This window comes from Hyphobacterium indicum (assembly GCF_003129605.1).
GTDB classification, from domain to species: Bacteria; Pseudomonadota; Alphaproteobacteria; order Caulobacterales; family Maricaulaceae; genus Hyphobacterium; species Hyphobacterium indicum.
This window is the reverse complement of the sequence record NZ_QBDX01000003.1, coordinates 111,148-153,720: the sequence shown is the minus strand read 5'-3', so window position 1 is coordinate 153,720 and position 42,573 is coordinate 111,148. Positions and strand designations below refer to the sequence as shown.

The 42,573-nt window shown below is 60.1% G+C and carries 38 protein-coding genes, 1 tRNA gene and 1 pseudogene (1 of these 40 only partly in view); 28 read left to right on the top strand and 12 right to left on the bottom strand.

Annotated features, from left to right (window positions below):
• Positions 1–113, bottom strand: a pseudogene (locus tag DBR16_RS07890) (superoxide dismutase [Fe]); the annotation flags it as partial.
• A gap of 114 nt (positions 114–227) precedes the next feature.
• On the opposite strand from DBR16_RS07890, the gene DBR16_RS07885 reads away from it, so the two are divergent.
• On the top strand, positions 228–1,052 hold the full coding sequence (locus tag DBR16_RS07885; protein ID WP_109260726.1) for a squalene/phytoene synthase family protein: 825 nt from the start codon (positions 228–230) through the stop codon (positions 1,050–1,052).
• Here DBR16_RS07885 and DBR16_RS07880 read toward each other — a convergent pair.
• Positions 1,049–3,019 carry a S9 family peptidase gene (locus tag DBR16_RS07880; RefSeq protein WP_161539443.1) on the bottom strand — a complete coding sequence of 657 codons (1,971 nt, stop codon included), beginning with the start codon at positions 3,017–3,019 and terminating at the stop codon, positions 1,049–1,051. The genes DBR16_RS07885 and DBR16_RS07880 overlap by 4 nt on opposite strands.
• 58 nt (positions 3,020–3,077) lie before the next feature.
• Positions 3,078–4,469 (bottom strand): methylenetetrahydrofolate--tRNA-(uracil(54)-C(5))-methyltransferase (FADH(2)-oxidizing) TrmFO, encoded by a 1,392-nt coding sequence (trmFO, locus tag DBR16_RS07875; protein ID WP_109260724.1) that lies wholly within the window; start codon positions 4,467–4,469, stop codon positions 3,078–3,080.
• Positions 4,470–4,571: 102 nt separating this feature from the next.
• On the opposite strand from trmFO, the gene DBR16_RS07870 reads away from it, so the two are divergent.
• The 5 genes from DBR16_RS07870 (at position 4,572) to DBR16_RS07850 (ending at position 9,538) form a co-directional block, all read left to right on the top strand.
• A complete protein-coding gene (locus tag DBR16_RS07870) occupies positions 4,572–5,732 on the top strand; it encodes an energy transducer TonB (protein WP_109260723.1) in 1,161 nt (386 codons plus the stop codon).
• Between the two features lie 170 nt (positions 5,733–5,902).
• A complete protein-coding gene (locus tag DBR16_RS07865; protein WP_125184535.1) occupies positions 5,903–6,553 on the top strand; it encodes a hypothetical protein in 651 nt (216 codons plus the stop codon).
• Between the two features lie 61 nt (positions 6,554–6,614).
• Complete coding sequence (locus DBR16_RS07860) at positions 6,615–7,517, top strand: hypothetical protein (RefSeq protein ID WP_109260721.1); 903 nt, start codon at positions 6,615–6,617, stop codon at positions 7,515–7,517.
• A 64-nt stretch (positions 7,518–7,581) separates the two neighbouring features.
• On the top strand, positions 7,582–8,562 hold the full coding sequence (locus DBR16_RS07855) for a hypothetical protein (RefSeq protein ID WP_109260720.1): 981 nt from the start codon (positions 7,582–7,584) through the stop codon (positions 8,560–8,562).
• Between the two features lie 70 nt (positions 8,563–8,632).
• Positions 8,633–9,538 (top strand): hypothetical protein, encoded by a 906-nt coding sequence (locus DBR16_RS07850; protein ID WP_109260719.1) that lies wholly within the window; start codon positions 8,633–8,635, stop codon positions 9,536–9,538.
• Here DBR16_RS07850 and uvrA read toward each other — a convergent pair whose 3' ends face one another.
• Entirely contained in the window at positions 9,539–12,424 is a 2,886-nt protein-coding gene (gene uvrA, locus DBR16_RS07845) for an excinuclease ABC subunit UvrA (RefSeq protein ID WP_109260718.1), read from the bottom strand.
• Between the two features lie 126 nt (positions 12,425–12,550).
• Here uvrA and ssb point away from each other — a divergent pair, with 126 nt between their 5' ends.
• From ssb to tgt, 10 genes are all read left to right on the top strand, one after another.
• The gene (ssb, locus tag DBR16_RS07840; protein WP_109260732.1) at positions 12,551–13,024 is read left to right on the top strand and encodes a single-stranded DNA-binding protein; all 474 of its coding nucleotides are present in this window, start codon (positions 12,551–12,553) and stop codon (positions 13,022–13,024) included.
• Positions 13,021–13,767 carry a hypothetical protein gene (locus DBR16_RS07835; protein ID WP_109260717.1) on the top strand — a complete coding sequence of 249 codons (747 nt, stop codon included), beginning with the start codon at positions 13,021–13,023 and terminating at the stop codon, positions 13,765–13,767. Before ssb ends, DBR16_RS07835 begins: the two co-directional genes overlap by 4 nt.
• 67 nt (positions 13,768–13,834) lie before the next feature.
• Positions 13,835–14,641 carry a class D beta-lactamase gene (locus DBR16_RS07830; protein WP_161539442.1) on the top strand — a complete coding sequence of 269 codons (807 nt, stop codon included), beginning with the start codon at positions 13,835–13,837 and terminating at the stop codon, positions 14,639–14,641.
• A 172-nt stretch (positions 14,642–14,813) separates the two neighbouring features.
• Positions 14,814–17,594 (top strand): DNA gyrase subunit A, encoded by a 2,781-nt coding sequence (gyrA, locus tag DBR16_RS07825; RefSeq protein WP_109260715.1) that lies wholly within the window; start codon positions 14,814–14,816, stop codon positions 17,592–17,594.
• On the top strand, positions 17,591–18,205 hold the full coding sequence (locus DBR16_RS07820) for a LysE family translocator (protein WP_109260714.1): 615 nt from the start codon (positions 17,591–17,593) through the stop codon (positions 18,203–18,205). The genes gyrA and DBR16_RS07820 overlap by 4 nt, the downstream gene beginning before the upstream one ends.
• 4 nt (positions 18,206–18,209) lie before the next feature.
• Positions 18,210–18,701 carry a pantetheine-phosphate adenylyltransferase gene (coaD, locus tag DBR16_RS07815; RefSeq protein ID WP_109260713.1) on the top strand — a complete coding sequence of 164 codons (492 nt, stop codon included), beginning with the start codon at positions 18,210–18,212 and terminating at the stop codon, positions 18,699–18,701.
• Complete coding sequence (locus DBR16_RS07810; protein WP_109260712.1) at positions 18,701–19,720, top strand: peptidylprolyl isomerase; 1,020 nt, start codon at positions 18,701–18,703, stop codon at positions 19,718–19,720. Before coaD ends, DBR16_RS07810 begins: the two co-directional genes overlap by 1 nt.
• A 6-nt stretch (positions 19,721–19,726) precedes the next feature.
• Positions 19,727–20,179, top strand: coding sequence for a peptidylprolyl isomerase (locus tag DBR16_RS07805; RefSeq protein ID WP_109260711.1), 453 nt, complete (start codon positions 19,727–19,729; stop codon positions 20,177–20,179).
• Between the two features lie 100 nt (positions 20,180–20,279).
• Positions 20,280–21,338, top strand: coding sequence for a tRNA preQ1(34) S-adenosylmethionine ribosyltransferase-isomerase QueA (gene queA / locus DBR16_RS07800; RefSeq protein WP_109260710.1), 1,059 nt, complete (start codon positions 20,280–20,282; stop codon positions 21,336–21,338).
• Positions 21,335–22,465: a tRNA guanosine(34) transglycosylase Tgt gene (gene tgt, locus DBR16_RS07795; protein ID WP_109260709.1), complete on the top strand. Its 1,131-nt coding sequence runs from the start codon at positions 21,335–21,337 to the stop codon at positions 22,463–22,465. Before queA ends, tgt begins: the two co-directional genes overlap by 4 nt.
• Here tgt and DBR16_RS07790 read toward each other — a convergent pair.
• Positions 22,462–23,079: a hypothetical protein gene (locus DBR16_RS07790; protein ID WP_109260708.1), complete on the bottom strand. Its 618-nt coding sequence runs from the start codon at positions 23,077–23,079 to the stop codon at positions 22,462–22,464. The genes tgt and DBR16_RS07790 overlap by 4 nt on opposite strands.
• Positions 23,080–23,186: 107 nt before the next feature.
• On the opposite strand from DBR16_RS07790, the gene DBR16_RS07785 reads away from it, so the two are divergent.
• The 7 genes from DBR16_RS07785 (at position 23,187) to astB (ending at position 31,353) form a co-directional block, all read left to right on the top strand.
• Positions 23,187–23,262 (top strand) — tRNA-Lys (locus DBR16_RS07785).
• A gap of 376 nt (positions 23,263–23,638) precedes the next feature.
• On the top strand, positions 23,639–24,841 hold the full coding sequence (locus tag DBR16_RS07775) for an OmpA family protein (protein WP_109260706.1): 1,203 nt from the start codon (positions 23,639–23,641) through the stop codon (positions 24,839–24,841).
• Positions 24,842–24,973: 132 nt separating this feature from the next.
• Positions 24,974–26,254, top strand: coding sequence for a cystathionine gamma-synthase family protein (locus tag DBR16_RS07770; RefSeq protein WP_109260705.1), 1,281 nt, complete (start codon positions 24,974–24,976; stop codon positions 26,252–26,254).
• A 34-nt stretch (positions 26,255–26,288) separates the two neighbouring features.
• Positions 26,289–27,554, top strand: a complete 1,266-nt coding sequence (locus DBR16_RS07765) for a hydrolase (RefSeq protein ID WP_109260704.1) — start codon at positions 26,289–26,291, stop codon at positions 27,552–27,554.
• A complete protein-coding gene (locus DBR16_RS07760; RefSeq protein WP_109260703.1) occupies positions 27,555–28,565 on the top strand; it encodes an arginine N-succinyltransferase in 1,011 nt (336 codons plus the stop codon). It begins immediately after the preceding gene.
• Positions 28,562–30,019, top strand: coding sequence for a succinylglutamate-semialdehyde dehydrogenase (gene astD / locus DBR16_RS07755; protein WP_109260731.1), 1,458 nt, complete (start codon positions 28,562–28,564; stop codon positions 30,017–30,019). Before DBR16_RS07760 ends, astD begins: the two co-directional genes overlap by 4 nt.
• Positions 30,016–31,353, top strand: coding sequence for an N-succinylarginine dihydrolase (gene astB / locus DBR16_RS07750; RefSeq protein WP_109260702.1), 1,338 nt, complete (start codon positions 30,016–30,018; stop codon positions 31,351–31,353). The genes astD and astB overlap by 4 nt, the downstream gene beginning before the upstream one ends.
• On the opposite strand, the gene DBR16_RS07745 is transcribed toward astB, so the two are convergent.
• The gene (locus DBR16_RS07745) at positions 31,350–32,609 is read right to left on the bottom strand and encodes a beta/gamma crystallin-related protein (protein WP_109260701.1); all 1,260 of its coding nucleotides are present in this window, start codon (positions 32,607–32,609) and stop codon (positions 31,350–31,352) included. The two genes, astB and DBR16_RS07745, sit on opposite strands and share 4 nt — an antisense overlap.
• Before the next feature lie 98 nt (positions 32,610–32,707).
• Positions 32,708–34,813, bottom strand: a complete 2,106-nt coding sequence (locus tag DBR16_RS07740) for an AsmA family protein (RefSeq protein WP_161539441.1) — start codon at positions 34,811–34,813, stop codon at positions 32,708–32,710.
• Between the two features lie 92 nt (positions 34,814–34,905).
• Here DBR16_RS07740 and DBR16_RS07735 point away from each other — a divergent pair, with 92 nt between their 5' ends.
• Positions 34,906–35,688, top strand: a complete 783-nt coding sequence (locus tag DBR16_RS07735) for a M48 family metallopeptidase (RefSeq protein ID WP_233347670.1) — start codon at positions 34,906–34,908, stop codon at positions 35,686–35,688.
• Here DBR16_RS07735 and DBR16_RS07730 read toward each other — a convergent pair.
• A complete protein-coding gene (locus DBR16_RS07730) occupies positions 35,679–36,092 on the bottom strand; it encodes a DUF6491 family protein (protein WP_125184533.1) in 414 nt (137 codons plus the stop codon). The genes DBR16_RS07735 and DBR16_RS07730 overlap by 10 nt on opposite strands.
• A 55-nt stretch (positions 36,093–36,147) precedes the next feature.
• Here DBR16_RS07730 and DBR16_RS07725 point away from each other — a divergent pair, with 55 nt between their 5' ends.
• The 3 genes from DBR16_RS07725 to DBR16_RS07715 all read left to right on the top strand — a co-directional run bounded on the left by DBR16_RS07725 (position 36,148) and on the right by DBR16_RS07715 (position 39,365).
• Entirely contained in the window at positions 36,148–37,245 is a 1,098-nt protein-coding gene (locus DBR16_RS07725; protein ID WP_109260697.1) for an NAD(P)/FAD-dependent oxidoreductase, read from the top strand.
• Between the two features lie 51 nt (positions 37,246–37,296).
• A complete protein-coding gene (locus DBR16_RS07720) occupies positions 37,297–38,118 on the top strand; it encodes a lytic transglycosylase domain-containing protein (RefSeq protein WP_109260696.1) in 822 nt (273 codons plus the stop codon).
• Positions 38,119–38,219: 101 nt separating this feature from the next.
• The gene (locus tag DBR16_RS07715; RefSeq protein ID WP_109260695.1) at positions 38,220–39,365 is read left to right on the top strand and encodes a DUF2336 domain-containing protein; all 1,146 of its coding nucleotides are present in this window, start codon (positions 38,220–38,222) and stop codon (positions 39,363–39,365) included.
• On the opposite strand, the gene DBR16_RS07710 is transcribed toward DBR16_RS07715, so the two are convergent.
• From DBR16_RS07710 to DBR16_RS07695, 4 genes are all read right to left on the bottom strand, one after another.
• Positions 39,341–39,859, bottom strand: coding sequence for an Hpt domain-containing protein (locus DBR16_RS07710; protein WP_109260694.1), 519 nt, complete (start codon positions 39,857–39,859; stop codon positions 39,341–39,343). The two genes, DBR16_RS07715 and DBR16_RS07710, sit on opposite strands and share 25 nt — an antisense overlap.
• Before the next feature lie 25 nt (positions 39,860–39,884).
• On the bottom strand, positions 39,885–40,256 hold the full coding sequence (locus DBR16_RS07705; RefSeq protein WP_125184532.1) for a hypothetical protein: 372 nt from the start codon (positions 40,254–40,256) through the stop codon (positions 39,885–39,887).
• Between the two features lie 80 nt (positions 40,257–40,336).
• Entirely contained in the window at positions 40,337–41,134 is a 798-nt protein-coding gene (locus DBR16_RS07700; RefSeq protein WP_109260730.1) for an NAD kinase, read from the bottom strand.
• Positions 41,135–41,150: 16 nt separating this feature from the next.
• The gene (locus tag DBR16_RS07695; protein WP_109260692.1) at positions 41,151–42,206 is read right to left on the bottom strand and encodes a DUF2336 domain-containing protein; all 1,056 of its coding nucleotides are present in this window, start codon (positions 42,204–42,206) and stop codon (positions 41,151–41,153) included.
• A gap of 150 nt (positions 42,207–42,356) precedes the next feature.
• On the opposite strand from DBR16_RS07695, the gene DBR16_RS07690 reads away from it, so the two are divergent.
• Positions 42,357–42,573: the start of a class II aldolase/adducin family protein gene (locus tag DBR16_RS07690; RefSeq protein WP_109260691.1), read on the top strand. It continues 551 nt past the right edge of the window; 217 of the gene's 768 nt are visible here — the first part of the coding sequence; it begins with the start codon at positions 42,357–42,359; its stop codon lies beyond the right edge, outside the window.

Below are 42,573 nucleotides of genomic sequence, written 5' to 3'. Positions count from 1 at the left end.
TTGCTGACATAGGCGGCATGGTGCTTGCCATGGTGAAAGCCAAGCGTCTCGGCGGAAATGTGCGGTGCGAGGGCGTCCTTGGCATAAGGCAATTCGGGAAGGGTATGCGCCATGATCTGTCTCCATATCTGCGAATGGCCCGGGACTTCACCGGGCGGGGCTCTACTTCTTGAACCCGGATATGGTCATTCGGTTTCAATTTTCCAGCCGCAAGCTATGAACAAGCCATGATAAATGCAGCGAAAATTTCTACCGGGCCGTCCGATCGCGCACTGGCGGCGCTGTTTGCGCCCGCTTCCGTCCGGAGCTTGCTGGCAGACCTCCATTTGTGGGCGGAAGAGATTGAATCCATTCCGTTCAAGGCGCGCGAGCCGGCCATTCAGGCGATGCGCTTTGCCTGGCACAGGGAGGCTGTCGCGGATCTGTTTGCAGTGCCGCGCAAGGTCCGGAGGCATGCTGCCTATGAGGGGCTGGCGCGCTTGACCGAAACGGATAACGGCCTGACCGCAGAAATCCTGCAGGGCGTCATCGACGCGGTGGAAGACGGCACACTGCCGGAGCGCATTCCGGATGAAGCGGCCCTGTTATCGGTCATGGACCGGCATTGGGGCGTGCTTGCCGGCTTGGCCCTGCGGCTGTGCGGCGGGGAGGCGGACGCCGGTCAGATCAGGGCAGCGGCGCGGGCGGCCGGACTGGCGCAATGGTGCCGGGCGTTCAGTTTCCGGGCCGGAACGAAGATGGCGCTGGTGCCGCTGGATGTGCTGGAAGCGCGCAGCTTCAACATTCATCGCCTGGCCAGTGGTCTGGAATCCGGGTCGGCCACCGCAATTTTCGAGCCGGTCATCGCGCTTCTAGACGCCGAATTGACGGCTTTATCCGGGCTGGGCAAATGCCCGCCCGAGGCGTTTCCGGCGCTGGCCCCGGCACGGCTGGCGCGCGCCACATTGAAGACAGCGCGCAGGGCCAGCGATCTCTACCGGACGGATTTTCACCGCCCGCAAATCGCCCGCCAGTTCGCGCTTCTCAAGGCCTCGATGAGCGGACGCCTCTAATCGCCAATGTGTTCAGCAAAGAAATCTTCCAGCCGTGTGAGGACTTCCAGACGCGTAGCGTAATCTGTCATCCAGTGATCGGCACCGTGCATCTCGACATATTCAACATCTTGTCCGGCATCATCGAGTGCATTTTGCATGCGGCGGCTTTGAGAGATCGGTATGACGGAGTCCTCGCGGCCATGCATCAGCAGAACCGGGGCCTGAAAGTTGCGTGTGTTGTGAATCGGTGAAATCTCGTCGAGATGTTGGCGGTCCTCAACCGTAACCACTCCGCCGAGGATCTCCGCCCAAGCATCTGCAACCCAGTTACCGCCGCCACCACGAATTTCAACCTCTCCGAGGAACAAGCCAATGTCGGTCACCGGTGCATAGGCGGCAACGCAGCTGTAGAGGTCTGGCGTGAATGCCCCGCCGGCCAATGCCGCATAGCCGCCATAGCTGCCACCAAAGATACAGACCCGGCCGTCATCGACCCAGCCCTGCTGGATGGCGTGGCTGAGCGCGTCGGTCACATCATGTTGCATGACTCCGATGCCCCATTGCCCGCGGCCGGCATCGCGGAAAGCCTGGCCGAAGCCGTCCGATCCCCGGAAATTCGGCTGGATGACCGCATAGCCCCTTGAAGCCAGAAAATGTGCGATCCAGTCGAAACCGCCGATATCGTAGGATTCCGGTCCGCCATGAGGCAACACGATCGCTGGCAGATCACTGCCACCATCCGCGGGCAAGGTCAGATAGGCCTGTATGACCGCTCCATCGCGAGCGGTGTAATCGAATTGCTGGCGTGTGCCGAGCTCGGTGGCTTCCAATTCGGGATATTCGCTGGCAAGAATCGAGAGGCTGCGCGCCTCATCGTCATACACATAAAAAGTCGGAACATCCGCCGAGCCATTCGTACGAACGATGAAACGGGACCGGTCCTGCGACCATGACGTGATCGTGGCACTGTCATCGCCCAGCGCGCCGACGAGGGCATTTTGCAGGTTTTGCAACTCATCATCGATCCAGCGCGTTTGCATGGTTTCATCCGGATAGGCCACGCCGATCAGCCATCCTGTGTAAGGATCATCAATGCTGTAGGACAGGTCCCGTCCATCCAATCCGATGGTGTTGGCTGTTTCGTTGCCGGTTTCCAGATCGAATGTTCGAAGCACCGAAAAACCGTCTCTATAAAAACCGAGGGCTGCTTCATCTTCCGGGGTGACCCCCCAGATGATCGACTGGAATGTCGGATTCTCTGCTTCGAATATGGATGCCCAGCTGCCATCGCGATAGGCGTCGATTCGATAGGCATTGCGCTCATCATCGAAATACTCGCGTGCCAACGGCATTCCGTCTGGCGTTACAAACCAGGATCGCTGGTCCGGCAAACCCTGCACGCTTCGTGTTACCGCCCCGCCATCTGCGGCAACGCGAAATAGCGAATATCGGGGCTGCTGTATCGCATCGCTCCCCCGCGACGAGCTGACACCGCTCTGACGGGGCGCTTCATGGGCCGGAATATAAACATTTCCGCCATCATGATCGACCGCGATCACATTGCCACGATTGATCGAGTATTGGTGAATCAAACGGTTATCCGCCAGCAATTGCGTGACGTTTGACGGATCTCTGGCATCGACGGAAAACGCCGCCGAGACATCTATCGGGTTGCGACGCGCGGCGGCGGTGAATCGCTGGGTCTCGCTCGCAATCATCAGGACACGCTCATTGCCTGCCCATATGATGTTTATAGGACGAATTGACGATGCGCCGACGCCTCGGCGTTCGCCTGTATCAATTTCAAGAATATAGAGTGCGCGCGCATCCCCGTCATTTGCGATGTAGGCAATATGAGTGCCGTCAGGAGAGAGTGTCGGCAGATCAATCGCTGGCATGCGGGCAAAGGCTTCAACGGGTGGTGTCTGGGCCTCAGCCGCCGCAACAGAAACCGCCACCAAGCCAATACTGAACATCCAACGCATAGCAAACACTCCCCTGCTTATCGCAACAATGCTGACCCAACGTAAGCGGGAAATCAATCTAAGGCTTCTGCTGCCCCGAGAGCCAGGCATCAATATCCGACAGGGCGCGGGCGCTCATGGCGCGCTTGCGGGCGACGGATTTTTCCTTGCCGCGGATACGTTTGCCGTCCTCAGTCTTCAGCGGCACCTCGATATCGGGGAAGAGACCGAAATTGACATTCATGGGCTGGAAGCTGGCTTTCGGGCCGGACAGGTGCCCGCCGGTGACATGGCGGATCAACGCGCCGAAAGCGGTTGTTTCCGGCGGTGGTGACAGTGTCCGGCCGAGGCGTTCGGCAGCGGCAAAGCGGCCGGCCATCAATCCCATGGCGGCGCTTTCGACATAGCCTTCCACGCCGATCACCTGTCCGGCAAAGCGCAGGGCCGGCCGGGATGTCAGCCGCAATTGGTGATCGAGCAATTTCGGCGAGTTCAGGAAAGTGTTGCGGTGAATGCCGCCAAGGCGGGCAAATTTCGCTCCCTCCAGCCCCGGTATCGTGCGGAAGATTTCACTCTGCGCGCCATATTTCAGCTTGGTCTGGAAGCCGACCATGTTGAAGAGCGTGCCGAGCTGGTTGTCCTGCCGCAACTGGACAACCGCATAGGGTTTCACATCCGGATTGTGCCTGTTGGTCAGCCCACGCGGCTTCATTGGTCCGTGACGCAGGGTTTCCGGGCCGCGTTCCGCCATCACCTCGATCGGCAGGCAGGCCTCGAAGTAGGGCGTGTCCTTTTCCCAGTCCTTGAATTCGGTTTTCGGACCATCCAGCAGAGCCCGGACGAAGCCCTCATATTGTGCCTGGTCCATCGGGCAATTGATGTAGGCGGCCTTGTCGGCCTCGGTCTCGCCCTTGTCATAGCGGGACTGCATCCAGGCAATGTCCATATTGATGCTGTCGCGTTCGATGATCGGTGCAATGGCATCAAAAAAGGCGAGCGAATCCTCTCCCGTCAGGTCCAGCACGGCTTTCGCCAGCGAGGGCGAGGTGAGGGGGCCGGTGGCAATGATCACGCTGTCCCAGTCTTCCGGCGGCAGGCCGGTGATCTCGCCGCGTTCGATGGTCACCAGAGGGTGTTCGGTCAGCGTCTTTGTAACGGCTTGGGAAAAGGCGTCGCGGTCGACGGCCATGGCTCCGCCGGCGGGCACCTGCACCTTGTCACCAATGGCCATGACCAGGCTGTTGGCGCGCCGCATCTCCTCGTGCAGCAGGCCGACGGCATTGTTCTGCGCATCGTCGGAACGGAAAGAGTTGGAGCAGACCAGTTCGGCGAGGCCATCGGTCTGATGCGCCTCGGTTTTCCGCACTGGCCGCATTTCGTGGAGGATGACCGGCACGCCGGCGCTGGCCAGCTGCCAGGCGGCTTCCGATCCGGCCATTCCGCCACCGATAATGTGAACTGGATGTGTCATGAGGCGGCGTATAACGGCTCAGCGCGTCCAACCCAAGCGGTCTTCGCAATTTCGCGTGTAGCGTGTAGTGTGCCTGCTGTGTCTTCAGGGCAGGGAAGTTGAATGCATATTTTGACCGGGATTTTGACGAGCTTGATTCTGACGTTTGCAGCGGTCGCTCAGGGGCTGCCGCAAGACGTCGCTGATGCCTATCGCGCCTATGAAGCCGCCGTGGATGCCGAGAACTGGGCCGAAGCAACGGCGCAGGCCGAAACGGCATGGCGAGCCGCAGAGGCTGGCGATGTCGATGCCGCCACCACCACGATTCTGGCCGCGAATTACGGTGAGGTTTCTCTGATTAGCGGGGATAATGCGGGTGCGGCAGAGGCCTATGAGCGGGCGGCGGAGATTATGGGGCGGCGTCATGAGGATGTTGAGACACGCGCCAACTACCTACGGATGGCCGCGCAGGCATATTATGTGGCTCAGGATTTCGCGAGAGCGCGTCGCCTTTCGGAGAACGCAACCAACGGATATGAACGATTGCCTCAGAGCGAAACGCGCGCGGCGGGGCTTTACCAAAGCAATTTGCTGTCAGCCTTTTCTGTTATGAATGAGGGCGATTCAATTCGGGCCGGACGATATGCCCGCGAGGCGATGGAGGCATTGTCCGAGATCGGACCTGTGGCCAATAATGATACTGCCAGCTTGACGTTTCTCGCCGGACTTGCGGAAACCTTCCGGAATAATGCCGAGGAAGCCGGCTACTATTTTTCGTTGTCCGGCTACATCAATGAAGCCATTGGCAGTGAGGGGCGAACGGCTGAAATTGCCAATGCTTGGGCAAGCTACGCGCGCGGCAATATTCCGGCGCGAAACCGGCCTGAGCTGATCCGGCGTTTGCGCGATAGCGGCTATGAACCCGCCGGATGTGGCACGGCGTTACTCAGTTGCTCCGCGGAAGCTGATGAGCAGGAGCTGGTCAGCCGGTTTGGGCCAGATGCGGTTATTGTGCCGTCCGCGCCATTGCATCGTGAACCGCCACGTTATCCAGAGGAGGCCGCAATGGTCGGTCTCGAAGGAATAGCTTTGGTGATGTTCGATGTTGAAGCGGATGGCAGCGTCTCAAACGGTGAAGTATTATACACTGTCCCTCATCCGATTTTTGGCGAAGCGGCCTTGGAAGCCCTTGAAAGGTGGGAATATTCACCCATGACCGTTGATGGGGTCGCGGTAAGGCGCGAGGGCGTTGTCACGCAATTCGGTTTCGAGATGAGTAATTGATCGAATTTGTCATATTCGCCGTTGCGGCCAGCTTGCAGGCTGCTTCGCCCGCTGGTGAGTGCGAAGCTATCGTCGATCAGTTGGAGGTCCGCCGGGCAATCCGCAGCGGCCAACGTGACGCCGTCGTGCGGGCCGCTGAACTGGTCAGCGATTGTGCCGGAAATGAAGAGTTGCTGATTTTCGCCGCCGAAGCCGCGTGGGATGAAGGCGATCTGGAAACGGTTTCTTTGCTAACGGCCAGCACGTTGCGTCTGGTGTCGGATCGCGGTTGTGCATGGACGCCGCTCGCGGCGCAGCTTGCGTTTACCAGCGGGTTCTCGCGTCTGGTGCGAGGTGATCGCGCTTACAGTTTTTATATGCATGCTGCTCTGCAGGCTCATGATGAAGCCGGCGGACTGACGCGCAACCAGCGTTTCGTTGCCGTCGAATATTCCGCTGATTTCGGGACATATCCACCAGACGATATTTTTTCGTTTGATAGCCCGTATATCGAACGGGCCTACCGGACAGATCCGGTGCGCTGCGGAGATCTGCCTCCGCTTCGCGTTAGATATGATGCGCCGCTAACGGATTATGTGGTGGGCGTTTTTGATGTGCGCACTGGCCGCCGCGGAGATGTGCGCGATATTCGGCCAATGCTGACCTATCCGGGCCGTCCGAGTGACGCATTTTTACGCCGTTTTCGCCGGGTTCGCAGCCATTACATAAATCTGGATGACTATATGGTTTTGACCTTTGAGCCCTGTCTGTCGGGAATGTTCATTGCCGCTGACCAACCTGACATTTGTTTGAATGATCCGGGCTATGCCGAAACCGACTGAATATCCGCTATACCGCAAATGACGCATTGCCGATCCGGGCGGGCAGGCTAGGTTTGCGCGCATGACACGGATTTCGTCTTTCACCGCCTTGCCGGGCGCGCTGGTCCGGACACTGGCCTTCTTCCGGCATCATCCCGGCCATGCCGCGCTGGCCGGAATTCTGCCCGGTTTTGCCGCCATTGCCCTGACCTGGCAGACCGGTGCTGTGACGAATGACAGCGTGGCCAATAACTGGGCGCTTTACCTCCTCGCTTTCGCGGGCTGGTATGCCGCGATGACGCTGTCCCATGCGGCCATCTTCCGCATTGCGCTTCGCGGGCGGCCGTCCGGTATTCTTGGCTATTCGCTGGGGGCGGATGAAGTGCGTCTGGCCGTGTCCTGGGCACTGGTTTTCTTTCTCATTATCGTGGCGGCTGGCATTGCGCTTGTGATCTATGGGGCGCTGATGGCGGCGGTGTCGATTGTTTCCCGCGACACAGCCGGGCTGACTCCGGAAGATCCGGCCGCCACCGGCAATATCCCGGACCTGACGGAATTCTACGGGGTTACGGAATGGAGTGTGGCGATCATTCTGGGTGCGGTTTTCCTGATACTGCTCGCCGGGTTTGCCGGCCGCCTGCTGCTGGCCCCGGCCGCAAGCATAGCGCGCCGCAAGGTGCAGGCGCTTTCGGTGATGGTTTTCACCCGCAAGCGCGGACTGGCCGTGGTGCTGGGCGCGATCCTCTGTTTTGTGCCCGCCGGTTTGCTGGTGCACGGGCTGGGACTGTTTGCGGAGCAGGCTTTCAATACGCCGGTCCACCAGCCGGCCCGTCTGTTTGACGCAGGAGAGTTTGCTGTTGACTGGCGGATCTATGTGCCGCTGGCCTTTCTGCATGGCTGGCTGGCCGCTTTTCTGACGGTGCCGCTTTTTGCCGGCTTTACCACCGCGCTCTACCGGGCCTGGGGCGGGGACGATCCCGCCTAATATTCCCCCTGCCATTTGGTGGTTAATCTGCGATGATGCGTTCAGGACAACAGGGGAGGTGTTCATGGACACCCGGACGTATAATCTCGGCAATGCCGGTTTCCATTTCTTCCACATTGCCGGCAAACAGCCCATGGCCGTGTTGTGGATTGCCCTGTGGCAGGCGCTGCTGACGGGCGGACTGACCTATCTGGCCTGGCTGACTCTCGGCGATTTCTACATCTGGATGTTCCAGCTGGCCGCGTCCGGTGCAGAACCCAGCGAGACGGAAATGCTTGCCCGCATGGGCGGCGTGATGGCCATGGTGCCGCTGATTTCCCTGGGCGGAATCGTGATCGCATTGATGGCGCAGGGGGCCTGGCTCCGCTTGCTGACCCGGCAGGAAATCGCGGCAGTCTTTCCGTTCCGCCTTGGCGGTGATGAACTTCGTCTGCTGGTGACCAATCTCGGCCTGATCGCAGTCGGGATCGGGGCCTATTTTGCTTTCGCTTTCCTGATCGCCATTGTCACCCTGGGCGCAGTGGCGGCCTTTTCCGGCGGGGGCAATGCCGAAGCCGGTCTCGCGGCCGGTCTGCTCGTGGGTATCGGCCTGCTGGCCTTTCTGGTGATTGCGGTTTTCCTGAGCGTGCGTCTCTCTGCGGCGCCTGCCCTGACGGTTCTGGAGAAACGCATTGCCTTCCCGGCCTGGGGCGCAACGAAAGGTGTCTTCTGGCCGGTGCTTGGCGGCTATATTCTGACAGCCATCATCATTTTCATCCTGTCATTCGTTGTCGGGGGTGTTGTGAATTTCGCCCTGCTGGGAGCGATATGGCCGGTGCTGGGCGAATTCATGGAACTCGCCCAGGCCGGGTACGAGCCGGAGCCGGAAGAAGTGCTGGCCATATTCGCCGAGACCCTGTCCTCTGCCGGGACGATTACCGCGCTTGTCGCGGCAGGTTTGCTGTCGGTGCTCATGCGATCCTTTCTGGATGCGATCTGGCATGGTGTCGGGGCGTATACGGCGCTGTCACTGCAGCCCCGGCCTGCAGAGGATGCCCGCGGCTGATGGCGCGCTTGAAGTCCGGTCCGGTCTGGTTTGAAACTGTCAGCAGGAATCTGTCAGACCGGAGCCGGACATGACGCCGAAATTCGAAACTGGAAAAGCGCTGGGCTTTGCGCTGGAAGTGTTCCGGGCGCGGCAGTCCGCTTTCCTCATTCTTGCCCTGTGGACCGCCGTATACGGGGCCGTTATGGGCGTGCTGGTGCTTCAGCAGGCCGGTGATGAGCTCGCTGAATATGTCCGCGTCAGTCAGGCCTTCAACACCTCTGTGGGGCGTCCGGATGCCAACCCGCAAGCGGTGATGGAGGCGATGGGGCAGTATCTTGCCGCTCTCCTGCCGTTTCTTGCGGTCGGCACTGTGGCCGGCGTGATTCTGGAAAGCGCCTGGCTGCGGCTTTTCGTGCGCGGCGAGGGCGGCGGGCCGTTCCCGTTCCGGCTGGGCCGCGATGAGGGTGTTTTCACCCTGACGGCCCTGATCCTGACCATTATCGCTATTGCCGCCTTCTTGCTGGCTTCGATTGTCATCGTGCTGATCATGACCGTGTTCGCGCTCGGCGGGCCCGCAGGGGCTGCCCTCGGCGGGGCCATCGGGATTCTGGCGCTGTTCACGCTGATGGCGGTTGTGGCCACGCATCTGTCGCCGGTGCTCGGGCTGAGCCTGTTGCAAGGCAAGCCGGCTATCGTGGAGGGCATACGCGGTGCGCGGCAGATGTTCTGGCCGCTGCTCGGTGCGCTGGCCGTTGCGATGCTTGTGTCTTTCCTTGCGAGCCTGATCACCGTCGGCCTGTTCGGGGCCATGCCGTTTGATCAGTATGGCCGGACAGATGCTGGCGAACCGGCCGGTACGCCGATCCTGTTCGGTTTCTATTTTTTTGCCCAACTGGTCGCGATCATACCCGCGGCGTTGCTGCGAGGTGCGGCGAGCTATGCCGCCCTGCAGATTGACGCAGCCAACCGGCCAGCATCGGACGCCTTTTCCTGATCAGGCGCTTTTCTTGCGCTTGCGGCGGGCGGCGTCGCGGTCGAGCATGGGCTTGAGATAGCGGCCGGTCCAGCTGGCCTCGACGCTGGCGACCTGTTCCGGTGTGCCCTCAGCAACGATTTCGCCACCGCCATCGCCTCCTTCAGGGCCGAGATCAATCAGCCAGTCGGCGGTCTTGATGACGTCCAGATTGTGTTCGATCACAATGACGGAATTGCCGGTCTCGACCAGCTCGTGCAGCACTTCCAGCAGCTTGTTGACGTCTTCGAAATGCAGGCCGGTCGTGGGCTCATCCAGGATGTAGAGGGTCTTGCCGGTCGCCCGTTTTGACAGCTCCTTGGATAGCTTCACGCGCTGGGCTTCACCACCGGACAGCTGTGTCGCCGGCTGGCCGATCTTCACATAGCCGAGGCCGACACGTTTGAGCGTTTCCATCTTGTCGCGAACGGCCGGCACCGCCTTGAAAAAGTCGGCGCCTTCTTCCACCGTCATGTCAAGGACATCGGCGATCGACTTGCCCTTGAACGTCACTTCCAGCGTTTCGCGATTGAAACGCGCGCCGTGGCACACGTCACAGGGCACGAAGACATCCGGCAGGAAATGCATCTCGATCTTCACCACGCCATCGCCCTGACACGCCTCACAGCGCCCGCCTTTCACATTGAAGGAGAAGCGTCCGGGCTTGTAGCCGCGGGCCTTGGATTCCGGCAGGCCGGCAAACCATTCGCGGATCGGTGTGAAGGCCCCGGTATAGGTGGCCGGGTTGGAGCGCGGTGTGCGGCCGATGGGCGACTGGTCGATGTCGATGATCTTGTCGAGAAATTCGAGGCCTCTGATCCGTTCATAGGGGGCCGGCACGTTCTGGGCCTTGTTCAGCTTGCGCGCCGCCGCCTTGTAGAGCGTCTCGATGGTGAGTGTGGACTTGCCGCCGCCGGAGACGCCTGTGACGCACAGGAAGAGGCCGAGCGGGAATTCAGCCGTCACATGCTTGAGGTTATTGCCGGCGGCACCTTCAACAATGATTTTCCGGCCCTTTTTCGGCTTGCGGCGGGTGTCCGGGATGGCAATTTCCTTTGCGCCTGACAGATATTGCCCGGTCAGGCTTGCGGGGTTGGCCTTGATCTCCTCCGGCTTGCCAGAGGCGATGATCTCGCCGCCATGAATGCCGGCGAAGGGGCCCAGATCGACCACATGATCGGCGGTGAGGATGGCCTCCTCATCATGTTCGACGACAATCACCGTATTGCCGAGATCGCGGAGGCCGCGCAGGGATTCCAGCAGGCGGGTATTATCGCGCTGATGCAGACCGATGGACGGCTCATCCAGCACGTAAAGCACGCCGGTCAGGCCTGACCCGATCTGGGAGGCCAGACGGATGCGCTGGCTTTCGCCACCGGACAGCGTCCCGGAGGCACGATCTAGGGTCAGATAATCCAGCCCGACATCGACCAGAAATCTCAGACGTTCGCGTATCTCCTTAAGGATACGTTCGGCTATGGCCTTTTCCCGCGGCGTGAAGTTATTGGCGACGGTTTCGAACCATTCCGCGGCGTGGCGGATGGATTTGTCGCTGGCCTCCGAGATGTCATGCTCGCCGACCTTCACCGCCAGGGCTTCCGGTTTCAGGCGCTTGCCGCCGCACGTCTCGCAGGGCTGGGCAGACTGGAAGCGGGCCAGATCATCGCGTACCCAGCTGGAATCGGTTTCGCGCCAGCGGCGTTCCAGATTGGGGATCACGCCTTCAAATGACTTGGTGGTCTCGAACGTGCGCAGACCGTCTTCATAGGTGAATTTGATCTTCTCATCCGTGCCGTAGAGGACAACTCTCTTGAAGTCATCAAGCAGGTCACGCCAGGGTTCGACCATGGACGCGCCGAAATGGCCGGCCAGCGCGGTCAGGGTCTGCTGATAGAGTTTGGATGTTGTCCGGCTCCAGGGCGCAACGGCTCCGTCCATCAGGCTCTTGCCGCGATCCGGGACGACCAGATGTTCGTCGAATTTCAGCGACTGGCCGAGGCCGTCACAGGCGGGACAGGCCCCGAAGGGATTGTTGAAGGAAAACAGGCGCGGTTCGATTTCCTCGATGGTGAACCCCGAAACGGGGCAGGCGAATTTCTCGGAAAACACGATGCGCCGCGGCTCGGTCTCGCCCTTGGCCATGTCGGCGAATTCGGCAATGGCGATGCCATCGGCAAGCTTGAGCGCGGTTTCCAGCGATTCCGCGAAGCGTTGCTCCATGCCTTCGCGGACGATGACGCGATCGACCACGACATCAATATCGTGCTTGAATTTCTTGTCGAGCACGGGCGGCTCTTCGAGCGAATGGAATTCGCCATTCACCTTCACCCGTTGAAAACCGGATTTCAGCCAGGCGGCAAACTCCTTGCGGTATTCACCCTTGCGGCCGCGCACGGCGGGGGCGAGGAGGTAAAGCCGGGTGCCGTCTCCCAGCTCCATGAGCTTGTCCACCATCTGGCTGACGGTCTGGCTTTCAATCGGCAAGCCGGTTGCCGGAGAGTAAGGCACCCCGACCCGCGCCCACAGAAGGCGCATGTAATCGTAGATCTCCGTCACCGTGGCGACGGTCGAGCGCGGATTTTTGGAGGTCGTCTTCTGTTCGATGGAGATGGCGGGGGAGAGGCCCTCGATCGAATCGACATCCGGCTTTGACATCAATTCGAGGAATTGCCGCGCATAGGCTGACAGGCTTTCCACATATCTGCGCTGACCCTCGGCATAGATGGTATCGAAGGCGAGAGAGGATTTGCCCGATCCGGAAAGTCCAGTGAACACAATCAGCTGGTCACGCGGAATCTCGATCGAGATATCCTTCAGATTGTGTTCGCGCGCGCCCTGGACGCGTATGAACTTCATGGGATCGGTCATGGACTTCGGCCTCGTGGTGCGTTCAACTGCGGGGAATCGCGCGATTGACTGCGGGAACATTATGTGAACATTTATCTCCGGTCCATCCTTGAAGGTGGGCCCGAGCAGACAGAGGAAGATGGGGATATGGCGGGCAGCGTCAATAAGGTCATACTTGTCGGCAATCTTGGGGCCGATCCGGAAATACGGCGCCTGAATTCAGGCGACCCGGTCTGCAATCTCAGAATTGCGACATCGGAAAGCTGGCGGGACAAGAATTCCGGCGAGCGCAAGGAAAAGACGGAATGGCATAATGTCGTGATATTCAACGAAAATCTGGCGAAAGTTGCGGAGAATTATCTGAAGAAAGGCTCCAAGGTCTATATCGAGGGCCAGCTTCAGACCCGCAAGTGGCAAGACCGCGACGGCAACGACAAATATACGACCGAAGTCGTCTTGCAGCGTTTTCGTGGTGAATTGCAGATGCTGGACAGCCGGGGCGACAATGCCGGCGGTGGAAGTTATGATAGGGCCAGCGATCAATCCGGTGGCGGCGGGCAGGTGTCCGATAACCGCGACAATTTCCGGAATGACGACATGGACGACGAGATACCGTTTTGATCAAGTATTCCAGATTCTTCGGCGGCTTTTTGGCCGCAGCCGCTTTCGCCGGTCTGGCCTCGGCACAGATGGAGGTCGGCGGCACGCGCCACCCGGTTTTGACGGAAGTCGAGCTCGCGGATGGCAACACGACGCATTTCGTGGTGGGCGATGGCGCGTGGGGCGAGGTCCTGGCCGAAATGGGCGTGATGCGTGGGGAAGACCGGTCGCGGGACCGGGAGATCGCCGAGCAACTTTACAATTCGCGCGATGTGATACCGGCGGCCTATCTGTTTGAAGCCGCCCGGCGCTATGCATCATTCGATCCGGACCAGGCCGTCTATGTGTTTTTCCTGGCGCGGGCGCGGACGCTGTATGATGCGCTGCGGTGTCTGGATTCCACTGCGACCAATGCGGTTCCGATTGTCTCGGACATGGCAGGTGGTGATGTTGCCGCCTACATGAATATCTCGGATGACGGTGCGGCCTTCGGAAATGTCACACGGATGCAGGTCGCGCTGGACCGTTTGCAGGAGAATGGCGAGGCCTTCACGGGTGAATTCACACCGTGGTGGGTCTGTTCGGCGTCGGACAGCGTATTCATCGCGGCGTCGAATGAAGCGCCCATGCCGGAAAATGAATGGCTGAAACCGCGGGATGTCTGGCCAGGCGCGCAGCGCGCGGTCGAACAGAATATCGAGCGTAATCGCGCTCTGCTGGCAGTGACGCTGGGGACGCGGGAGCTGGCGAGCGAACAAGAATAGGACTTTTTGTCCGGACATGTTTTTCCTGAATTTATCAGGAGTTATCTTGATCGCAGGGGCGCCGCCGATGTTGGAAAAGCCATTCCGGATCATGCTGATCGCGCTGTTTTGCGGATGCGGCAGCCCGGTGCTCGCACAAGAGCTGGATCCGGTCTTTGCACGCCACGATGCAGTGGGCACGATCGTCATCGAACGCCGGTCCGATCAGCGTCAATGGACCGCCAACCCTGAACGTGCGGCGCAGCGCTTTCTTCCCGCCTCAACCTTCAAGATACCCAATTCGCTGATCATTCTGGAGACCGGCGTGATCGGGGATCCGGTACGGGATATCATCGCCTGGGACGGTGTCGAACGCGGCGGTGGCTGGGATCAGGACCAAAGCCTGCGCACCGCTTTTCGCCGGTCCGCGGTCTGGGCCTATCAGGCGTGGGCCCGCGAGGTCGGTCACGACCGCATGCAGCGGCTCGTTTCGGACATGGGCTATGGCAATGCCGATACCGGACCGCCGGGTGCCGTCGATCTTTTCTGGCTTGAAGGCCCGCTGGAAATTTCCGCGCAGGAGCAGATCGCCTTCCTCGGGAGGCTCCATGCCCGCGACCTGCCATTCCGGGCCGAGGTCATGGACGGTGTGGTGGAAATCATGGAAGCCGGCCGCGGCGAAGGCTGGGTGCTGCGCGCCAAAACCGGCTGGGCGATCTGCGATGAGCCGAATACAGGCTGGTATGTGGGCTGGCTGGAGACAGAGGATGACGTGTTCTTCTTCGCGCTGAACATGGACCTGGATTTTACAGCTGATGACGGACGCAACCGGATCAGTATTGCCCGGTCCGCGCTTGAGGCGGTGACGGGTCTTGATCTGTCACCGGACGATTGAACCGGCCGGTTTCCGGCATCTTCCGACCTGTGTCCGCGCGGCCTTCGGCGTTTGATAAAAGCCCCTCCAGACGATAGGCTGGCCGCCAGCTATTGCCGGTGATTCCTGAACCGGTGCCTATCCATGATTGCCCGTCCGGGCCGTTGTGTCTGACAGACCGGAGAAGTCGCTCTTGAACGACGAAAACGAACCGCCGATCCCGGAAGAGACCCCGCCTGCCTCCAGTGGCGTGAGCTCCATCTCCATCGAAGCGGAAATGAAGTCCTCCTATCTCGATTATGCGATGAGCGTGATCGTCAGCCGGGCCATTCCGGATGCGCGTGACGGGCTGAAGCCGGTTCACCGGCGCATCCTCTGGTCGATGCACGAGCAGGGCTATACGCACGACAAGCAGTATCGCAAATCGGCCCGCGTGGTTGGTGACGTGATCGGTAAATATCACCCCCATGGTGATCAGGCCGTTTATGATGCGCTGGCGCGGATGGCCCAGGACTTCTCCATGGGCCTGCCTTTGCTGGACGGTCAGGGCAATTTCGGCTCGGTCGACGGTGATCCGCCGGCCGCCATGCGTTACACCGAAGTACGCATGGACAAGCCGGCCGAGGCGCTGCTGGCCGATATCGACAAATCCACTGTCGATTTTGCCGAAAACTATGATGGCTCGGAGAGCGAGCCCGTGGTGCTGCCATCGCGCTATCCCAATCTGCTGGTCAATGGCGGTGGCGGTATTGCCGTGGGCATGGCGACGAATATTCCACCCCATAATCTGGGGGAAATTGTCGATGCCACACTGGCGATGCTTGAAAACCCCGACATCACGGATGCCGAATTGCTGGACATCGTGCCGGGGCCGGATTTTCCGACCGGCGCGCAGATTGTCGGCCGCGCCGGTGCCCGTTCCGGGCTGCTGACGGGCCGTGGTTCGGTCATCATGCGTGCGAAATCGTCAGTCGAGGAGGTTCGCAAGGACCGCCAGGCGATCATCGTCCACTCGATTCCCTATCAGGTGAACAAGGCGTCGATGATTGAAAAGATTGCCGAACTGGTGCGCGACAAGCGCGTGGAAGGCATTTCCGATCTGCGCGATGAATCCAACCGTACCGGTATGCGCGTCGTGATCGAGCTGAAAAAGGATGCCAATGCCGAGGTGATCCTGAACCAGCTCTATCGCTGGTCGCCGATGCAGCAGAATTTCGGGGTGAACATGCTGTCACTGGTCGGTGGACGGCCAGTGTTGATGGGCATGCGGGGCTATCTGAGCACTTTCCTGCGCTTCCGCGAGGACGTTGTGGCCCGCCGGGCGCGCCATGATCTGAAGAAAGCCCGCGACCGCGCCCACGTCATTGTCGGCCTGGCGCTGGCGGTTGCCAATATCGATGAAGTCATTGCGACCATCCGCCGGGCGCCCAATCCGGCCACCGCGCGCGAACAATTGATGGAGCGTGACTGGCCGGCGCAGGATGTGGCCTCGCTGGTCGCGCTGGTGGCGGACCCGCGGTCGATCCTCTCCGACGGACAGACACTGCGGCTGACGCTGGAGCAGGCGCAGGCGATCATGGATCTGCGTCTGGCCCGCCTGACCGCGCTCGGCCGGGAAGAGCTTGGCGATGAGGCCAAGGGGCTTGCGGACAAGATCAAGGATTTGCTGGATATTCTCCGCTCGCGGGCCCGTGTGCAGGAAATCATCCGGTCGGAATTGCAGGAAGCCCGGGACCAGTTTGCCGTGCCGCGCCGCACCGACATTCTTGATGTCGAGCTGGAGGTCGAGGACGAGGATCTGATCGCCCGCGAGGAAATGGTCGTGACCGTCACGCATGGCGGGTATGTAAAGCGCACACCGCTGTCCGATTACCGCGCGCAAAAGCGCGGCGGCAGGGGCCGTTCGGGCATGTCGATGAAGGAAGAGGATTTCGTTGCGACGCTGTTTGTGGCCAACACGCATGCGCCGCTGCTCTTCTTCTCATCAGACGGAATGGTATATAAATCAAAGACATGGCGTTTGCCGATCGGCGCACCGAATACGCGTGGCAAGGCTTTGGTCAATCTCTTCCCGCTCGGCGAAGGCGTGACGATTACCTCCGTCATGGCGCTGCCGGAGGACGAATCCGAGTGGGAAAAGCTGGATGTCATGTTCGCGACCGCTTCGGGCACGGTGCGCCGCAACAAGCTATCGGATTTCGTTCAGGTCAATCGCAATGGCAAAATTGCCATGAAGCTGGAAGGCGAGGATCAGATCGTTGATGTCCGCCTGTGCACGGAAGCCGATGATGTGCTGCTGACCACGCGTAAAGGCCGTGCTATCCGCTTTGCGACCACAGATGTCCGCGTTTTCCGCGGCCGTAACTCGGTCGGCGTACGCGGTGTCCGCCTGGGCAAGGGCGATCATGTGATTTCGATGGCCGTGCTGCATCATGTCGATGTCACGACCGAGGAAGCCCGTGCCTATCTGAAACATGCGGCCGCCATGCGCCGGGCCGTTTCCGGTGCTGAAGACGGCGACGACATAGAAGATGTTTCGCTGGAAGCCGAAGGTGAGGATGCAGCGCTTTCGTCCGAGCGTATTGCCGAGCTCGGCGCGGCCGAGGAATTTGTGCTGACGGTGGCGTCTGACGGGTTCGGAAAACGTTCCTCTGCCTATGAATACCGGGTCATGAATCGCGGCGGGCAAGGAGTGGCTGCTCACGATCTGTCCCGGGGCGTGCCGCTGGCTGCCAGCTTCACCGTTGAGGATGCCGACCAGATCATGGCGGTGACCGATGGCGGGCAATTGATCCGCTTCCCGCTGGACACGGTGCGCATTGCCGGCCGTGCGACCAAGGGCGTGACCTTGCTGAAGCCGCGCGCCGGGGAGTCCGTCGTTTCGGTGGTTCGAGTTGCAGACAGTGGCGAGGATGAAGACGACAGTGTTGAGCCGGATGCCGGCCCGGAACCGGAAAATGGCAGTGGGGAATGATTGAGATCGCGACCATAATTGCTTTCATTGCCGCCTCAGCGACGCTGATAGCGGTGCCGGGGCCAAACATCGCCGTCATTGTTGCGACATCGTTAGAACGTGGTACGTCCTCGGGCATTTCCGTCGTTCTGGTGATGCTTGCGGCTCAGGCGGTTCAGATTGCTTTGGTCGTTGCCGGTCTGGCAGCCATATTGAGCGCTTTCAGTTGGATCTTTGTCATCTTGAAATGGGCTGGGGTCGCATATCTTGTATGGATCGGCGTGCGCGCCTTAACGCGTAGCGGTGAAGCGGCAGAAGCAACCCCGTCGACATCTTTAAGAGTAGCCATTCGGGGGGCTGCGACAGCGCTCGCAAATCCAAAAACACTTTTGTTTCACGCTGCGTTTTTGCCCTTATTTGTTTCCCCGGAGGCTGCCGCTTTGCCGCAGCTCTTGACGTTGGGGATTCTCTATTTGAGCGTCGCGCTGGTGATCGACAGCGGCTATGCTTTCGTTGCGGGCATTGCGCATGCGCAACTCAAATCGGAAAACTATCGACGTTTGATTCAGCGCGTTTCCGGAGTTGCCCTTTTATCGGCGGCAGGATGGCTTGCGACTCGAAGGGTGGCTTGATGTCATGACAAAGCGCATCGCGCTCTATCCAGGGACGTTTGACCCGATTACGAATGGCCATGTCGACATCATCGGCCGGGCCGTGAAGCTGGTTGACAAGCTGGTGATCGGTGTGGCGATCAATGAGGACAAGGGGCCGCTCTTTTCCCTCGCCGAGCGGGTTGCGATGGTCGAGGCTGTGGCCGACAGCCTTGAAACCGGTACAGAAATTATCGTCCGCCCGTTCGATGGCCTCCTGATGCACTTCGCCGAGGAAGTCGGTGCCAGCAGTATCATCCGCGGTTTGCGCGCGGTTTCGGATTTCGAATACGAATTCCAGATGGTGGGGATGAACCAGAGGCTGAATTCAGAAATAGAAACCGTGTTTCTGATGGCAGATCCGCGTCATCAGGCTGTCGCGTCGCGGCTGGTCAAGGAAATTGCCCGTCTGGGCGGGGATGTCAGTCCCTTTGTCTCTCCCTCGGTCAAGAGCATGTTGTTGGAGAAATTTGCGTGATGAAAAGATTATGGATGTCGAGTGCGCTGGTTCTGGCCCTGACGGCGAGCGCGTGCGCTGAAAATAATGCGTCCGATGCGGAAGCGGACAGTGCGGATGTAGCGAGTGCGGCGGCAGAGTCCATTGATGCGACAGAAGCTGCAGGTGAGACACAGCTGGCGGCGTTGATTCAAGACGATGCCGGCTCGATGGCGGTAGCGGAAGAGACACCGGATTATGATTTTCCGGATGATGTCTGGCGCGCAGTGGAACAGGATCGCCTGCTCTATATCGAAACCGATCATGGCATGATCGTGGTCGAGCTGGCTCCGGAATTTGCGCCCCTGCATGTCGAGCGGATGACCACGCTGGCAAATGAGCGTTTCTATGATTTTCTCGTCTGGCACCGGGTGATTGACGGCTTTGTCGCGCAAGGCGGCGGCAGCCGGACCAACCCTTCCCATTCTACGGATATGGACCGCGTGCCGGGCGAATTCACCATGCGGCGTGACCCGAACGAGATCGTGATTTTCGAGACCCAGGACCGCGTCATCAATCCGCGCAGCAATCCGTCCATTGCGCGCGCCGGCTTCTGGAATGGCTTTCCGGCCGGCACGCAGGCCGCAGCCCTGGCCAGTATCACCGCCGATGGAATGGTGGAAAGCTGGTTGTTGCATTGCGAAGGTGCGGCTTCCATGGCGCGCACGAGCAATCCGGATAGTGCCGGCAGCCAGTTTTACATCACGCGCGGCGATGCCGAGCATCTGAACGCGCAATACACCGTCTGGGGCCGGGTACGCGCCGGACAGGATGCGTTCAATGCCATAGCCGTGGGAACGGCAGGGCAGGATCCCGGTTTTACGCCGGACACGATCCGTTCAATGCGGGCCGGGTCCGACCCGGACTTTCGTGGTCAGGTCACGGTTGAAGTGATCGACACCAATTCACAGGCCTTCGCCGACTGGCTGATGGCGCAGGGCGAGGGCGGCGAGGCACCGGATGTGTGCGCGGTCGATATTCCCGTTCGTATTACGGAGTAGACTTCAATGGCTGATCAAAATCTTGTTTTCCAACTGGATGGCGGTGATGTCGTCATCAAATTGCGTGACGATCTGGCGCCGAAACATGTGGCCCGGATATCCGAGCTGGCGGCGGACGGTTTTTATGACGGGCTGACCTTTCACCGGGTCATTGACGGTTTTGTTGCGCAAGGTGGCTGTCCGAATGGCAATGGCATGGGCGGATCCGGCCAGAAGATTGAAGCCGAATTCAATTCCGAGCCGCATGTGCGCGGCACCATGTCCATGGCGCGCGCTTCCGATCCGAATTCGGCAGACAGCCAGTTCTTCATCTGCCTTGATGAAGTGCCCTATCTCGATAACCAGTACACTGTCTGGGGCGAAGTGATTTCCGGTATGGAGCATGTCGACGCGCTGCCGAAGGGCGAGCCGCCGCGCAATCCCGGCAAGATCATCTCGGCAAAACTGGTCGACGCCTAGCGTTTACGCCGGCCGCTGAGGGCTGGAGTGCCTGGCGAGTGGTGCCGCTGAACAGTGGCAAGCTTGCCGTGCAATGCGGCAAAAGATAGACCCCGCGGCCATGCGCCTGAGCGATTTTGATTTCGACCTGCCGGATGACAGGATTGCCCTGCGGCCTGCGCGGCCGCGGGATGCGGCGCGTCTGCTGCATATTCCCGCCGCAGGGCCATTTGGCGACCATGGCATGCTGGATCTGCCGTCGCTCTTGCAGCCAGGCGATCTGCTGGTGCTGAACGATACACGTGTCATGCATGCGGCGTTGACCGGGACCCGCCGGGCCCGGAGCGCCGATAGCGGAGATGTGCCGGTCTCTATCAATCTTCACAAGCGCGCGGGACCGGATCAATGGTATGTCTTCGCGAAGCCCGGCAAACGCTTGCGCGCCGGTGATGAAATCCGGTTCACCAAGCTGTCGGCCCGCATTGAAGCAAAATCTGAAGGCGGGGATTTCCTGATTCAATTCAATCAGTCAGGTGCAGCGCTTGATAAGGCGATTCAGGATGAAGGGGTGCCGCCATTGCCGCCCTATATCGCCTCGAAGCGCAAGGTTGATGCAGCGGATGAAGAAGATTACCAGACCACCTTCGCTGCAGATGACAAGACGCAATCGGTGGCCGCACCGACGGCCGGGCTGCATTTCACCGACCGCCTGATGGCGGCGCTTGAAGCGCGCCGCGTCGGGACAGTGACGGTCACCCTGCATGTGGGAGCAGGAACATTTCTTCCGGTAAAATCGGAAAATATTGAAGAACATCAGATGCATGCAGAGTGGTGTGAGGTTTCTGATTCAAGTGCGGCCCTCATCAATTGCGCGAAGCAGGACGGCCGCCGTATCATTCCGGTCGGAACCACTGCATTGCGGACAATCGAGAGCATGGCCGAAGGTGAAGGTGTCCGTTCTGGCACAATGGAAACCGATATTTTCATTACACCCGGCTACCGGTTTCGTGTGGCGGATGCTTTGTTGACCAATTTCCACTTGCCGAAATCGACGCTGTTCATGCTGGTATCGGCACTGTCCGGTCTTGACCGGATGCAGGCGGCCTATGCCCATGCCATCGCCGGACACTACCGGTTTTTTTCCTATGGCGACGCCTGCCTGATCGAGGCTGCACCATGAGTGTTTTTTCCTTCGATATCCATGCAACGGACGGAAAAGCCCGCACCGGCCTCTTGAAGACGCCGCGCGGCAATATCCGGACGCCTGCCTTCATGCCGGTCGGCACGGCCGCGACCGTGAAAGCGCTCTATCCGGAGCAAGTGAAATCGGCCGGCGCGGATATCATTCTGGGCAATACCTATCACCTCATGCTGCGGCCCGGCGCGGAGCGCGTGAAGCGGTTGGGCGGTTTGCACGCCTTCATGAACTGGGATGGCCCGATCCTGACCGATTCCGGAGGCTTCCAGGTCTGGTCGCTGGCGGGATTGCGCAAGCTGACAGAAGAGGGTGTCGAGTTCCAGTCGCATATCGACGGTTCGAAATACAATCTGACGCCGGAACGGGCGATCGAGATCCAGGCCGATCTGCTGGGAGCCGACATTTCGATGCAGCTTGATGAATGTACCAATTTCCCCTGCTCCGAGGACGAGGCCCGGGCCTCCATGGAAATGTCCCTGCGCTGGGGGGCGCGGTGCAAATCGGCATTTGGCGAACGCGATACCCAGGCGCTGTTCGGTATCGTCCAGGGATCGGTTTTTGAACATTTGCGCAAGGAATCCGCAGCACGTCTCGTGGAGACCGGATTTGATGGCTATGCGATTGGCGGCCTGGCGGTGGGCGAAGGGCTGGAAACAATGTGTGCGGTGCTGGACTATACGGTGCCGGCCCTGCCGCACGCGCGGCCGCATTATCTCATGGGCGTAGGCAAACCCATTGATCTCGTTGAGGCGGTTGCCCGCGGAATCGATATGTTCGATTGCGTCATGCCTACGCGATCCGGCCGGCATGGGCAGGCGTGGACGGATTATGGTCCTGTGAATCTCAAGCGCGCGGAATTTGCCGAGGATGAGTCACCGCTGGCCCCCGAGATCGATTGTCCGGCCAGCCGCGATTATTCCAGAGCCTATATTCACCACCTCGTCCGGGCAGGTGAATATCTCGCGGCCATGCTGCTCAGCTGGCACAATATCGCTTATTATGAACACCTGATGGCGCGGATGCGCACGGCTATCGAAGCGGGTGAATTCGACCGCTTTGCAACCGAATTCCGTGGGCGATGGGCAGAGGGTGAAGCGCGGCGCAGCTAGCTGTCTTCATTCGCGGTAGACAATCCGTATTCATTGAACGCGCGGGTCAGATAGTCATCCGTACAGCCAAAACCGTCAAACAGGCCGCGCAAATAGGCCCGCCGATTGAGCGCTGTTGTACGCTGGGCGCGTGCTTCGCGTTCGATCTCACCGGCCCGGCCGACAAAGCGGAGTACGGGACGGGCCGGATTGAGCCCGACAATTGTTGACCGGTAGAGATCGCTGGCGCCGGACGAAATGGCATCGCCGCTTCGTTCGGCCCACATGGCGGACCGTTCCCGCCAGCTGCGCTCTTCTTCGGTCTCGTTCTCGCGTTCATCGGGAACATAGATCGTTTCCGGTCCAAGAACCGCCGTCAGGCGGGCGATATCCCGCGCTGTCGTGGAGCAAACGCGCCGCGCCCCGTCGCCGCCATAGGGCGTGGGCACCGTGTTATCTCCCTCATCAACCATGATCCTTCCGGGGCGCTCGCGCGGCAACCCGACGGCATCGCTGACGGCGCTGCGGGTCTCGTCCATGCCGGCCTCGGTCACCGACTGGCCATCCGGCACCGACGTGCAAGCGGCGAGGAAGATGAGCCCGCAGTAACAGGCGAGAAGGAAATGCGGTTTCATTACTCTAACACTACCGTTTGCCAATGACATGCCAAGATACTGCCCAAAAATATGGCTGCTTGTTGACGGATCAGCGGGAAGGGGATACGTCCGGCCAACCATTTTGGGAGCCTGTAGCTCAGTTGGTAGAGCAACTGACTTTTAATCAGTAGGTCCAGGGTTCGAATCCCTGCGGGCTCACCATGTTTTTCCGGCGCAGGGCGACGCCGAAGCTTGTTGCAGCGATCATTTTGCCAAATGGCGGAAAACCGATGCCGAATTGCAACACAGGATGTTTCGGCAAAACCCGGCCCTGATTCAACCATTCGCCAGTGATGCATGGCAGAATAGCAAGCCTGCACACAAGATTTTCGCGTTTCAGGAGATAATTCATGCGTCCTGTTCCACTCGGAAAATGGCGCAGGCAAAGGGCATTAAGAAAGCGGTTGGGGCTGGCCTCTGGAAATTTTTTCATGTAGTCAAGGAACAGCGCGTATCGTTATTGCGCTTTATCTGTGCTTGGAATTTTCCAAGTGTTTAGTTTCACGCGATGGAGGCATTTGCCTCCGGAGGGGGTAAAATGAAAAAGTGGCTACTCACAGCGGCCGCAACCGGTGCCATCGCGGTGGCGTCCGCCGGTGCAGCAAACGCTGACGAAGGTTGGTATGCCAGCATTGGTGCTGGTAATGGAGGCTTCAGCGATACTGAAGTCGACGGGTATCGTCTCGGTGCCGAAATGGACGGTGCCGGCGATTGGCGCCAGAACGCAGCATTCGGTTATGACTGGGCCGATGGCTGGCGGGCGGAAGCCGAAGTGGCGCACCGCTTCAACGATTTCGGTGCCATCGGCAATCACGAAGACTCCTCGGCAAATCTCCACATCTGGAGCCTGATGCTGAATGTCTATCGTGACTTCAATGAAAGCGGATTTATCTCGCCCTATATCGGCGCCGGTGTCGGTGCTGCACAGGTGAGCTTCAGCGGTACCGGTTGGGATTCGGGCGCACGCCCGACGTTTGGTGGCGGTGGTGCTGCCAACCAAATCCTGCTTCCGGCTGCTGGTGCTCGTTACGTCACGACCAATGATGATGACCTGACCTATATCGTGAACCTCATTGCGGGTATTGGCTGGCGTCTTTCCGACCAGTTTATTATTGACACTCAATACCGTTATGTCCGTCTGGGCGAAACCAACTACACGGGTGCTACTCCGACCGCCGTTGGCGGATCGGGCGTAATCCGCCAGGGTGGCAACTCCTTCCCGGGCACGACCATTGGTGGCGAGACCGGCATCAGCGATGTCAGCGGTCACGAAGCGTGGATTTCGATGCGGTATCTGTTTGCGGCTCCTCCGCCGCCGCCGCCTCCGCCTCCGCCGCCGCCTCCGCCTCCGCCTCCGCCGCCGCCTCCGCCGCCTCCGCCGCCTCCTCCTGAAGTGGTGTGTGAAGACGTGGGCTTCGTGGTCTACTTCGAGTGGGATCGTTCCAACCTGACCGATCAGGCTCGTGCGGTGATCAACCAGGCCGTTAACCAGGCCCGTAACTGCGGCGTATCCAGCGTCTCCATCGACGGTCACGCTGACCGTTCTGGTGCCGCTGCCTACAATGTTGGCCTGTCCGAGCGCCGTGCTCGTGCGGTTCGTGACGAACTGGTTCGCCTCGGCGTTCCGGCGAGCGCGATCTCGCTTCAGGCCCTGGGCGAAAGCCGCCCGGCGGTTCAGACACCGGATGGTGTCCGCGAGCCGCTCAACCGTCGCGCCGAGGTCCTCGTCGACCTGCGCTAGTCTGACGGTTAGCTAACTCAGAGAGCGGTCCGGCCTTTTGGCCGGGCCGTTTTCTTTTGGGCTGATGCCGGATGGCTTGACCGGCCGGACGCCTCAGCTAGACAGTCCGGATTCAGCCAAGCGGAGGTGTGAATGGGCTCGCAGCATGATAAATCCTCCCGCACCGGACGGCGGCATTCTGCCCGGACCCGCCTCATTCATGAGGGCTATGATGCGTCGGCGCATTCCGGGGCTGTAAAGGCACCGATCTATCACAGCTCCACGTTTCTTTTTGACAGTGCTGAAGACGGCGCCGCCTTTTTCAGGGTTAACAACAAGGTGGCTTTGCCGGATGATCCCGATCAGGCCGGGCTGATTTATTCGCGCTTTTCGACGCCGAATGTCGATCTTCTTGAAAAACGCCTCGCGATTCTCGACGGCGGGGACCGGGCGTTGGCATTTGCTTCCGGAATGGCGGCGATCGCGACGACTTTGATGGCGTTTGTCAGTGCTGGTGATGTCATTCTCTATACAGCGCCGCTCTATGGCGGCACGGATGCGTTTCTCAACCGGGTTTTGCCGCGGCAGGATATCCGGCTGACGGCCGTGGCCGCTGAAGCTGATGAAGGAGCTTTCCGGGCGGCGGCTGATTCGGCAATGAAAAAAGGGCCGGTGCGTGTTCTTTATACCGAGACGCCAACCAACCCCCATAACGAAATCGTTGATCTGGGCCTTTGCCGGCGAATTGCTGATTATATGGAAACCGTTCAGGGGGTTGCGCCCGTTGTTGTTTGCGACAACACGCTTCTGGGCCCCGTGGGGCAGCAGCCGCTGAATCACGGCGTCGATCTGGTTATTTATTCGCTTACGAAATATGTCGGTGGGCACAGTGATTTGCTGGCCGGTGCCGTGATCGGCCGCAGGGATCTGATTGATGCGGTTTATGGCCAGCGAAGCTTTCTGGGCGGTGTCATTGATCCACATACAGCCTGGCTGCTCACCCGCTCGCTGGAGACGGTGACGCTGCGTATGAAAGCGGCCTGTGACAGTGCCAGCCGGGTGGCTGCTTTTCTGAACCGGCACCCCAAGGTGTCCCGATTGAACTACCCGGGTCTCCTGGCTTCCAATAGCCGCCGCGGACGATTGCACAGACAGCAATCGAGCCTCGATGGCTCGACGTTTTCGTTCGATGTAGGCACCGACCGTGAGGCGGCATTCCGATTCCTCGACGCGCTGCAGCTTATCAAGCTGGCCGTCAGCCTGGGCGGTACGGAGAGCCTGATATTGCATCCGGTCTCGACCAGTCATTCCAATATCGACCCGGCGCGCCGCGAAGCGCTGGGCTTTACCGAAGGCATGGTGCGCCTGTCCGTCGGGCTGGAAGATCCCGACGACCTGATAGACGATCTGGAACAGGCGTTGGCAAACGTCTAAGCCCTTATCCGAGCAGTTCCATAAGGACGACAGCATGACCGTAAAAGTCGAGCTGAATGCGGACGAGCGTGCAGCGCTCAACTGGATAGACACCCGCCAGGATCACATGGTCTCGACCCTACGGGACTGGGTGAATATCAATTCAGGCAGCCGGAATGCGGACGGCCTCGAGGCCATGCGCGGTAAGCTGGATGACGCCTTCGCCGAGCTGGGTGGCGAGATTCGGGCCGAGAGGCTTACGCCCACCACAGTCGTCGAAAAAAATGGCGACGTCCGGGAGCAGGACTTCACCCCGGCTTTTCATCTGATCCAGCGTCCGGATGCGCCGATGAAAATCGTCCTGACCGGTCATCACGACACGGTTTTTCCGGCCGATGACAGCTTTCAGCGCTGGGTGATGCGGGACGACAATATCATGAACGGGCCGGGGGCTGCGGACATGAAGGGAGGCTTGCTTGTCATGCTGCACGCCCTTCTGGCCCTGGAGCGCAGCCCGCTGAAAGACCGGATCGGTTATGACATCCTGATCAGCCCCGATGAGGAAATCGGGTCACTGGGCTCGGGGCCCATTCTCCATGCACTGGGCGCAAAAGCCGATATCGGCATGACCTACGAACCGGCGCTGGCGGATGGCTCACTCGCCGGCGCACGCAAGGGCTCCGGGAACTGGTCGCTGAAGGTTTCGGGCAAGGCCGCCCATGCCGGGCGGGAACACCATCTCGGACGCAACGCCATTGTCGCGGCCAGTGAATTTGCGCTGGCGCTGGACAATCTCAATGGTCAGCGTGACGGCGTGACCTTCAATGTCGCCCGCATTGATGGCGGCGGGCCGCCCAATGTGGTGCCGGCCAATGCGGTTGTCCGGTTCAATATCCGCGTCAATGATGCCGGGGATCAGGCTTGGGTGTTGTCAAATCTGGAGCGTTTGACCGGCGCCACCGAGCGCCGCGACGGCATTTCGGCGGAATTGTTCGGCGGATTTACCCGGCCGGCCAAGCCGATGACACCGGCCAATGCACAGATGTTCGAATGGACCAAGGCGGCTGGCTCTGCGCTGGGTATAGACATCAAGTGGAATGCAACTGGCGGCGTCTGCGAAGGCAATAATCTTTGGGCCGCCGGATGTCCGAATGTCGACACGCTGGGCGTTTGCGGGACGGATATCCATTCCCATGAAGAGATTGTCCTGCTCGACAGCCTGACCGAACGCGCCCAGCTGTCTGCCATCATGCTGATGAAGTTTGCGTCCGGTGAATTTGATGCCAGAACCGCGCGAAAGCTGGCGAGGGGAGAAGCCTAAATGCTCAGGGTCCGGGCGGCACGCCGCGATGATATAGATGCCTTCGTGGCATTGTCGGAGGCGGCGGGTACCGGCTTCACAAGCCTGGCCGTGACGCCGGATATACTGGCCGAGCGCCTCGAGAAATCTCTGACTGCTTTTGCATCGAATGCCGGCGCACCAACCGAAGTCACTTACCAGATGATGCTGGAGGACACGGAAAGCGGCAAGGTTCTCGGCTGTTCGGCGGTCAAGGATGCCGTCGGAATTTCAAAGCCCTATTATGATTTCAAGATCATCACACTGGCGCAATCATCTGCGGAAGCGGACCGCCGCTTTGACATGGATGTGATGATCCTGGTCAATGATTTTGCCGGGTGTTCGGAAGTCGGTACGCTTTTTGTGAATGATGCTGCAAGGGGCAGTGGGGCGGGACGTCTGGTCGCGCAGACACGATATCTCCTGATCGCGGCCGACTATGACCGCTTCGGACCGCATGTTCTGGCGGAATTGCGCGGTGTGGTCCGCGAGGATGGATCGTCCCCGTTTTTCGATCATGTTTCGCGGCCGTTCTTCCGCATGACGTTTGACGAGGCCGACCGGCTCAGTGCGGCTTCGGACAACCAGTTCATTCTGGACCTTATGCCCAAGCACCCGATTTATCTCGACCTGCTCCCGCCGGCCGCCCGGGAGGTGATCGGCCTGACGCATGAGCAGGGCATTGGCGCGCGCCGCCTGCTGGAATGGGAAGGCTTCACCTATAATCGCTATATCGATATTTTTGATGGTGGCCCGCTCATGTCCGTGCCGACGCGCCAGGCCCGCACAGCGCGGGAAAGCGAAGTGTTTGAAGTCGCGACCGGCAGCGGTGAAACCGAGGCCATCGTGTCGAGCGACAATTTTTCGAATTTCCGCAGTATTCGTACGCCCGTCACGCTGAAAGATGGCAAGGCGATGATGACTGCGGAAGCCCAGGCCGCGCTTGAGATGGGCGAAGGCGAGACTGTACGCGTATGGAGACCGCAATCATGACCCAGGGACAGTGTTTTATCGGTGGCGAATGGCGGTCGGGTGGTGGCGGAAATATTGTCTCCATCGATCCGGCCAGCGGTGAAACGGTCTGGACGGGTAATGCTGCGAGTGCGGAAGATGTCGATGCGGCCTTCATGGCTGCGCGCGCCGCGTTTCCGGGCTGGGCGCGAACGCCGCTGGCGGACCGGATTGCGATTGTTGAACGCTTTGGCGCCTTGCTGAGTGAGAAAAAGGCGGAGGTTGCGGAGCTGATAGCGCGCGAGACCGGAAAGCCGCTGTGGGACTGCCAGGGCGAGGCCGCGGCGATGGCGGGCAAGATCGCCATTTCGGTCAAGGCCTATCATGACCGTACGGGTGAAACACAGGCCGAGATGGATTTCGGATCGGCCGAATTGCGTCACAAGCCGCTGGGCGTCATGTTTGTCCTCGGCCCGTATAATTTCCCGGGACATCTGCCCAACGGCCATATCGTACCCGCACTGATTGCCGGAAATTCCTGTGTTTTCAAACCTTCGGAGCTGACGCCGGCGGCCGGTGAGTGGATGCTCCATGTCTGGGAGGAGGCGGGGCTTCCACCCGGCGTGCTCAACCTGGTGCAAGGCGCGCGTGAAACCGGGGCAGCCGCCCTCGATCACGCAGAGCTGGATGGCGTACTGTTTACGGGCTCGCACAATACCGGCCAGTTCATTCACAAGAAATTCGCCGGCCGGACCGGAATACAGCTGGCGCTGGAAATGGGCGGCAATAATCCGTTGGTCATCTGGGATGCGGAAGACGCCGAAGCTTCGGCCCGGCTTGCGGCTTTCTCTGCTTTTGTCAGTTCCGGTCAGCGCTGTTCGTGTGCGCGGCGGATCATCCTGCCCGCAGGGGCGGCGGGAGATGCCGTCGTTGAGCGCCTTATCGGGATTTCCCGCCGTATTCCTGTGGGTTCATGGAGTGATGATCCGGAGCCATTCATGGGCCCGCTGGTGACCGCCGATGCTGCCCTGCAGGTAATCAAGGCGCAGGAAAAGCTTGTCGCAGGTGGCGGGCAGTGTCTGCTCGAGGCGCATATTCTGGACCAGGGGCCGGCCTTCGTGTCGCCGGGAATCATTGACGTGACCGGGACGGAACATCCCGATGCCGAAGTCTTCGGCCCGCTGGTGAAGATTATCCGCGTGGACAGTTTCGAGGCCGCCTTGCAGGAAGCCAATCATACGGCCTATGGCCTGTCCGCCGGTCTGGTCAGTGATGATGCCGCACTGTGGGACCGGTTCCGCGTCGAAGTTCGCGCCGGCATCGTCAACTGGAACCGCCCGACGCCGGGCGCGGCCAGTTCAATGCCTTTCGGTGGTCCGGGACAGTCCGGAAACCTGCGGCCATCGGCCTATTATGCAGCGGATTATTGTGCCTACCCTGTGGCCAGCCAGCTGGCTCCGCGGCCTGAACGGATCGCTATACGGGGCGTGGAATGACAGCTGTTGAAGCCAATTTCGACGGGATTATCGGACCGACGCACAATTATGGCGGACTGAGTTTCGGCAATATGGCATCCGACAGGAATAGGGGCGCTGCATCGGCCCCCCGTGCGGCGGTGCTGGAAGGTCTGAAGAAAGCCAAGACCCTCGCCGATGCCGGGCTGTTACAGGGCGTTCTGCCTCCGCAGGAGCGTCCGGATACCGGTTTTCTGCGGCGGGCCGGATTCTCGGGATCGGATGCGCAAGTCCTGGAGGCGGCAGCGAAATCCGCACCGGTGCTGTTACGCAATGTGTATTCGGCGTCGCCGATGTGGGCGGCGAATGCCGCCACCGTGTCGCCGTCCGCGGATACCGCGGATGGCCGTCTCCACCTGACGCCGGCCAATCTGATCACGACTTTACACCGGTCCATCGAAGGTCCGGCGACGGAGCGTGCCCTGTCGCGGATTTTTACCGGTGATCGATTCGCCGTGCATCCCCCCCTGCCGCCGCAATCGACTTTCGCGGATGAGGGGGCGGCAAATCATGTCCGCCTGTGCGCGCAACATGGCGGCCCGGGCGTGGAAATATTCGTCTATGGCCGCGAGGCCAGCGAGACCTGGACCGGCCGGTTTCCCGCCCGCCAGACTCGTGAAGCCTGCGAGGCCGTCGCACGCGCACATGGGCTGGACCCGAAGCGCTGTGTGTTCATCCGGCAGGGGCAGGCGGCGATAGATGCGGGGGCGTTTCATAATGATGTGGTCTGCGTTGGCACGTTGACCACGCTTTTCTTCCATGAGCTGGCATTCGAGGACAAGACTGGCGCGATGGCCGCCATCCGGGCTGCCGCCGAGGGGCTGTTCGAGCCGGTCTTTGTGGAAGTGCCGGAAAACGAAGTGCCGATTGCGGATGCGATCTCGAGCTATCTTTTCAATTCACAATTGCTGGCGATGCCGGGTGCGGACCGTTTGATGCTGAATGCACCGGTGGAGACAGAGGAAACCCCGTCCACGCAGGCTTATTGTTGCAGAATGACATCGGGCAACGGTCCGATCGGCACAGTGAATTATGTCGATGTGCGCCAGTCCATGCGCAATGGTGGCGGGCCTGCCTGCCTGCGGCTGCGTGTGGTGCTGACGCCCGAGGAGGCGCAGGCCGTCAACCCCGCCTGTCTGCTGACCGATGAAATCTATTCGGCGCTCTGCAAGTGGGCCGAACAGCATTACCGTGACACGCTGAGTGTCGAGGATCTGGCGGATCCGGCGCTGATGCAGGAAAGCCGGCAAGCGCTGGATGCGCTCACCGGCCTTCTTGGTCTGGGATCGGACTTCTATCCGTTCCAGCGGCGCTAATAGCTGCGGACCGAGCTGACCCGATTGCCCAGGCCCCACTGGTTCAGATTATGGACATCGCGATCAAACTCGTGGCACCGGCCCCCGAATGAGGCATGTTCGCACAACAACCAGCGGCCCCGGCCATTGATCGTCATCGACATGGCGCGGTCATTGAAGCGGACAACGTCCAGATTGTAGGTATCGCGGTCGATCGTGACGGACGGGCCGGTGAAATTCGGGCCGGCATAGAGCGTGATCGAGTCATACTGATTGTAGCCGCCGCCAGGGCCGCCATATCCGCCGCCATAACCATATTCGGGACGTGCCGAGGAAATGCGATTGCCAAGGCCAAGTGTATTCAGATTCCGGACGCGGCCGGAGATCGTCCGGCAGGGTGTGCCGAAACTGACATCTTCGCAGACCGTCCAGCTCTCATTGCCGTAGGCGATGGCCGACATGGCCTGATCGTTGAAACGCAGCCGGACAAAATTGCTTTCTTCGCGGTCAAGTTCGATCGACTGACCGGTGAAATTCGGACCGGAAAACAGAACCAGTGTTCCCGCGCGGCTGCTATAACCGCTGCCAGGGCCACCATATCCGGGGCCGCCATATCCGCCACCATAGTCATATTCCGGTTGCGCTGACGAGACCCGGTTGCCCAGCCCGTAGGCATTCAGATTGGGGATGCGCCCGGAGATCGTACGGCAGGGCGTGCCGAAATTGGCGTCTTCGCAAATCGTCCAGCGGCCGCGGCCTTCGACTTCAGCGGACATGGCGCGATCGTTGAAACCAAGTCCCGTCAGATTGTTCGTCTGGCGGTCGATATTGATCGATTGACCGGTAAAATTCGGGCCAGAGTAGAGAGTCAGCGAACCATCGCCACGCGGGCCGCCGGGATAGCCTCCCCCGGGATAACCGCCTCCCGGACGGCCGCCGGCTCCGTATTCCATGCGCGCCGAGCTGATATGGCCGTCAAGGCTGATGGTCGCCAGATTGGGGACATCATTTGATATTTCCCGGCAAACACCGCGGAAATCGGCGTGTTGACAAACCGTCCAGCTCCCACGGCCCTGGACCCGGATGGACAAGGCACGATCATTGAAATTGATGGTCTGGAAATTTGTCACATCGCCATTGATGGTCACGGATTGACCGGAAAAACCGGTTCCCGAATAGAATGTCAGCGCGCGCTGTCCGCCGCCATGCTGGGCTTCTGCGGCCGCGCCCAATGCCAGAGTGCTGGCAAGCGCACAGATCAACATCTTGAATTTCATGATAGTCTCCCATTCTGACGAATGCCGGATTCGTCTATCTCCCCACCTTTATGGCTATTCTATTGTGAACCTTCGGCAACGGGAGTGACAGACAGGTTTTATCTGCCGCCATCGCCGGTTGCCGTTCCTTCCTCTTCATCATCTTGCTGCGATGAGCCCCTGCCAAACAGGTCACGCAAAAGACGCTCTGCCGGATCGACGTCTTCTTCAGCCGGTTCGCCTTCCGGATTTGTCTCGTCCGATGCCGGCTGCGTGCCGCCAAGGCCCAGAGCGTTGCCCAAGACATTGCGGATTGCGTTTTCAGGGTCTTCGCCGCTTATGGCACCCTGAATGGCGCCCTGGAGAAGGGCCCGGCCCACGACATCCCAGTCAATGCCGACGCGGGGATTGTTGAAGGTGCCGCTGATGAGGATGGGAACGACGACACCCTGAAGGTCACGTTCGCCGCCTTGGCCTTCAATACTGGCCACGGCCCGGGGGCGGAGACGGTAATCAAGTGCTTGGCCCCCGATTCCCACCGTGCCGGCACCATCGACACGGACCAGCGGACTTAGCATGATCAGGTCATTGTTGGTGGCAATGCCATTGGCGACCGTGAAGGTACCTTCGAGCGCCGAGAAATCGGTTTCTTCCTGTTCTCCGAATCCGTCCGGCAGGCGGCGGTTGGTCAGTGCTGACTCTATGCCGCGGATGGCCTGGGCGAGGTTCACACCGCGAATCGCGCCATCGGTAAAAGCGAAGCCGCCGGTTCCGCCAAGGCCATTCATCAATTCGGCTTGGGAATGACCGGAGGTCAACAGGTCTATCGTGAGGCGCCCTGTCCCCGAGAGGCGGTCAAAACCCGCAGCCGCCTCCAGTAGCGGCAAGGCGGCAATCGATTGCAGGTCCGCAAACAGGCTGAAGGATGGTGTCGCCGTGCGGCCATTGGCGACAAAGCGTGCCCGCCCGCTGCCCTCATAGAGCGAAATGCGGGTCAAATTCGCTTCCAGCCGTGAATTGACCAGCTCGACATCCAGCGCCGCATCCGAAATCTCGATGTCCTGAACCGTCAGTTCACCCACAGTGAGATCCAGGTCAGCATCGACAAGGCCAAGCGCGGAGACATCGATGCGTTCCGTCGACCAGGCCGGCACATCACCCGAAGGCGTCTCTGTTTCGGGTACAGCCGGCATGTAGGGGGTTACGTCGAGCCGGGGCAGGTTCAAGGTGCCGCCAATCGCCGGGCGCGCCCCGGCCAGAGATACGCTGAAACGGCCAGTGCCCGAGATGTCATCGAGACGGATATGGTCATTCTGTCCGGCATTGGACGCGTCGAGCGTAAAGGCGTTCATGCCGCCCGAGAGATTTCCGGACAGCTCGAAATTCTCCAGCCCCGCACCCGGGGGCAGAGGGGCGCCTGCAAAGGCGGCAAGGGCGCGAATTGAGGGAATGTCAGAGGACAAGCGGCCGGAATAGCGGACGTCCTCTCCCTCCAGAATGTTCCCGTCAAAGCCGAGGTCGATCAGATTGCCGCCGAGGTCCAGCCGGGCCGCCACCTGCTCGCCTTCAAAAAAACCACGGACAGATCCGAGATGCAGATCGAGGGTCATATTTTCGCCATCGGCCGTCAATGCGCCCGTGATGTCGAGTGGATCATCCAGTCCTGGCATGTGGATATCGAGGTCCAGCCCTTCAATCTCCCGGGTTTGCGTGCCATCGGCGAAGCTGATGAAGCCGTTCTCGATGCGGATATCGCCGAGCGAGGCTTCAAACGGCAAGGCTCCGGGACGGCGGACAAAACCAGCGTCTGCCGGGGCTTGCGCTGCGGTGCCGTCATCGGGTCCGAAAGACCAGTTATTGCGATTTCCGCGTTGTTCCAGCCGTATTACAGGGTCGATGAGGATGAATTCCTCGATCACGACCGTGCGCGAAAGCAATGGCCAGAGCTGCACACCGACGCGCATTTCCGCCATCTCTGCGAACGGGACATCGCCAAAGCCGTCCTCGTTGGCAATCGAGACATTGTGAGCCTGGATCTGCACATTTGGCAGCAGGCTGAGACGGACATCACCTGCGAGGGTGACCTCACGGCCCAGATTTTCACTGGCCGCAATCTGGGCCCGGTCCCGGTAAACTGACTCGGGTATCAGGAAGGGGATGATGATGGCGGCGATCACGACAACGAGGATCAGGCCGATAAGAAAAGTCAGAAGGCGGCGGATCATGAAAAACTCCCTGAAGCCGGATGACATCTGTTCTCTGACGAGAATTTCAGGCTAGTATAGCTCACAGAATGACAGCCGTTCAGGGGGACAGCATGAAAATTCAAAAAATATCCATGAGTCGCCGCGATATCCTTATGGGCCTTGCGGCGGGAACGATCCTGCCGGTTGCCGGTTGCGCCCAAAACGATGCGCTGGGGCGGAGCCAGCTGCAGCTGGTATCGGAAAACCAGATCATGGCGCTTTCGCAGCAGGCCTGGCAGGATGCCCTTCAACGGGAGCGCATTCTACGAGACCCCGGCTATAACCGGCGGCTGCAGCGGGTGGGTGCCAATATGGTGCGCGCCACCGGAATGACCGGCCTTGACTGGGAATTTGTGGTGATCGATTCCGACCAGGTGAATGCCTGGGTGTTGCCGAACGGCAAGGTCGCCTTCTATCGCGGCATTCTGGATATCATGGAAGAGGACGCGCATATCGCGACGGTGATGGGCCATGAGATGGGGCATGTGGCCGCGCGCCATTCTGCCGAGCGTGCCAGCCAGCAACGGGCAAGCCAGATCGGGATGCAGATTGCAGGGGCTTTGCTGCAGCAGCAGGGCGTCGATTTCAATCAGGATATGGCAGCCGCCCTCGGGGCGGGCGTTACCTATGGCATCATCATGCCGTATTCGCGCCAGCATGAGTTCGAGGCCGACCGCCTGGGCGTGGATTACATGGTGTCAGGCGGGTATGCGCCGCACTATGCGACCGATTTCTGGCTTGCCATGTCGACGCGCCACCAGAATGCCGGATTCGAATTCCTGTCCACCCACCCATCGGATGAAGCCAGGCTGGATGCCATGCGCGCGCATATCGCGGCGCGAGGTTATTCCTGATCGTCTGACGCCTCAGCAGCTTCCGCGCGCTCTGCGATGAGGGCACGGGCGGCATCGACGCTTTCGACTTCCTCGACCGTATCAATGGCACAGCGGAAGCCATTGTCCGGCGTGATGTATTCCACGACCGGCGGACACAGTGTGGCGTTCTCGCCGAACGACGTGGCCAGCTGGACGCCGAAGTTCAGATCCGGGCAGCTGTGACGCAAGGTCGCCAGATAGTGGCGGCTGGCACCGCCGCGGAACACGACATGCTCACGGTCGATAACGCTGTAACCATTGATCTGGACCATGCGGACGCAGCGCGGTGCGGCCTCTTCGCCGTCTTGGTGGTGATCGGTGGCAAGCACAGGTGCGGTCGCGAATGCACAAGCGGCCAGTGATACGATAGTCAGGGATTTCATCTTGTCCTCCTTACCGGCTGGACAGGTTACACCACTGGACATGACGCCGAGCTGAATGGATTTCAAGTCAAAACCCCGTGACAGGATCGCCATAGCAGGTGGCGGCATTGCCGGTCTGGCCTGTGCGAAAGCCCTGTTGAATCGCGGCGCTGCTGTCACCGTCTATGAGGCTGGGGCCGCTGGCCAGGGGGCATTGTGGGCATCCGGAGGCATGCTGGCGGGCGGGTTTGAATGCGCGGAAGCCAATGCATCCCCGGCATTTGCCGAATTGGCCCGGCGCGGCATGGCGCTCTGGTCTGACTGGGCGGAAGATCTGGGTGCCGCCCGGATTGGCTACAGGGTCGGCGGTGTGATCAGCCCGGCCAGTGACGGTGCCGGCCTCGACTGGCTAGATGTCCTGGCGGAGCGTGCCGGACAACTGGATATTCCGTATCGGCGTCTGCGCCGGTTGCCGGAGCGTGTCCGCGCCCGGGCCGCTATCGAATTTCCTGCAGATGGCGAGCTCGACAACCGTCTTCTCGGCCCGTGCCTTGCCGCATGCGTTCGGGAGGCCGGAGGGCACATCCTTGAGTGTAGGAATGTGACGGCGCTGGCAACCGACGGTGACCGTGTGCGGGTTGAAACGCACGAGGCCAGCCATGACTTTGATGCGGTCATACTGGCGACGGGTGTAGCCGGGCAGGTCTTGCAGCCAGCCGAGCCGGCACTGAGCGCCATCTGGCCCGTGAAAGGGCAGATGCTGTCGCTTGAGGGCGAGGGTGAGCGGCTCGCTTTCTGTCTGCGGGCCCGCAATGCCTATGTTTCGCAGAAGCCTGATGGCCGGTTGGTGATTGGCGCGACCAGTGAGCCCGGCAAATATGATACTGATACAGATGATACAGTGATCGAGGCGCTCAGGCGGAATGCCGAACACTGGTTGCCCGGGCTTGGCGATTTAAAGCTGACCGGGAGCTGGGCGGGAATTCGCCCGGGAACGCCGGATAATCTGCCCATTCTGGGGCCGGGCGCATTGCCGGGTGTCTATCTGGCGCTGGGGCTTTACCGGAATGGGGTTCTGCTCGCCCCGGCTGTTGGCGAACTGATGGCCGATGCCATTCTTTCCGGAACGGCACTGCCGGCAGACTTCGGGGCTGCGCGCTTCTTTCAGCGTTAACGCCAAGTTAGCGGCTCGACCCAACACTGCGCACATGTAATGCGAGTCGGCATGATGAGTACGATTTCTCCGCCTGGCGAAGCCACACACGCCCTGATCGCCCGCGCATCACGCGAGACCGGGGCCGATTTCGATTTCATGGTGCGTACGGCGGCACGCGAAAGCAATTTCGACCCCAATGCCCGTGCGGCAACATCGTCTGCTGCCGGTATGTATCAGTTTCTTGATCAGACCTGGCTGGCGATGATGAGCCGGCACGGCAGCGAGCACGGATTGGCGCGCGAAGCCGGGATGATCGAACAATCCGAAACCGGGCGCTATACAGTGGCCGACCCGGCCGAGCGTCAGCGCATTCTGGATTTGCGGTTCGATGCCGGTGTCGCAGCGCGAATGGCGGGCGAGCTGGCAGCAGAGAATGCGTCCATCCTGCAATCGCGGATTGGCCGCCAGCCGACATCGGGCGAGCTCTATGCCGCGCACTTTCTGGGCGCTGGCGGTGCATCAGAGCTGATCAATGCGGCAACGGAGACTCCCACCGCCCGTGCTGACCGCCTGTTTCCTGCGGCGGCCGCGGCGAATCGCAATGTCTTTTATGATGGAGGGCAGCCGCGCAATGTCCGGGATGTTCTGGCGGGCCTGACCCGTGAAGAGGCCGTGACGATGCCATCGCGGAGTGAGCTGCCCGCAGGAAGTACCGAAGCGGCACCGTCATTGCGATTCCAGTCGCCGGCGCCCGATCAGGGCGTGGCCTTCATGTCGCGCCGGATCGGGATCGCGCAGGGTGGTGGAACGCTGTCTCCGGCGGTTGTTGCCATTCTGGCTTCACTGGAAGCACCAGGCGGCCGGAATGATCGCGATGAACGGGAAAGTTAACCGCAAACCGTCGCGTCTAAGGATTCATTAACACGAGAGTCAGAGCCTGTTGTCAAAGGCGAATCGCGATGGGGCGATTCGCGAGCAACAGGATCATGCCAATGAGCATCGTAGCGATGCGTTCGCGCCTGACCGACGACGATATCCGGCGCCTTGTAAAAGGTGAGGACGCCGAAGATCGCGCCCTGGCTGCCCGCAAGATATGCCAAAGAATTGATACGCCCGAGCTGACATCTGAAGAACGCGAAGCGGCTGACGCAATCATTGGCATGATTGCCCAGGATGCGGCGACGCTGGTGCGGCGCGCGTTGGCTGTGACGCTTCGCCAGTCGCCGCATTTGCCGAAAGATGTAGCGATCAAGCTGGCGCAGGACATTGATTCCATCGCGGTGCCTGTCATTGCGGGAAGTCCGGTCTTTGATGATGCTGATCTGATCGAGCTGGTCCGGACACAACCCGCTGCGAAACTCGCAGCCATTGCGGCGCGTCAAAGCATTTCCAAGCCCGTTGTGATGTCGCTGATCGACCATGCTGATGAAGGCGTTATGGGGATTGCGGCGGCCAATGATGGTGCCGAGTTCGATGATGAAGCCTTCGACAGGACGATTGCGCGATTTGGGGAGTCGCGGGCTGTCATGGATTCGTTCGTTTCGCGCTCTGTCCTTCCCATCAGCTTCACCGAGAAGATTATCGCGCGGGTCAGTGATGATGCCCTGCAGCGGCTGGTACGGCGTCATGCCCTTCCGCCCCAGGTCGCGGTTGACCTGGCCGAGAGCGCCCGCGAGCGTGCGACAATTGACCTTGTGGACCAGGCCGGTGTTGCGCCCGACATGCCGCATTTCATTGAACAGATGCAAAGCTCGGGGCGCCTGACGCCGTCGCTGATCCTGCGCGGCTTGCTACGCGGGCATATCGAGTTTTTCGAACATGCCGTGGCCCGGCTCGCGGGTATACCGCATTCCAAGGCCTGGTTGCTGATTCACGATGCCGGCCCATTGGGATTGAAAGCTGTTTTCGAACGCACAGGATTGCCGCAGCGGCTTTTGCCCGCCATTCGCTCGGCTATTGATACCTTGCATTCCATTGAAATGGGCCCGGGCGAATCTGGCCGGATACTTTTCCGCCGCCGGTTGGTCGAGCGGTCCCTGACCCAGTTTCAGGGCGTTCCGGAAGAAGATCTCGAATATATCCTGTCGCGTCTTGATCAGGACGAGAGTGAAGATCAGCCTGCGCGGGCGACCGGTTGATCCTCGAATTCAGCAACAAGATCCAGAACCTGCGTCTCCAGCTCGACCGCCAGAGCTTTTCCGACCGGATTGTTTTCGTCGCGAATGTCCTGTCGCAGGGCTGCGCGGATGGCTCCGGTATGGGCAAGCGCCAGTTTGGCAGGCGCGATAGCGCGCTTCTCTTCGGTCTCGATCAGTTTTGACAAGGAGCCGGCCATGCGGGTGATGATCGGGAATTTATAGGTTGTACCCATGCCGCGCAGATCGTGCGCACGCGAGAAAAGCTCGATCCCGGCTTCACCATCAAGCCCTTCAGCCATGACACGTTTGGCTGCGGCCTCAAGCTTCTGGACTTCGGATTCCAGCCACTCAGCGAATACCTCTTTCATATCGTCCAGTGCCGCTTCGGCACGGGCTATTGCGGCTTCGTCGATGGGACCGATGCGCCCGCCGACTTTCACGCGCAGCATGTTCGGCGGCGTGATCATCTCGATGGGTTGTTCTTTTTTGGACATCTGGATTTCCTTGGGCGACGTGAGTTTACAGCGCCATCATGGCAGGCGCTTGATCGGCGCTGACGCTAACAGAATGGATAAGGGACGCTTCCAGGTCCTGAATCCGGAAAGGTTTCTTGAGAGACGTAACCCCGGAAGGCGTTTCGTCATTGGTCAGTGACAGCAGCGGCAAGGCCGGAGATATCTGCTGCAATGCAGATGCCGCGCTGGTGTCCGTGACGAGCGCAGCCTCGATATGCTGGACTGAAAGCGCATGGCCAGCCTCTTCAACCGAGCCGGCCGTCACGACGGCTTTGCAGCCCATGGCATAGAGGCTGGATTGAAGCGCTTGCTGAAGCGGGCGCGATTGGCTGTAGATCAGAACCGTCATTCCCAGACCACCGGAAAGCTGTTGCATCATCACCATCCTTTTTCCGCATCTCATTGGCGGATTGGGGAAAAGTGGTAGCAGATGATGCTTAACGCCGGCCTAAGCTGTCAGGCTTGAAATTGTTCGATCAGAATGCGTTCACCAAGCGCACGGCCTTCATCGAACAGCATATGGAGGCTGACATCTGCCGCCTCCTCGATATCGACCGAAGCAATATCCCGGAATTCCTGATTGTCGGCCACGGCAGACACCGGGCGCTCTTCCGGGCTGAGGACATCAAAGCGGACCTTGCTGTCATGGCTCAGCAACGCCCCCCGCCAGCGCCGAGGCCGGAAAGCGCTGATCGGCGTCAAAGCCAGTGTGCGCGAACCCAAAGGCAGAATAGGCCCGTGAGCCGAGGCATTATAGGCGGTGGAGCCGGCAGGTGTTGCGACCATGACGCCGTCTGCGGCGAGTTCTGCCAGACGAATCCGGCCATCGACGGAAATCTGTATCTTGGCCGTCTGGCGTGTTTCGCGCAGGAGGGATACCTCATTGATGGCAAGAGCGGAAAACCGATTGCCGCGGATGTCAGTGCCGGTGGCGCGTAGCGGATGAATCGAGGTTTTCTCGGCCCGTCGCAAATGATCGATGAGATCGCTTTCAGCCGGATTGTTCATCAGGAAGCCGACCGATCCGTAATTAATCCCGTAAACAGGAATGCCGGTGTCCATCACCGCATGCAGCGCTTCCAGCATCATGCCATCCCCGCCCAGGGCAACGACGATGTCCGCGTCCCCGACCGGGACGTTGCCATACCGGTCCTGCAGCCGCTTGCAGGCATCCTGCGCATCCGGGCGGTTGCTGGCCATGAAGCTCAGCGAAGGCGTATCTGACAGGGGTAGCGGGCTCACTCCGGTCTCCATGATCGGGCCGGAATATTCAAACCTGCGCTGCCAGCCGGCGCAAGGCATCATGGGCGCTGCCGGGCGTGAATTTCTGGAATATACTGGCGGCACTGACCATGGCGTCCGGGGGCAGGTCCTCCTGGATCCGCCCGGTTTTCTGCATGCCGCGGACGACCGACGGGAAGAGCGATGTATCAATACGTGCTGCGCGGCACGCGAGTGCCGTTGCCCGCATGCTGGACATACCAAGTGCGGCCCGCCATTGCTCGACGGACAGGCTGCACAGATCGGCAATGGCATAGTCAAACAGAAGGCTCTTGCCGTCTGTCAAAGCGCGAACGGCGACCGTGCCATTGAGTTCGCCGGTAGCGGCCATGCGCTCGACCAGTTTTCGCGCTTCGGTTTCGCTGTCTTCCGCAGTGGCTGCCGGTTGTGCATTGGTCCCGATCTCGTCCAGCCTGCCTGCTTCCAGGCCGAAATGCTGTGCGACCTGATCGCGCACGGCTTCCGAAATCCGGGCGGTGAGCCGGTCAACAAAAGCGGGCGGGATATCGTCGCGTTCCAGCATCAGGCGGGACAGGCTTTCATCGGCGATCGCGGTCTCCATGCAGACCGACATGGCGGAATCGGAAATCCGGGCGGTCGTATTACGGATCAGGCGGTCTATGACTTCCGGTTCTGAATACGCCATAACCGCATCGCTGACAGCGATGCCGATATGGCAACGGCCAGCGATCAGGATGCGATGTTCGCGGGACCCCGTATTGGCCAGTTCGACCAGATCTTCCGGTTCGAGGACCAGGCTTTTCCGAATGACGGCCTCCGCCACACAGGGCGCATCAAATGCCAGATATCGCACGATACCGCGGGGAGCCCACTCACATTCTGCCAGCCGCGAAGCCATCTGGATGCGAACCGATTCTTCCACCTTGAGCGCCAAAGCCAGAAGGATGTCGTTTGCGAGGGGCTGGGTCCGGTTGGTGAGCGGTCTGCCGACACAGATGTCAGTAACGCCCAGCGCCAGTGCTGCACGGCTTTGCGGATCGCGAACGCGCGCCAGATGTGTCAGGGCCGATGCAATGTCGCTCATAACGTTGCCTGATTTCCAATCCCTATAAAAGCCTGAGTCTGCAATGGATTCCAGCCCTGGTTTATCCGCCGTTAAATCCTGACGGCAGAGCTGCAATTGACGCGGGCCCTGTGTCGTTCAATCTTATGCCAGAGAATTCGGGAGGCCGGCATGGATGATCAATCAAAGCAGAGCGTCAGAGACGTGGTAGGCGAAGAGGAATGGAAGGCACGCTGTGATCTGGCGGCGCTATACCGGCTTGTGCATATGCATGGATGGGACGATCTGTTCTTCACCCATATTTCCATGCGCGTTCCCGGCCCTGAAGAGCACTTTCTGCTCAATCCGTTCGGACTGCTCTATGAAGACGTCACCGCGTCAAACCTTG

Bases quoted from the DNA above. Each gene is read 5' to 3' on its own strand.
- DBR16_RS07860 (WP_109260721.1), top strand. From the start codon at position 6,615: ATGACACGGATTTCGTCTTTCACCGCCTTGCCGGGCGCGCTGGTCCGG.
- DBR16_RS07880 (WP_161539443.1), bottom strand. From the start codon at position 3,019: ATGCGTTGGATGTTCAGTATTGGCTTGGTGGCGGTTTCTGTTGCGGCG.
- DBR16_RS07870 (WP_109260723.1), top strand. From the start codon at position 4,572: ATGCATATTTTGACCGGGATTTTGACGAGCTTGATTCTGACGTTTGCA.
- DBR16_RS07710 (WP_109260694.1), bottom strand. From the start codon at position 39,859: ATGTCCAAAAAAGAACAACCCATCGAGATGATCACGCCGCCGAACATG.
- DBR16_RS07730 (WP_125184533.1), bottom strand. From the start codon at position 36,092: ATGAAATCCCTGACTATCGTATCACTGGCCGCTTGTGCATTCGCGACC.
- DBR16_RS07820 (WP_109260714.1), top strand. From the start codon at position 17,591: ATGATTGAGATCGCGACCATAATTGCTTTCATTGCCGCCTCAGCGACG.
- DBR16_RS07760 (WP_109260703.1), top strand. From the start codon at position 27,555: ATGCTCAGGGTCCGGGCGGCACGCCGCGATGATATAGATGCCTTCGTG.
- DBR16_RS07805 (WP_109260711.1), top strand. From the start codon at position 19,727: ATGGCTGATCAAAATCTTGTTTTCCAACTGGATGGCGGTGATGTCGTC.
- astD (WP_109260731.1), top strand. From the start codon at position 28,562: ATGACCCAGGGACAGTGTTTTATCGGTGGCGAATGGCGGTCGGGTGGT.
- DBR16_RS07885 (WP_109260726.1), top strand. From the start codon at position 228: ATGATAAATGCAGCGAAAATTTCTACCGGGCCGTCCGATCGCGCACTG.
- DBR16_RS07740 (WP_161539441.1), bottom strand. From the start codon at position 34,813: ATGATCCGCCGCCTTCTGACTTTTCTTATCGGCCTGATCCTCGTTGTC.
- ssb (WP_109260732.1), top strand. From the start codon at position 12,551: ATGGCGGGCAGCGTCAATAAGGTCATACTTGTCGGCAATCTTGGGGCC.
- DBR16_RS07695 (WP_109260692.1), bottom strand. From the start codon at position 42,206: ATGAGCGACATTGCATCGGCCCTGACACATCTGGCGCGCGTTCGCGAT.
- DBR16_RS07720 (WP_109260696.1), top strand. From the start codon at position 37,297: ATGATGAGTACGATTTCTCCGCCTGGCGAAGCCACACACGCCCTGATC.
- DBR16_RS07850 (WP_109260719.1), top strand. From the start codon at position 8,633: ATGACGCCGAAATTCGAAACTGGAAAAGCGCTGGGCTTTGCGCTGGAA.
- tgt (WP_109260709.1), top strand. From the start codon at position 21,335: ATGAGTGTTTTTTCCTTCGATATCCATGCAACGGACGGAAAAGCCCGC.
- DBR16_RS07810 (WP_109260712.1), top strand. From the start codon at position 18,701: ATGAAAAGATTATGGATGTCGAGTGCGCTGGTTCTGGCCCTGACGGCG.
- DBR16_RS07790 (WP_109260708.1), bottom strand. From the start codon at position 23,079: ATGAAACCGCATTTCCTTCTCGCCTGTTACTGCGGGCTCATCTTCCTC.
- astB (WP_109260702.1), top strand. From the start codon at position 30,016: ATGACAGCTGTTGAAGCCAATTTCGACGGGATTATCGGACCGACGCAC.
- queA (WP_109260710.1), top strand. From the start codon at position 20,280: ATGCGCCTGAGCGATTTTGATTTCGACCTGCCGGATGACAGGATTGCC.
- trmFO (WP_109260724.1), bottom strand. From the start codon at position 4,469: ATGACACATCCAGTTCACATTATCGGTGGCGGAATGGCCGGATCGGAA.
- DBR16_RS07765 (WP_109260704.1), top strand. From the start codon at position 26,289: ATGACCGTAAAAGTCGAGCTGAATGCGGACGAGCGTGCAGCGCTCAAC.
- DBR16_RS07855 (WP_109260720.1), top strand. From the start codon at position 7,582: ATGGACACCCGGACGTATAATCTCGGCAATGCCGGTTTCCATTTCTTC.
- DBR16_RS07700 (WP_109260730.1), bottom strand. From the start codon at position 41,134: ATGGAGACCGGAGTGAGCCCGCTACCCCTGTCAGATACGCCTTCGCTG.
- DBR16_RS07705 (WP_125184532.1), bottom strand. From the start codon at position 40,256: ATGCAACAGCTTTCCGGTGGTCTGGGAATGACGGTTCTGATCTACAGC.
- DBR16_RS07725 (WP_109260697.1), top strand. From the start codon at position 36,148: ATGGATTTCAAGTCAAAACCCCGTGACAGGATCGCCATAGCAGGTGGC.
- coaD (WP_109260713.1), top strand. From the start codon at position 18,210: ATGACAAAGCGCATCGCGCTCTATCCAGGGACGTTTGACCCGATTACG.
- DBR16_RS07715 (WP_109260695.1), top strand. From the start codon at position 38,220: ATGAGCATCGTAGCGATGCGTTCGCGCCTGACCGACGACGATATCCGG.
- DBR16_RS07775 (WP_109260706.1), top strand. From the start codon at position 23,639: ATGAAAAAGTGGCTACTCACAGCGGCCGCAACCGGTGCCATCGCGGTG.
- DBR16_RS07830 (WP_161539442.1), top strand. From the start codon at position 13,835: ATGTTGGAAAAGCCATTCCGGATCATGCTGATCGCGCTGTTTTGCGGA.
- DBR16_RS07745 (WP_109260701.1), bottom strand. From the start codon at position 32,609: ATGAAATTCAAGATGTTGATCTGTGCGCTTGCCAGCACTCTGGCATTG.
- DBR16_RS07735 (WP_233347670.1), top strand. From the start codon at position 34,906: ATGAAAATTCAAAAAATATCCATGAGTCGCCGCGATATCCTTATGGGC.
- DBR16_RS07770 (WP_109260705.1), top strand. From the start codon at position 24,974: ATGGGCTCGCAGCATGATAAATCCTCCCGCACCGGACGGCGGCATTCT.
- uvrA (WP_109260718.1), bottom strand. From the start codon at position 12,424: ATGACCGATCCCATGAAGTTCATACGCGTCCAGGGCGCGCGCGAACAC.